Genomic DNA, 57,671 nt, shown 5'->3' with positions numbered 1-57,671 from the left:
AAAACTCACCAATATTATTGGTTCCTTTAGTAAAAGGGCCTTTTATAAAAATTTCTTGTTTATTATGTGTTAAAACACCTCTGTATTCCATTTTTCCAGGATTCCCAGAACAAGCTGCATCTACAGAAATACTTTCTAAATTAGGTCTTCCAAATTTTTCTTTTTCTTCGGATGATAACGTAGGTTTTTTAGTGTTTTTACCAACGTATTCTGCATAGTTTTTGGTTGTCGCAATTTCAGCTTCGTCTAAGTTTGCAAAAGATTTGTATTGTGCGCCTTCAAAACCATCAATTTGTTTCTTACAGACTTTCCAAGACGTAAAAATGCCTTTTTTTCGCCCGTTCCAAACAACATAAAACTTTTTTTTACTCATTGATTTGTATAATTACACTTTCAATAATTCTAGGAAAATATTGTTGCTCTAAAATATGAATCTTTTCTGCAATTTTATCGGGCGTATCTTCTGAAATTAATGCCGTTTTTGCCTGAAAAATGATTGCACCTTCATCATAATTAGCATTTACATAGTGAATAGTAATGCCAGTTTCTGTTTCTTTATTTTTTTTTACCGCTTTATGAACGTTCATTCCATACATTCCTTTTCCACCATATTTAGGTAATAATGCAGGGTGAATATTTATGATTTTATTCGGAAAAGCCTCCACAATTTTTTCAGGAATTTTCCATAAGAAACCTGCTAAAACAATATAATCTGCCTGCTCTTTTAGTAGATTTAGAACATCATCCGAAGCAAAAAAAGAATCTTTATTAAAATGTAAACACTTAATATTTAGGATTTTACATCTTTTAAATACTTTGGCATGCTCATTGTTACATAACACATTAGTAACCCTAGCGGTTTTAGTATGATTAAAAAACTTAATAATATTCTCTGCGTTCGTTCCAGAACCAGATGCAAAAATAACAATACGCTTCATAACTACATTTCTAGGCTACAAAAAAAGGAATAATTATTAACAAATAGATTATTTTAAGTGAAGATTAAATATTTTTATTTACTTTTAGTAATCATTTATCGGACAAAAATTAGTTTTAATTGTTAAGATTCGTATTTTTGCCCCGATTTAAATTTTAAAAAAACACAAAATTATGTCAGACATTGCATCAAGAGTAAAAGCTATTATCGTAGATAAATTAGGAGTAGACGATAATGAAGTAACAACAGAAGCTAGCTTCACAAACGATTTAGGAGCAGATTCTTTGGATACTGTTGAATTAATTATGGAATTCGAAAAAGAATTCGATATTCAAATTCCAGATGATCAAGCAGAAAACATCGGTACAGTTGGTCAAGCAGTTAGCTATATAGAAGAAGCAAAAAAGTAAAATTTATATGCAATTAAAACGAGTTGTAATCACTGGACTTGGCGCATTAACGCCAATTGGGAATAATATTGAAGAATATTGGAACGCTTTAGTTAACGGAGTTAGCGGAGCAGCGCCTGTAACGTATTATGATGCTGCCAAGTTCAAAACTCGTTTTGCATGTGAATTAAAAGATTTTAACGTAACCGATTTTATCAATAGAAAAGAGGCACGTAAAATGGATCGATTTACGCAATATGCAATGGTAGCTTCAGATGAAGCAATTGCAGATTCTAAATTAGATCTAGACAAAGTAAACAAATTACGCGTTGGTGTAATTTGGGGAGCAGGAATTGGAGGACTGGAAACATTTCAGAACGAAGTTTTAAACTTTGCCGCTGGCGATGGTACACCAAGATTTAATCCTTTCTTTATCCCAAAAATGATTGCAGATATTGCGCCAGGTCATATTTCTATTAAAAATGGATTTATGGGGCCAAATTATACTACGGTTTCTGCATGTGCTTCATCAGCAAATGCAATGATAGACGCTCTAAACTATATTCGTTTAGGATATTGCGACGTTATTGTAACTGGTGGTTCAGAGGCTGCTATTACCATTGCTGGTATGGGCGGTTTTAGTTCAATGCACGCATTATCATCAAGAAATGAAAGTCCAGAAACTGCCTCAAGACCTTTTGACGCAGAAAGAGATGGTTTTGTTTTAGGTGAAGGAGCAGGTGCTATTGTACTAGAAAGTTACGAACACGCAAAAGCAAGAGGCGCTAAAATTTATGCAGAAGTTATTGGAGGAGGAATGTCTTCTGATGCACATCATATTACAGCACCTCATCCAGAAGGAATTGGAGTAATTGCTGTTATGAAGAACTGTTTAGAAAATTCAGGAATTAAACCAGAAGATGTAGACCATATTAATACACATGGTACTTCTACACCTTTAGGAGATGTTGCAGAATTAAAAGCAATTTCAGCTGTTTTTGGTGATCATGCTAAAAACATTAACATTAACTCTACAAAATCTATGACAGGACATTTGTTAGGTGCTGCTGGTGCTATTGAATCTATTGCTTGTATTTTAGCAATGGAACATGGTATTGTACCACCAACAATTAATCATCAAAATATTGATGAGAACATAAACCCTGAATTAAATTTAACTTTAAATAAACCTCAAAAGAGAGATATTAAAGTGGCAATGAGTAATACTTTTGGTTTTGGCGGACACAATGCTTGTGTTGCTTTCAAGAAATTAGATGAATAATCTATGAATTTTATTCGTAAAATAGTAAAACAGCATTCAGAAGAGGATGCTGAATTATATAACGAATTAAAAAAACTACTCAATTTTTCTCCAAGAAAAATAAACAAATACAAAAAAGCATTTACACATAGATCTGTGCAAATGTTAGATAAAAATGGAATTCCTATAAACTACGAACGTTTAGAGTTTTTAGGAGACTCTATTTTGGGTTCTGTAATTGCCTCTTATTTATACAAGAAAGTACCAAGAGGATCTGAAGGTTATTTAACACAAATGCGCTCTAAAATTGTTAGTAGAGAACATTTAAATGAGTTAGGTAAAGACCTAAATCTAATTAAATTTGTAAAAAGTAATATAGACCAAGCTAATGTTGGCGATAATATTCATGGTAATATTTTTGAATCTTTGGTTGGTGCTATTTATTTAGATAAAGGATACAATTTCTGTCAGAAATTTATTCACGAAAATGTAATTGTACCTTACGTAGATATAGAAAAATTAGAAGGAAAAATTACTAGCTACAAAGGTTTAATTATAGAATGGTGCCAGAAAAAAAAGAAAAAATATTCTTTTGATACCTACGAAGATTCTGGTAACGAGAATATTAAGCACTTTAGTGTGAAAATTAGTATAGATGGCGAGCAAATTGCCAAAGGTAGAGCAACTTCAAAGAAAAAAGCAGAAGAACAAGCTGCTAAAAGAGTGTACTTTGCTTTTCAAAAAGAGATTTCAATTAACTGATATACGATAACGTTTTCGTTAAATTTAGCGTAAATACTCATAAACAAATTGTAATTTAGCCTACTTAAATTAGGTTACAATTTATGCAAGTTCACGCTTTAGGTTTAGACGATTTTTGTGAAGAAGAATATTCTTTAATAGGAATTCATACTACATTAGAAGATTATAGGCTTGCTTATTTATTAAATAAAAACTTACAAACACGTTTTTTAAAATCAGAAAAGGATTTAGAATTCGAAAAAGAAAAAAATAAAATTTCTTTTTCTATTTATAACTTTTCTAGTACCACTTATGATTATGAATGGTTTTTAATCGCTAATAGTTTTAGAAAAGAAAATAAAACAAGTTCAAACGAATTATTACTAACAACAGAAACAAAAACATATTTAATACCCGAGAAGAAAAAAGTAGATTTTTTCATTAAAATTTCTGGCGAAGTTGATTACAGTTTTGTTTCAAAGACTATAGAACAAATAAAAAATATTGAACAAGTAATTACGTCTTATTCAATAGATTACAATACATTAAAGTCGAAAGACTTTTTAATATTTTAATATGATAGATTACAAAAAAACCAAAATAGTTGCCACTCTAGGTCCAGCAACGGACACTAAAGAGATGTTAAAAAATTTAGCCAAAGAAGGTGTAAATGTTTTTAGAATTAATTTTTCGCATGCAGATTACGAAAACGTAAAAGAAAACGTAAAAAAAATTAGAGAAATTAATGAAGAAAACGGCTACAATGTTGCCATTTTAGCAGATTTACAAGGTCCTAAGTTACGTGTTGGAGTAATGGAAGATGACGTAGTTTTAGAAGATGGAGATCTATTTACTTTTACAACTGAAAAATGTATTGGTACTAAAGAAAAAGCATTTATGACGTATCAACGTTTTCCAAAAGATGTAAAAGTTGGAGAACACATTTTAGTTGATGACGGTAAATTAATGTTTGAAGTAGTTTCTACAGATAAAGACAAAGCAGTAGTTGTAAAAACAATTGTTGGTGGTGCTTTAAAATCTAAAAAAGGAGTAAACTTACCAAATACAGCAATTTCATTACCAGCTTTAACCACAAAAGATAAAGAAGATGCCGTTTTTGCTTTAAGTTTAAATGTAGATTGGATGGCACTTTCTTTTGTAAGAACACCAGAAGATTTAAGAATGTTACGCGATTTAATAGACGAGCATTCAGATTATAGAGTTCCTGTAATTGCAAAAATTGAAAAGCCAGAAGCTGTAGAAAATATAGATTCTTTAATTCCTTATTGCGATGGATTAATGGTTGCGCGTGGAGATTTAGGAGTAGAAATACCAATGCAAGAAGTACCATTAATTCAGAAAATGTTAGTAGATAGAGCTAAAAGAGCAAGAATTCCTGTAATTATTGCTACACAAATGATGGAAACAATGATTGATAATTCTGTACCAACAAGAGCAGAAGTAAATGATGTTGCCAATTCTATTATGGATGGTGCAGATGCAGTAATGCTTTCTGGAGAAACTTCTGTAGGAAAACATCCTTTAAGAGTTATCCAAAAAATGACAGAAATTATTGGGAGTGTAGAAAATTCTGATTTAATTAAAGTGCCACATGAAGCGCCTCATATTAGAACGAATAGATTTATAACAAAAGCAGTTTGTCACCACGCCGCATTAATGGCAAATGATATAGATGCAGCAGCAATTTCTACTTTAACAAATAGTGGTTACACAGCGTTTCAAATTTCTGCTTGGAGACCACAATCTAAAATATTAGCATTTTCATCAGAAAAAAGAATTTTAGGAAAACTAAATTTACTTTGGGGAGTTAAAGCTTTTTATTACGATAAAAACTTAAGTACAGATGATACCGTTGTAGACATTAACAAATTATCTAAAGAAAAAGGATATGTAGAAGACGGAGATTTAATGATTAACTTAACTTCTATGCCAGTTGAGGCAAAAGGTATGGTAAATACTTTAAGGATTTCAGAAATAGATTAAAACGTATTGTTTTAAATATAAAAAAGCATCTTGATTTTTTTCAAGATGCTTTTTTTTGAAGCTATTTCCTGCTTTCACTACTCGATTTTTTTGTGAAAAACAAAAAAGAGCTTAAACAAACCGTTCAATCAGGGCTATACTATTTTACAATTTTAACTGTTTAGAAATAATAATTGCATCATTAGTTACAAATGGCATTGGCATCATTTCTTCAGTTCTTGGATTTATAGTAAAATTAGAATTACTCAATAAATCATAAGAGATTTCATTAAGAATAACATCTAAAGCTTCTGCTTTGTCAACAGAAAAAGAAAGTGTTAGTTCTGTATCTGCATTCCCAAAATGATACACTAAAAAAGTACCATTTTTAACTTTATAGGTTTTTCCATCATTTACCAAAACGTCATTCACTTTAAATTGATTTAATTTTATAGGATTTTTACTAATAAACTCAAACTTATTTATTTTTCTGTTAGGTGTAATGGTCAATTCTAAAAAACGTTTATTACCAATAATTGTATCTATTTCAGTAATAATTTCTGATGAAGAAATTGCTCTATTTTCAGTTTTCTTATGATATTTAAAATGCGTGTTGTATTTACTTTTCGTTTCTGCATTTGTAATTCCGCCTTTTATAGCTGTTTCATCAAAAACTTGTTCTGTATAAGAATCTAAAGTATTATTATAAGTACCAAAATAAGCCGTTTTATTGTCTGAATTCTGAATATAAACAATACTGTTAGGTTTTTTATTCTCTACAGAGAAACCACTGTTAAATGTTGCTATACCAAAAAAGATAATCATTAAAAGACCAGATGCTTTTTGCATCCAAAAAGATTTGTTTTGGTTAAAGGTAAAAATCATCAATCCAAAAATGAGAGCGATAATAACTCCACTAACAAATAATATACCCAAACCTAAACCTACAGGAAACATTTTAATTAAAGGCGCAAAAATATAAATGGTAGGTATAGATATAATAGTGAATAATATTCGTTTCGATTTTTCTTCTAAATTCATAAAAATAGCTATTGCTAAAATGAACAAAGAAACAAACACAGGAATAATAAAAAAGCCTGCACCTTTTAAATAAATACTAATAATAACATTTATAAGCAACCAAATAAAAATTGGTGCAATAATTAAATCTGTTGGCTTGTCTTGTTTTAAAAAGAATTTATACGTTTTAAATAAAATATAAAGGTTTAAGAATACAAACGCCGCTATATAAATGTAACCGTTATAAGTAAAACCGTGTAAAATATCTTGGTATTGCGGATGAATAAAAAGAATCAATTTCCATAAACCAAAAGAAATTCCGCCGCATAAAAGAATTGAAACTATAAAAGGAATAAAGCTTTTAAAAGCACCCTTTATGGTTAGTTTATTCAAAGAAAACCCAAAGAAAAGTAAAACGATAAAAAGCAGCATTGCAATAATTAACATCGGTAAAACCCAAGAAAAAGAATAGGTTAATAGTTTTACAAAAGGAAAATTAACGTAGACAAAATCTTCATCAGAATTTAAATTAGTTAAATCTGAATTTGAAAAGTAATTTATAGAAGTTGTAAAATAATCTGCTTGATGTAAAAGTGTTTCTCGATCTAAACGCTCGTAAGAGTCTAGTGCAGTATGATAATCAAAATGATCACCAATAAAAGCAAAATTAAATCCATTTATGTCTGCTTCTTTTCTAAAAACCGTAAGATCAGTATCATTAGGCAATTTTTTATAGATAGAATACATTAAAGAATTTGCTACCGGAAAGTTTGGTTTTGCTGCAATAAACTCCGATAAAAGCTTGCTGTTTTTTCCGTTAGTTTCCATTAACATATAACTTGGTCCACCACTTCCACGAGCTTCAAAATTTAAAACCAAACCAACATCTTTTGCCCATTTATGTGCATCTACAAAAGCTTGCGCGCCTAATAAACCTAACTCTTCAGCATCAGAAATTAGAATAATAATGTCGTTTTTGGGAGTTGTATTTTTTGCTAAAAAAGCTCTTAAACCTTCTAAAATTGTAACAACGCCAGAACCAGCGTCACTGGCACCAACAGAAGAATGTGGGTTAGAATCGTAATGAGTTAGTAGCATTAATGCTTTTCCGTTTTCAGAACCTTTAATGCGTGCAATAATATTTTCTGTTGTTGTTGCTGCAAACCATTTTTTGTTAATGGCAGTTTGAGTTTGAATTTCCGTTTCTAAACCCAATTTTTGAATTTCAGAAACAATATAATTCTGCACTTTTTTATGATCTGCTGAACCTACATAATGCGCTTCTTTAGTAATATTTTTAAGGTGAAATAGTGCATTATCAATAGAAAATTCAGTTTTAGCTATTGTTTTTTTTTTGTTTATCGATGGTTTTGCATCAGAAAAACTCCAACAAATAACACCAATAATTATTAGTACTGAAACAAGGGACGAAAAGGCTTTCATAAAATAAATAAGTTTTTATAAAAGTAAGAAAAAAAAAAACTTTAAATCAAATGTAAAACAAAAGATAAAAATCTGTATTTTAGGTCGACTAAAACCAAACTATTATGGGAATTAAAAGCTTTCAAGGAAAAAGAGATACTTCACAACAAAAAGGAGAATCAGAGATATTAGTAGCAGATTATATGACTACTAATTTAATAACTTTTAAAGCGGAAGATTCTTTAGACCATGTAATTAATCAATTAATTACCTATAAAATTTCTGGAGGACCTGTTATAAATTCTAAAAATGAATTGATAGGTATTATTTCTGAAACGGATTGTATTAAACATATTTCTGAAAGTAAATACTATAATATGCCTTCGGATACAAATAATACGGTTGGTAAATACATGGTGAAAGATGTAGATACAATTGACAAAAATATGAACATTTTTGATGCTGCGTTTAAATTTATTTCTTCTCACAGAAGAAGATTTCCTGTTGTTGAAAACGGAAAATTGATAGGGCAATTAAGTCAGAAAGATGTTTTAAAAGCTGCCATTAAAGTGCAAGGAAATACTTGGAAAAGTTAAAACCTTTTCTTCGATTTAATATTTGGTAAATCTGTAATGATTAATTTTTGTTTATCAGAACTCTCTAGTTCGGCTATTTTAGAATACGAATATCCTTCTATTGGTTCTTTTAAACTTTTCCACTTTGCAATTCCAGCAACAGTAATTTGTTCGCCAACTTCTATAATTCCTTCTGAATAACGTAAAGACTTATTAAAACCAAAGAAGCCTTCACTATCAATATTATATTGTTTTAATAATGTTTTAAATTCTGGAGTTGCGTCATTAAAAGTACCTGAGTTTACTTTTTTATCAACGACTAAATGACTAATGTAGTTTTTAGGGTTTTGACAAGGCCTTACAATTGCAAAATCTCCATTTTTTTCTAAAAAGAATTCTTGAATTTTTTCTTCTTTGACTAAAGTATCCCAATAAGAACTTTTACCATTACTTTTTTTCTTTTCAATTTTCATTACATAAAATATACATTTCCTCTTACTAAAAGGAGCAATTAATGGTTCTTTTACGTGCAATGCTTTTCCTGAAAATCGAGTAAATTCATTGTTTTTTAAACTACCAATTTGCTTAATTGGTAATTTAGAAAGTGTTCTAATAATTTTCTGTTTCGTGTTAAAAAAATAAATTAAACCACCTATAAGTGCCGCTAAAGAAATGGTGACTAGTATTATAAAATAATTTGAAGATAGAAACATGGCATTTTAGTTATTAGTAATATTTTTCACAAAATTGTTACAATTTTAATCTCTTTTAATCAACAAAAAAGTTTCATTTTCAAGCAGTAAATAACCTTCATCATAAATATAAAAATAAGTGTTCCCTGTTTTAGTTTTATAGATAGAAGTAAAGAACTGAAAGTCGAAACCTTTATCATACAATTTGGTTCTTGTTACTTTTGTTTTACCAGAAACGTTTAATTCGGATAAAATTTTATAATTTTTTCGAAGTCGGTTATTAATATTTCTGATGAGGTTTTTACTGTTTTTATTTACACGATTGTTATATGCATTTCTGCAATAATCTGAACAAAACTTTTTATCTACTCTTCCTTTTAGAACCTCTTCACATTCTAAACACTTTTTGTTATCCATATGTCTAATATAAGTAAAATTATCCGTTTACAAACGACTACAAATAATTACAACCGAAAGTAATTGTTTTGCAACCGAATAAAACTTGAATGATGTCGCAACTTTGCAGTGTCAAAACGTATTGACAAATAATAATAATAATTTAAAAACTTATCTTATGAGTACGTTAAGAAACAAAGTACAGTTAATAGGAAATTTAGGAAACAACCCAGAAATTATCACTTTAGGTAGTGGTAAAAAATTAGCAAAATTTTCTATTGCTACCAATGAAAGTTATAAAAATGCACAAGGTGAAAAAGTAACAGATACGCAATGGCACAATGTTGTTGCCTGGAACAAAACTGCAGAAATTATAGAACGCTATTTAGAAAAAGGAAACGAAGTTGCTATTGAAGGGAAATTAACTTCTAGAAGTTATGAAACCAAAGAAGGAGAAAAAAAATACATTACAGAAATAGTTTGTAATGAATTGTTAATGTTAGGAGGAAAGTAGTACTTTTTATAAACGTTAATTATGATTGCCAAAAACCAAGAGTTAGTTAGCTCTTGGTTTTTTATTTAGAATTAGTGTGTAATTGATATAAATTTTAAAATATTTACCATTATTTTTTATATAGATATTTTTTTAGAAAAACTTTCAATCAATTTAAATTGATTTTTTGATCTAACTAAATTGTGTTCTGGGTAGTTTGTTTTATAATAAACATCGTTATTTAAATAGTCTGTTAAAAAGCGTATTGCCATTATAAAAATCATTGTTTTTGCTGCTAATGGTAAATACTTTAACTCTGTTTTTGATAAAGAATCGTTCGTTTTTTCTAAAAAACCTTTTTCGTATGCTTTATAATACTCTAAATTAAATTCAACTTTAGACAAATCTTTTTCATCTTCTGCACCAGAATTACAAATTGTTCTAATAGCATCACCAAAATCATAATGAATTATACCAGGCATAACGGTATCTGTATCTATCATGCAGATGCCTTTATTGTTTTTTGTAAATAGCGAATTAGATATTTTAGTATCATTATGTGTAACTCTAACAGGAATTTCGCCTGCTTTTTTCAAATTTTGAAGAATGTGCATTTCTTCTTTTAAATCTGCTACTATTTGTATGTATTTTGCTGCTTTGTTTAATCGTTCTTTTAAAGCATTTTGAACAGATAATGTGTACTGTTTGTAACGCGAAGACATATCATGAAAATTAGGAATTACATCAATTAACAAACTACTATCAAAATCGGATGTTAAATTTAAAAAATCTCCTAAAAGTTTTCCACCTTCGTATGCTATTTCTGGGTTTTTTACAATTTCGTGTGTAATGCTGTGGTCAATAAAAATCATTACATTCCAAAAATCATCATTTTCTTTATGGTAATAAAAAGCGGTGTCTTTAGCTTTTACAAAACTTAAAACAGTTTTATTTAATTCTTGCTCTGTAGCATTTGGGTATTTACTTATTAAGTGTTTGCTTGTTAATATTTTATTATTTACCAAACCAGGAACATCTTTAAAAACCCGGTGATTTATTCTTTGTACTATGTAATTATGGGTTCCATCGGTTTTTACTAAAAAAGTATCATTAATATGACCAGAACTTAATTCTGAATGACCTACATATTTAGATTGATGATTGAACTCGTTAAAAATAGATTCTATATTTGCTTTCATATTAATTCCATAAATTAGTTGGGTACACTCCGTTCTTTTTCAGTTTATTGATCTCTATTTGGGCTTTTTCTTTATCATCACTATACGTAACACCAAACCATTTAGAATCTGATTCTAATACTTTTACTGTTGCTTTTTTAGAGACTAACATTTGATTTACAATCAATGGTAAATAGAATTCTGCTTTTAAGTTTTCTTTATTATTTTTTAAAAAATCTAAAAACAACTCATCTCCAAACTCAAAACATTTAGGCGTAAAACCCCAAAAATTCATAGAAACTGTGGTGTTTTCATCAACCGGAATCATTTCTCCGTTTTCATTTTCAGTTTTTAAGATTCCGTCAATTTTTTCAATTCTAACTCTTTCCGTAATATCCGTTAAAAAACCATTATCATCAATAGTACAATCTCCTCTAGAAACATAACCATTGTCTGAAACCGTGTTTTTTAAAGAATAAGCAACCATACTAAAGTTATAACTATTTTTTTCTGTATTTCTTAATTGGGCTGCAATTGCATTAAAAGCTTGTCTGCTATAAAAATCGTCTGCATTTATAACAGCAAAATTTTCTGTTACAACATCTTTTGTCATTAACAAAGCATGGCCAGTTCCCCAAGGTTTTATTCTTTTTGAATTTATATATTCTTCGGGGATGTTCTCTAATTCTTGAAACACATATTTAACTTCAACTTTACCAACTAATTTTTTATTAAAAATAGCTTTAAAATCGTTTTCAAAAGTTTTTCTTATAATAAAAACCACTTTTCCAAAACCAGCTTGAATTGCATCATAAATAGAAAAATCTATAATGGCATCCCCTTCAGGAGTAAATGTGTCCATCTGTTTTAATCCTCCATACCTACTACCCATTCCTGCTGCTAAAATGACTAATGTAGGTTTGTTATTTGTGCGCATGATTATTTGATATTTAGATAATTTTAATTAAGTGACTATTGTTTATGTTCACAACAAAAATATATTTTTTTTTTTGTGTGACCAAAGTGTTTTTAATAAATGTGCTCGAACACATTTTTTGAAACAAAAATATTTATATTTGCATTAATGAAGAAATACACCATTAAAAATATTGCAGAACTAGCAGGCGTATCTAAAGGAACTGTAGATCGAGTAATTCATAAAAGGGGTAAGGTTTCAAAAAAAGCTTTAGAAAAAGTGAATGTTGTTCTAAACGAAATAGATTACAAACCAAACTTGTTAGCAAGAAGCTTAAAAAAGACAAAAGAATATCATATTTGTGTAGTTTTACCAGATTATAAAGAAGACCTTTTTTGGCAACCTTGTTTTGAAGGAATTGAAGTAGCTATTAGTGAATACACTTCTTTTGGTATTTTTATAGAACCATTCTTTTTTTCTCCGAATGCTGTAAATTCGTTTATTGAAGTTAATAAAAAAGTGTTAGACTTAAAACCAGATGCAGTTTTATTGGCTCCTATGTTTTATAAAGAAACAATAAGTATTGTTAACAATTATACAGAGGCAAATATTATTGTTAGTAAATTTAATAATCAACTCGAAATTGAAAATACTAAAAACTTTGTTGGTCAAAATTTATTTAAAAGTGGAAGAATTGCAGCAAATCTAATTAACATTATAATCCCTAAAAAAGCGAGCATTTTAATTTTGCATATTGATGAAGATCCTAATAATGCAATTCACATGCAAGAAAAAGAAAAAGGGTTTAAACATTATTTTAAAGAGTTAGAGAATTCGAACTATAAAATTCGAACTTGGAACTCTAAACAAGTAGATCTTACAAAAAAATTAGACTCCATTTTTTTAAATACTATTGCAACGGATGTTATTTTTGTTACAACTTCTAAAGCTTATTTGGTTGCGGAATTTATTAAAAGTAAAAAACTTAAGAACGTAAAACTTATTGGATACGATTTATTGGATGAAAATATTCAATATTTAAAAGACAATGTTATTAATTTTTTAATTCATCAAAATCCTAAAAAACAAGTTTATTTAGGAATATCATATTTAGTAGAATATTTTCTTTTTGGTAAGGAAATACCTACTAAAAGTTTATTACCAATAGATATTATTACAGCAGAAAATTTAGAAACATATATTGAAAGTTAAGAATTAATTCATTGAATTTAGAACAGCAGAAATTTGATTAATTATAATATAAAAAGAGATGATTTTTATAAATAAATAATTGGTAATAATGAATAATTACAAAGTAAAATTGATAAAAGAAAAAGACATAATTATTTCAGGTAAAGGAAATAACTCAATCTGGAAAGAAGCAAATTCTTTAACCAATTTTTCTTCTCCTTGGGATAATAAACCTATAAAAAAAATAGAATTTAAAGCAGTTCATAATTCGGAAAAAATATTTTTTCAATTTAAAGTTGATGACAATCAGACTTATATTCATGCATCAGAAGATCAAAACGATAGTATAAATAATTCAGACAGAGTAGAATTGTTTTTTAGAAGTGATGCTTGTTTAAACCCTTATTATTGTTTAGAAATTGATTCAACAGGCAGAATTATGGATTTTAAAGCAAAGCTAAATAAAAATTTCGATTTTAATTGGAACTGGCCAGACCAAGAAATAGAAGTAAAATCATCAGTAAAATTAACTTATTTTATTGTAGAAATTGCAATTTCTATCCATTCTTTAGAAGACTTAAACTTGCTAAAAAAAGGTATTATTGAAACAGGAATTTATAGAGCAAAATACAACCGACAAAAGGACAATACTTTTCAACCAACTTGGATTTCTTGGATAAACCCGAATACAGAATCTCCTAATTTTCATACACCAACTTCCTTTGGAATTTTAAGTATAGACGTTTAATTAATTCTATTTATAAAAAGAAATTACTACTCAATTTAATAAAATATTTATGAAGTAAAATCACCGAAATTAATATCATTTATTAATTATAGAACTGCAATTTTTTATAAGTTTATCTCTTTTTTATTATTAAAAAAAGAAGCTTTTTCAATTTGTTTATCTAAATACTTCCAACAGTTTTTATTTATTACTTCAAAAGCATTAATCAATTCTTTTCCATGAGAAGTAATTGTAGTTCCTCCACCGTTTTTACCTCCAGTGTTTTTAATTACAATTGGGGTGTCTGCTTTCTTATTTACAGCATCTATAAGGTTCCAAGCTTTGTTGTAAGACATATTTAAACTTTTAGCAGCTTTAGATAAAGAACCAGTTTCATGTATTGCTTTTAAAAGCTTAATTCTTCCTTCTCCTAAAAAAATTGAATCGTTTTTTTCAATCCAAACCCTACTTTTTATTTTGTAACTCATTTTTTTTGATACTTATTTAAAATAACAGATTTATCTAACTCATTGAAAACAAGTTACTTTACCTATAACTCGTTATCTCTCAACAAAGATAACGGATTGATAATCTTTGTTTTATGATAATTATCATGTAAATAGTATTCATTTTTTTGGTATTTTGTTACTCGATAAATCAAAGAATAAATGCCTATAAAAAGTTATTTGGCCCATCCAATAAAAGGACAAAAAGAAGTACTCTTAAAAGAGTTATTAACTTTAAATAACTGCGAAGTTATTCCTGCAGATAATAAAGATGTTATTGTTGTTGTAACAGAAACAATAAACGATAATGAAGACGATAATTTAAAAGAGAAAATAGAAACTTTTAGCAGCTTAAAATTACTAGCATTAGTTTCTGGATTTAATACACCAAAAAAAGATTAACAAATGAGTGGAACATTAACAGATAGAAGAAGTTTTATAAAGAAAATGGCAGCTACTGCAGCAATGACAGCTGCTGCAACTATGTTTCCAGGAATTGTTTTTGCTAGTGAACAATTACCAGGAGTACCAGAGGGAAATTTAGATTGGAAAAAAGGACCTTGTCGCTTTTGTGGTGTTGGTTGTGGTATTTTAGTTGGTGTAGAAAATGGAAAAGCGGTTGCTGTAAAAGGCGATCCTAACTCTTCCGTGAATAAAGGATTGCTCTGTGTAAAAGGATACCATCAAACAATGTGTATTCAATCTAGTGATCGATTAACACATGCGTTGGTTAAGAAAAACGGTAAATATGTTAAAACACCAATTAGTGAAGCTTTAGATCTTGTTGCTAGTAAAATGAAATCTACCATAGAAAAACATGGTAAAGATTCCGTTGCAATGTACACTTCTGGCCAATCTACAATACCAGAAGGTTATATCGCTTCAAAATTAATGAAAGGTGCAATTGGTACAAATAATTTAGATTGTAATGCGCGTTTATGTATGGCAAGTGCCGTTACAGGGTTTTTAACAACTTTTGGCGCAGATGAACCAATGGGTTGTTATGAAGATATAGAGCATGCAGATTATTTTATCACTTGGGGAAATAATATGGCAGAAATGCATCCTGTATTATTCTCTAGAATGTTAGAACAAAAAAATAATAGAGGCGCAAAAATTATCGATTTTGCCACAAGAACAACACGTTCTAGTATGGCTGCAAATAAATCAATATTATTTGAACCTCAAACAGATTTAGCGGTTGCAAATGCAATTTGTTATGAAATTATAAATAATGGTTTTGTAAATAAATCTTTTGTAGATAATCATTGTAATTTTAGTAAAGGACTTACAAATATTGGCTATGGTACAGAAGATAAATTCAAATTTAAAGACAAACCAGAAAAAATAAATTTTGAAGAATATAAAGTTTTTCTTGAAGATTATACACCAGAAAAAGTAGCTAAATACTCTAAAGTATCTGTAAAAGACATTAAGTATTTGGCTAACATTTATGGAAACCCAAATAATAAGGTAGTTTCTTATTGGTGTATGGGAATGAATCAACACACTAGAGGAACTTGGATGAATAATCTTGTTTATAATATTCATTTATTAACAGGTAAAATTTCTCAACCAGGAAATGGGCCTTTTTCATTAACAGGGCAGCCTTCAGCATGTGGTACTGCAAGAGAAGTTGGGACTTTTACACACAAATTACCAAAAGGTGTTGTAATGAATCCTAAGCATAGAGCTTTAGCTGCAAAAATTTGGAAAGTTCCAGTAGAAAGAATTCCTTCAAAACCTACCTATCATGCAACAGAAATGTTTAGAGCTGTAGATCGAGGAGATATTAAGTTTATTTGGACACAAGCAGTAAACCCAATGGTTTCATTACCAAAAACCAAGCGTTATACTGCTGGAATGGAAAAAGATTCTTGTTTTGTGGTAGTTTCTGATGTGTTTCCTACTCCAACATCAGACGTAGCAGATGTTATTTTACCAGCGGCTTGGCATATAGAGAAAAGTGGATTGTATGGTAATTCTGAAAGAAGAACGCAACATTGGGATAAGATGGTAGAAGGTCCAGGAGATACTACTGCTGATGCTTGGATGTTTATTGAAGTTGCAAAACGAATGGGTTTTGGAGATTTATTTCCATACAGTAAAGAAAATCATGTAGAAGAAATTTATAATGAATATCGCCAATTTCATGAAGGTGCAAAACACGGTATGGCACCTTTAGAAGTATTAAAGAAAGAGTCTGGTGCAATTTGGCCCTATGTTAATGGAAAATCTACACAATGGAGATTTAACGCAGAATATGATCCTGCTTGTACAAATGGTAAAGACTTTCATTTTTATGGAAAACCAGACGGAAAAGCTGTTATTTGGCAACGACCTTATGAACCTGCCGCAGAATTCCCTGATAAAGAATATCCTTTTTGGCTAAATACAGGTAGAGTAATAGAACATTGGCATACAGGTTCTATGACAAGAAGAATACCTGTTTTACACAAAGCAATGCCACACGCTTATGTAGAATTACATCCAGAAGATGCTAAAAAATTTCAGATAAGAAATGGCGAAAACATAAAAGTAACTTCAAGAAGAGGTTCTTGTGTTTTACCAGCATCTATTAATGAAAGAGGTTTGCCAACTAAAGGCCAAGTTTTTGTACCATTTTTTGATGAAAATATGTTGATTAACGATGTTACTTTAGATGCTTTTTGTCCAATTTCTAAAGAACCAGATTATAAAAAATGTGCTGTTAAAATTGAAAAAGCATAAGTTATGAGAAAACGATTAGGTATCATATCGCTATTTGTAATTCTATTTATTGCTTTTATTATAGTATGGAATTATAGTTATCAAACAGGTTTAGAAGAAGCTTATGTTCCAATAGATAAGAAAGAGTCAACTTATATTATTCCATCTGAAAAAGGTGTTTTTAAAAGGTTTGATAATACTATAGATTATGCAAACATGCCTGTTGATGAAAATCATCAAAGAACTCTAAAAACTTATTATAATAACAGAGCATATCATGGTGCGCCGCCAAGTATTCCCCATCCAGTAAAAAACGATTTAACTGTTGGAGAAAATACGTGTTTACAATGTCATCAGAACGGTGGATTTACAGAAAAATATAGTGCGTATGCACCAGTAACGCCACATCCAGAATTGGTAAACTGTAGACAATGCCATGTTGAACAAAAAACGAACAGCCTGTTTAAAGGTTTTAAGTTCAGTAAAGTAAATGCACCAAAAGTAGGTGTTAATAATGCGTTAGTTTCTAGTCCGCCAATAATACCGCATCAAATACAATTACACGAAAGTTGTTTGTCTTGTCATGCAGGACCAAGTGCGCCAAAAGAAATAAGAGTTACACATCCAGAGCGTATAAATTGCAGACAATGTCATGTATTAAATAATAAAGAAATTAAGGATATAGGTGTTTTCATAAAAGAAATTAAAAATGAATAAAAACAACAGAATCATACAAATTTTAGGCTGTTTACTATTGATACTCTTAATTTCTTCCTGTAAACATAAAGAAGAAGAATATCATAGTATTACAGATAAAATTGAAGCAAAAAGTAAAAATTACCACGGAGTTTCTCTTTCTTCGGAAGCACATTTTGGAGATATAAAAATGATGGAAATTACTGAAGGAGAACACACTTTTTTAATCCCTGAAAGAAAGAGTCAAATTAAATCTTTTAAATGTACAGAATGCCACACAACACCTTTAAAAAAACTAAAAGGCAAAGACATAAAAAAAGCACATTGGGATATTACAATAGAACATGCAAATGTGAATACTATGAACTGTGTTACTTGTCATAATTCAGAAAATATGGACGAGTTAAAAAGTTTAACAGGTTCTAAAATTGATTTTAATAAAAGTTATAATTTATGCAGTCAGTGTCATACAACGCAATTCGAGGATTGGAAAGGTGGAGCACACGGTAAAAAAATTGGAGGTTGGGCACCACCAAGAGCATCTATGACTTGTGTAAATTGTCATAATCCTCACAAACCACATTTTGAGTCTAAATGGCCTGCAAGGTTTAATACTCAAAAAGTAAAAGAACGCAAATAAACGAATACTTCATTCATATTAATTTATTTTGATATTGATGATTTTCTAGAAAATATAATATATGAGTGGAATTGGTAAGTATTTTAAGTTGGATTTAAATAGTCCAACCAAACAAAAACAGTCAGGTGGTTGTGGTTGTGGTAAAACTGAAGGTGGTTGTAATTCTGATAAACCTAAAGAAGAAGAATTAAGTGAAGAAGAATTTTTACAAGCTGCAGTAAATGCTTCCATTGGAGAAGAAGTGAAAAAAGATGGTTTTGATCAAGTTTTTGATGTAAAAATGAATCGAAGAACTGCCTTTAAACAGCTAACAGCAAGTTTGTTAGTTGGTGCCGGTGCAGTTTCTTCTTGTACAAGTGCAGTTTCTAGTGACGAATCCAAAGAAAAATCTCAAATAGATTGGGAAGAGCAATTTAAAGGAAACTATAAATTGATGGATGATAAAGAGAAAAACGCTACTGTTGATCGATTAGTACGTTCTTATCAATTAAGAACAGGTAAAAACGTTAGTATGTCTTCTAAAAATGCAGAAAAAGATGTGTTGTTTGGTTATGCTTTTAACATCTCTAAATGTCAGGGATATATGGATTGTGTTAGTGCTTGCGTAGAAGAAAATAATCAAGATAGAAAATCTGAAATGCAATATATCCGTATTCATGAAATGAAAGACGGAAAAGGATTTAACTTTAATGAAGCAGATGATAATTATTATCATGAAGTTCCAGCAGAAGGGCATTTTTATATGGGAACTCAATGTTTTCATTGCGATAACCCACCTTGTGTAGAAGTTTGCCCTGTACAAGCAACTTGGCGAGAAGAAGATGGTTTGGTGGTTGTAGATTACGATTGGTGTGTAGGTTGTAGATATTGTATGGCAGCTTGTCCTTACGATGGTCGAAGATTTAATTGGAGCAAACCAGAAGTACCAGAAGCAGAAGTTAATAAAGACCAACATTACCTTGGTAATAGAATGCGTAAAAAAGGAGTTGTAGAAAAATGTACTTTTTGCGTACAACGTTCTAGAGCTGGTAAAAACCCTGCATGTGTAGAGGCTTGCCCTACAGGAGCACGTGTTTTCGGAAATTTATTAGATCCTAAAAGTACCATACGTTGGGTTTTAGAAAATAAAAAAGTTTTTAGATTAAAAGAAGATTTAGGCACAGAGCCAAAGTTTTGGTATTATATGGATTAGTACGCATTATGCGTTAGGGATTGAAGTGGAAATCCTTTTTGTGAAGCATGAACAAAAATATTGTAGCGAAAAGCCCGACCCTTGTGGTAACGCCCAAAACATATAACCAAGAATTAATAAAAGTTTACATGAGACGATTAAAAGTTTTTGCAAGTTTAATAAAAGACAGTTTAGATATTATTACACATGGTTCTAAAAAATATCATCTTTGGATGGCTTTTTTAACTTTTGTAATGTTAATAGGTATGTATTGCTATTCCATTCAATTAGAACACGGTTTAAGTGTTACAGGAATGACAGATAGAGTAAGTTGGGGTTTATATATTTCTAATTTTACATTTTTAGTAGGTGTAGCCGCTGCCGCCGTTATGCTAGTAATGCCAACCTATATTTTAAAAGATATAGATTTTAAGCAAGCCGTTTTAATTGGTGAGGGTTTAGCTGTATCTGCATTAATTATGTGTTTAGCATTTGTAGTTGCAGACATGGGAGGACCATCCGTTTTATGGCACATGATGCCAGGAATTGGTGTTTTTAACTTCCCGAACTCTATGCTTACTTGGGATGTTTTGGTATTAAACGGATACTTGTTTTTAAATATTACCATTCCTTTTTATATTCTTTTTAGACATTATCAAGGAAAAGAATCTAAAAAAAGTGTGTATGTTCCTGGAGCAATTTTATCTGTTTTTTGGGCAGTAGGTATTCATTTAGTAACCGCATTTTTATATCAAGGTTTACAAGCAAGACCCTTTTGGAATAATGCTTTATTAGGACCTCGTTTTTTAGCATCAGCATTTGCTGCAGGACCTGCATTAATTATTTTAATTTTAGCAATAATTAGAACTTATACTGAATTTAAAGTACCAAATAAGACCATTAAAAAGATAGCAATGGTGGTTACTGTTGCTGCTCAAATTAATATTATTATGTTGGTTTCAGAGTTGTTTAAAGAATTTTATGCACCAACACACCATAGTGAAAGTGCGTACTATTTATTCTTTGGTTTAGATGGTAAAACAGCTTTATTACCTTGGATTTGGACAGCTATTTCTTTAAATGTTTTAGCTACTGTAATCCTTACTTTTCACAAACTCCGTAACAATTTAAAAGTACTTTACTTTGCTTGTTTTATTTTGTTTGTTGCAATTTGGATTGAAAAAGGTTTCGGTTTAATCGTGCCAGGATTTATACCAGGACCTTATGGTAAAATTGCTGAATATACGCCTACAGGAATTGAAGTTGGAGTAACAATTGGTATTTGGGCAATGGGTGCTTTAGTATTTACCATTTTAGCAAAAACAGCAATAGGTATAGAAACAGGAAAATTAAGGTATAAAAAATAACACCTTTTTTAAATTAGGTTTATAGCATTTAGTTATAGTATATAAAGATTGTCTTTTTTAAAAGACAATCTTTTTTTGTTAAAAAATTCCTAAAAAAGGTGGCTAATTAATTGAGATATAAAAGAAGTAACATTTTTTTGTAACTTACAACTTCAATTTAAAAGCAGATTATCTATGCCAAATTACACTTTAAATGTTAACGGACAAAAAAAGAATGTAGTCGCAGATGCAGACACACCTTTGTTATGGGTTTTAAGGGATGAACTCAATTTAGTGGGTACAAAATTTGGCTGCGGAATTGCTCAATGTGGAGCTTGTACAGTGCATATAGATGGTGTTGCAACAAGAAGCTGCCAAATGCAAGTTTCTATTTTAGATGATGTAAAAATTACCACAATAGAAGGTCTTTCTAAAGATGGAAAACATCCAGTACAAGAAGCTTGGAAAGAGATAGATGTTCCGCAATGTGGGTATTGTCAAGCCGGACAAATAATGACAGCTTCCGCATTTTTAGAAGAAAATAAGAATCCTTCAGAAGATGAAATTAGAGAAGCTATGAATGGGAATATTTGCAGATGTGCTTCTTATAATAGAATTGAAAAAGCTGTAAAAGTTGCATCAAAAAAAATGTCATAATCACTAAAATTAAGAAAAATGAAATTACACAAAAAGGATAATTTTAGTCGAAGAAATTTTTTAAAGACATCTGTTTTAGCAAGTGGAGGAATGTTAATTGGATTCAATCTACTTTCTGCCTGCAAACCAGAAGCAAAAATGCCGGTAGATATTGAAAGCTTAAACTTCAACGATTTTAATGCCTTTATTAAAATCTCTAACGATGGTTATGTAACATTGTTTTCTCCAAATCCAGAAATTGGACAAGGTGTAAAAACATCTATGCCAATGATTATTGCTGAAGAATTAGAAGCAGATTGGAGCAAAGTAACCGTCGCACAAGGAATTTTAGATACAAAAAATTACAGAAGACAATTGGCAGGTGGTAGTCAATCTATTAGAAGTAGTTTCACTGCTTTAAGAGAAACAGGTGCAACTGCCAAACAAATGTTAGTAAATGCAGCTGCAGCAAAATGGAAAGTTGATGCGTCAACTTTAAAGGTTTCTAAAGGAATAATTACAAACCAAAACGGAGAAATTCTAGATTATGGAGCTGTTGTTAAAGAAGCTGCTTTATTAGAAGTTCCAGAAAATGTAAAACTAAAAGAAATTAAAGATTTTACTATTATTGGTAAAGATGCTACAAATGTAGATGTCGATAAAATTATCACAGGAAAACCTTTATTTGGTATTGATTATAAAGCCGAAGGAATGGTAATTGCTTCCGTTTTAAGGCCACCAGCTTTTGGGCAAAAATTAGAAAGTTTTAATGCAGATGAAGCCAAAAAAGTAAAAGGTGTTATTGATGTGGTTACAATAGGAGATAAGGTTAGAAAATATAATAAATCGGGTAAAAGAAATTGGACTTTTGTAATGTCTGATACTGATAAAGTAGTGGTAATTGCAGAAAATACTTGGGCAGCAATAAAAGGTAAAAAAGCACTTTCTGTTGTTTGGAAAGACGCTTCTAAATTAGAATCTACAGAAAATCATCATAAAATTTTAACAGCCATTTTAGATGGAAAAAACCTAAATACAAGACGAGAAGATGGAAATATTGAAAAAGCTTTTATAACCGCAGATAAAGTAGTTGAAAGAGATTATAACTCACCATTTTTGCCACATAACTGTATGGAACCAATGAATTTTTATGCAAATGTAACTGCAGAAAAAATTCATTTAGTAGGTCCTGTACAAACTCCAGAATATGCAGCAGCTGTTGTTGCAGATTTATTAGATTTCGATTTAGAAAAAGTCCATTTAGAAATGACAAGAATGGGTGGTGGTTTTGGTAGAAGATTGTATGGTGATTTTGTGTACGAAGCCGCAGAAATATCAAATGCAATTAAAAAACCTGTAAAACTAGTTTCTACAAGAGAAGATGACATGACAACAGGAGTTTATAAACCTTCTGTAAAATATAGAATAAAAGCAGCCTTAAAAGACGGAAAAGTTACTGGTTATAATTTAAAAGAAGCAGCAATTGGTAGCAATATGTATGGCTCAATTCCTAACTTTTTTCCTGCAGGTTGTATTCCAAATTACAAAGTAGAAACAGGTAATTATAAAAGTAATATTACCACTGGTGCTTGGAGAGCACCTTACACAAATTTCTTGGCGTTTGCAGAACAAAGTTTCTTTGATGAATTAGCATCAGAATTAAATATTGATACCATTCAATTACGTTTAGATTTATTGCAGAATGTTAAGAATACTAAAGATAAAAGCATTCAATATTCTGGTCAAAGAATGGAAGACACTATTAAGTTAGTGAGAGAAAAAGCAAATTGGGGTAAAACTCCTGAAGGAACTTACCAAGGTTTTGCCGCTTATTATAGTCATAATACACACGTTGCAGAGGTAGCAGATATTATTTTAAAAAACGGAATTCCTGTTATTAAAAAAGTAACCGTTGCTGTAGATTGTGGAATTGTTGTAAATCCAACAGGAGCAAGAAACCAAGTTGAAGGTGGTGTTATTGATGGAATAGGACATGCAATGTATTCAGATTTTTCATTTAAAGATGGGAAACCAGAATTTAAAAATTTCGATAAATACAGGTTAATCAGAATGCAAGAAACTCCAAAAGTAGAAGTTCATTTTGTAGAGAATAACTTATCACCAACTGGTTTAGGAGAACCTGGTTTGCCACCAGCAGGAGGCGCAGTTGCAAACGCAATTAATGCCGCTTTAGGTAAAAGAATGTATTCTCAACCTTTTATTAAACAATTGAAGAAAAGTAGTATTTTAGGGTAGGTAATTATTTATCTAATTCAATAACTTTTTCTTCAAAAATAAAAGTTCCATCGTTTGCAAAACCTTCAATAAAAAGTTTTATGCTATTATTTTGAAGATTTGCTACTTTAAAAGAAATAGTTCCATCGTCATTAATTTTATTTTTTGGTAGCCAATCGATTACACCATATTCATTAAAAAAGGCATTATTATTACTTTGATATAAAGGAGTATAATATTTTTTAGTTTCATTAAAAGTTATTGGAAAGGGATAACTTCTATATGGAATAGTCTTTTTTTCTGTGTATTGTAAGTTTGAATTTGTTCTAATTTTTATAACGCCACCAGCGCCACCTCTTATTCCTTCACCAATACCATTTTTATTTACGTTTATGTATTCTACTTCACTCATATCTAAAACAGCAAGATCACTAAAATCAAAAAGTTGTCTGCCATTTAAATAGATTGTAGGTGTAGAGCCACCATGAATTGTGCTAGCTTCAGAAAATTTATCGATAGTCATTATACCTTTATCTATAACAACAGAATAACCTTTATTTCTAATGTAATCTTGAAAAGAGATATTTCTTTTTCGATCTACGTCAGAAAAGACGTGCACTTTTCCGAAGGATCTATTTTTAATACTTTCTATTTTTGTTTCTTTAATTTTACTTTTTATTACAACTTCTTTTAATTGTTGGGTTACATTTAAATAAGAATTATAAAAACTATTTTTAGTATTTGATGTAATGTTAAATTTTTTATTTGGAGATAAAGAAGTGTACTTTTTATTTAAATCTGGAATTCTATTTGGATAAAAAGCCAAGTAAGAAGACAACGGTTTTAATACTCCTTTTTCGTTTAAAGAAGATAACTTTATATTATCATAAGTTTTAGGAAAAAGGCTTAATGCTAAAAATTGATTCTCATTTTTTCCTAAAACATAGTAATTAGGTTTGGTCTTTCCAACAGGATGAATAACATATTTTCCTTTTCTTTTTTTGTTCTTTTTAATTTTAACTTTTACAGAAATACCATCTTCAATAAAGTTTCTGGTTTTTACATCATCATTAAAAATAGAATACCAGTTATAGCCGCTCCAACCTTGTGTTAGCAATAGGTTATCAATATCTTTTTTTGCCTGTTCATTTACATTATTAAAATAATATGTTGCATTTTCTATGTTGCCTTTTAGATAAGGTTTTAAGTAATAATAAGATAAAATATTATGATGATGTTGATAAGATTTTGTTCTTACAGGAAGTACAGAAATACTAATATTATTTAATTTACTAGGAACAATATTTTTAAATGTTAGGTTTATTGTTGTTGAATCTTTTCTTTTTTCTAACGTTATTTTACTTGATTGTGCTGTTTTTATATTTTCATAATTAAAATATAGACGTTCTGCAATGGGGTTTTTATTATCATCAAAAAGTGTTAGAATATTAATACCAGAATTTAAATAATAATGACTTATAAAATTTTCTATTGTAGTTTTTTTATTAAATTTTATAGGAAATGTTTTAATTTTTTTTCCGTTATGTACAGTTAAAATGTAAATTTTTCCTTTCAATTCAGGAAGCGTTATTTTATTTGTTTTTATAAAAATATTTAAACCTTTTTTTTCCTTTTTTATTGAAATTGTTATTCCTTTTACTTCTGTTTTTGTAAGATTATAAAACGTTTCTTTATTATTATAAATAATTTTAACCCGATATTCTTTATTGAGTTCTGGGGTAAAAACAAAATTTCCTATTCCTAATTTATTTACTATAAATTTAGTTATAATTTTGTTTTCTTGCACTAACTCTCCATTAATGTTTGCGATGCCAAAGCCTAATTCATTTTTAAGAATAACACCTATTTTATTTTCTGTATTTGCTAAAAGATGTCCGCTTTCTGGTAAAAACTGCGCATCAATTTTATCAGAGATTGCTTCGTTTTTAATAACAGTTTCTTTCTTGGGATCTATAATTTTTATCGTTTCTACAAAAAAATTCTGCTCATTAAAATTTTTCATCCAATTTGTAAAAGCAAAAAATTTGTATTCTCCAGAAGTAAATAAAGAATCTATTGTAATTGAATTATTTGCAATACCATTTTTAACTTTAATTAATTGCTTTTTTATTATTTTATCATTTTTATCTTTAATAACGCAATAGAGATTTGCAGCAAAATCGGAAAATGAATTTGTAGTATTATTAATAATATAAGTAGTAAAACCAATGTCTTCGCCAACAACATAGGTAGACTTATTTAGATGAGAATACCCAATTTCTCTAGGTTTTTTAGTGTAATTTATAAAAGAAGAATCAATGCTTTTGTCTTTAAATAAATTTTGACTTTTTAATGGTATAACCATTAAAAACAAAATAAAGACAAAAGTAAGTTTCTTTAGAAAAATCATAGGACTAAAAATAGTTTAAATAATTAATTCTACCAATTATTCTAAAACTATTTCTTTGGTTTCAGATATAAAAGCACCGTCGTTTGCAAAGCCTTCAATAAAAAGTTTTATACTATTGTTTTGAATATTTGCTACTTTAAAAGAAACATTCCATCTTCATTAATTTTATTTTTTGGTAGCCAATCTACAACACCGTAAGCTCTATAAAAACCACTATTGTAATTTTGATATTTAGGAGCATAATATTTTTTAGATTTACTAAAAGTTACAGGAAATTTGAATTCTTGTATTTTTTTTACATAAGAAAGATAAGGGTCTGTAAAAATTCTAATAACGCCTGCACCACCTCTTATACCTTCATCAATATCATTTATATCTATTTAATCTAACAACAGAAACATCAATATCAGATAATATCTGAAAATCAAAAAGTTGAGCACCATCAAGAAATATAGTAGGTTTGGTTCCGCCGTTAATGGTTCTAAAAGGGTTTCTAAGTCAAATATATATTGAATTTCCAGTTGTTGTTACTCCTGCTATATAACCACTTTTTCCATTTATAAATTCGGTAACATTTCGATTAGTTTTTCTATACCAATCAGGAACTGCATAAATTCTACCAAAAGATTTATTTTTTATTTTTCAACCTTTCTTTCTTCTAGGCCAGCTTTTATTACAACTTCATCTATTTATTGTACTTCATTTAAAGAAGTTGTAATCATATTGTTTTTAGTTTCTATTTGTCCTTTTTTAGTACCTTTAAACAAAACATATTCTTGCTTTAATTTTGGAACTTCATTCGGAAAAAATTGTGGATATAATTGTGCAGGAACTAGCTTACCATTGTCTTCTATTTTAGAAATTTTAATTTTTTCTTTTGATGAAGGAAAAAGATCTATTGTTAAAAATTCTTTTTCATTCTCTTCTAAAACATAATAGTTGGGCTTTCTACTATTTACACTATACACCGCATATTTACTTTTCTCTGTATTATTTACATTCGCTTTTAGAGTAATTCCTTTTTCAAAAAAAATAATTAATTTTTGATGATTGATTAAAAATATTATACCAAGAATAGCTGCTCCAACCTTGTGTAATTAACAAATTGTCTAAGTGAAATTTGGTGGTATTATTTATAATATTAAAATAATATTGTGCGTTTTCTATTTCGCCTTTTAAATATGGTTGCAAATAATTGTAAGAAACAATATTATGATGATGTTTATATGCTATTGTATCTGTAGGTAAAACAGACACACTAATATTATTTAGTTTTGCAATGTTTATTGTTTTATATGAAAGAGAAATAGCTAGAGAATCTGTACTTTTTTTTACATTAAAAGCATCTGAAGTTGCAGTTTTTACACCTCTAAAATTGAATGCCAACCTTTCTGCTATAGGGTTGTTTAATTCATCAAATAAAGTAAAAACATTTACTCCTGGAGATAATAAGTCTGTTTCAAAAATATGATAAATAGTATTTTTTCTATTGAATTTTACAGGATAATTTGTTAGCTTTTTTCCATTATGAAGTGTAACTTTATACATCTTATTTTTTATACTTGGTAATGTTAATTTGTTTGTTTTTATTGAAAGAATAACTTCATTTTCCTTTTGAATTGTAGAAAGAACAACTCCTTTTTGTTCTATATTATTGATGCTAAAAAAAGATTCTTTATTATTATAAACAATTCTTACGGTGTATTTTTCATCGTTTTCTGGAACAAAAGAAAATCGTCCAATTCCTAAATTATTTACCGTAAAAGAAGCTAATACTTCGTTTTTACTATCTAACAAATCACCAAAAACATCAGGAATTCCAAAACTGTTTTCATCCTTTATAATTAGGCCAATTACGTTTCTAGTGTTCGCAAGTAGATGTCCACTTTCGGGTAGAAATTGTGCATCAATCTTATCTGAAATAGATTTATTTTTAATTTCTTTTGTTTCATCTGGGTTTATAACCGTAAATGGCTGAACAGAAAAGTTTTGTTCTTTAAAATTCTTCATCCAATTGGTATAAGCAAAGAATTTGTATTGGCCAAAAGTAAAAAGTGAATCTATTTTAAAAGTACTGTTTACAAATCCATTTTCTACTTTTAGTAGTTTTTCTTTTATGGTTTTGTTGTTTTTATCTTTAACGACACAGTATAAGTTTTTAGTAATTAAAGATAGATTTTATATTTTTTTATTGAATACATAAGCCGTTTCTCTTGTTTTTCTGCATATTTAAAAATAACTTTAAAGTTTATACAATTAAAAAACACCGCTATAAACGGTGCTTTTTTACAAGTTTTTAAAGAAGTACTAGTTTTAGTAACTCCTACTTATAGATAGTGTGATATGTTATTTATAGCATTAACTAACTGCTTGCCCGTTTTTAACTGCTTTTTCTGGTTCTACAAAAGCCAATTTTCCATCAGGTGTATCTGTCATTAAAATCATTCCTTGGCTTTCTACACCTCTAATTTTTCTTGGCGCTAAATTCACCAACACAGAAACTTGTTGCCCAATAATATCTTCTGGAGAAAAGCTTTCTGCAATACCAGAAACTATTGTTCTAACGTCAATACCTACATCAACTTTTAGTTTTAAAAGCTTTTTAGTTTTTGCAACTTTTTCAGCTTCTAAAATAGTACCAATTCTAATATCTAATTTGGTAAAATCATCAAATTCTATAGTTTCTTTTTGAGGCTCTACCACTTTATTTTCTTGCTCGTTGGCAAGTTTAGTCGCTTGTAGTTTTTCAATTTGAGCATCTATTGTTTTGTCTTCAATTTTAGAAAATAATAACGTTGCTTTGTTTATTTGATTCGCTTCAGCTATTAAAACATTTTTTTCAGTAACATCTTCCCAAGAAAGTGTATCATCAATATTTAAAATTCCTTTTAATTTATCTGATGTAAAAGGTAAAAAAGGTTCAGAAAGAACAGCTAATGCTGCTGAAATTTGCAAGGCAACATACATAATTGTTTTAACACGTTCTTCATCTAATTTTATCACCTTCCAAGGCTCTTCATCTGCTAAATACTTGTTACCAAGTCTTGCTAAATTCATTAATTCTTGGCTTGCTTCTCTGAAACGATATCTTTCAATAGATTTTCCAATTGTGTTTGGAAACTCTTTTACAGCCGCTAAAACATCTTCATCAACTTCTTTAAAGTCATTTGGTTCAGGTACAATTCCGTTGTAATATTTGTTTGTTAAAACTACAACTCTATTTATAAAATTACCAAAAATAGCAACCAATTCGTTATTGTTTTTTGCCTGAAAATCTTTCCAAGTAAAATCGTTGTCTTTACTTTCTGGTGCGTTTGCAGTTAATGTATAACGCAAAACATCTTGCTGATTAGGAAATTCTTCTAAATACTCATGCAACCAAACTGCCCAATTTTTAGAAGTTGATAATTTATTTCCTTCTAAATTTAAAAATTCATTTGCAGGTACATTGTCTGGTAAAATATAATCTCCATGTGCTTTTAACATACTTGGAAAAATAATACAATGAAAAACAATATTGTCTTTCCCTATAAAATGCACCAATTTGGTGTCGTTTTTTTTCCAATAATCTTCCCAGTTTTTCCCTTCTCTTGCAGCCCATTCTTTGGTAGAAGAAATATACCCAATAGGTGCATCAAACCAAACGTATAATACTTTTCCTTCAGCATCTTTTAAAGGAACCGGAATTCCCCAATCTAAATCTCTAGTAACTGCTCTTGGTCTTAATCCATCGTCTACCCAGCTTTTTACTTGTCCGTAAACATTTGGTTTCCAGTCTTTTTTATGACCTTCTAAAATCCATTCGCGTAAAAAAGCTTCATGCTTATCTAAAGGTAAAAACCAGTGTTTTGTTTCTTTTACAGTAGGTACGTTTCCTGTAATTGAAGATTTCGGATTTATTAAATCTGTAGCATTGTGTGAAGTTCCACAGTTTTCACATTGATCTCCATAACTTTCTTCAAACCCACATTTTGGGCAAGTTCCAACAACAAATCTATCTGCTAAAAATTGATCTGCTTCTGCATCATACAATTGTGCTGAAACTTCTTCAATAAACTCACCATCATTATACATCTTTGTAAAAAACTCCGATGCAGTTTCATGCTGAATTTTAGATGAAGTTCTTGAGTAATTATCAAATGAAATTCCAAAATCTTCAAAAGATTTTTTAATAATTCCGTGATATTTATCGATAATAACTTGCGGAGAAACACCTTCTTTTTTTGCTCTCATTGGTATTGCAGCACCATGTTCATCAGAACCAGAAATGTAGGCAACATCATTACCCGTTAAACGTAAATAACGCGCATAAATATCTGCTGGAACGTAAACACCTGCTAAATGACCAATATGAATTGGACCATTTGTATAGGGTAAAGCTGCTGTAATTGTATATCTTTTTGGAGCACTCATGTGTTCTATGTATTAATTTTGGACTGATTTTTGAAGTGCAAAAGTACAAAAAAGGAATTTTCTATAATCATTCTAAATGACTACTTTTATTGAAAACTTATTATGAAAAATAAATTATTTTTGATTTTATTTTTACTAACTTTCTCATTAGTAATTTCTCAAGGAAAAAAAGATTCTATAAAATCGAACCCGATACTTTATATAGGAATGAACTTGGGCTTCGTTAATGGTAATTTTAAAGGAGGAATTGCAAGTTTCGATTTAAATTATCAACAAAAAAACAACCTATTTACGTTTAAATATTCCTCTATTTTAGATTTTAAAAAATTGAAATTTTTTATAGTATTTCCAATAGCAAATACAATCTCTGAAACGGAGCAATTTTCCTTATTGTATGGTAAAAGATATGTTGAAGATGGTTTTTCTTATCATTTTTCTGGTGGAATATCTTATAATACAACAGATGATAGAATAATTAATAAAAGGTTTAGTTATTTTGGTTTTCCTGTTGAAATAGGTGTTAATTGGTTTAAATCTAAAAAGAAAAAGTTTAGAATTTTATATGGTTTAATACCTATTGGTAAGCCTACAGGTTTTGGACGTTCAATTGGTTTAAAATTACATGCAAATATTGCAAAAAAAGCATATGTTGGTTTGGGTTTAAATTTTGGTATTGGTTGGCATAAAAAATATAATAATGAAATTTAAAATAGTTACAATTTTACTTTTGATGAGTTTCTCATCAATAACTGCACAAGAGGAATCGAACAAGTTAGTAACACCGTCGCATTTACAAAAAGGAGATACCATTGCAATTGTTGCGCCTGCAGGAATTTTAAAACAATATAGAAAAACAACAATTCAAAAAGCAAAAGAATTAGCAGAAAGTTGGGGTTTAAAAGTAGTTTTGGGTAAAAACTTATTCAATCAGAACAATCATTTTTCAGGTACAGACAATGAACGTTGTCAAGACTTTCAAGATGCTTTAGACAATCCAAACATTAAAGCAATTTGGGCCGCTAGAGGCGGTTATGGTTCTGTAAGAATTTTAGATTTATTGAATTTCGATAAATTTAAAGAAAGCCCAAAATGGATAATTGGTTATTCAGATATTACTGCATTTCACAATCATATTCATAATTTAGGTTTTGAAACCATTCATGCAATGATGGCAACAAGTTTGGGTGAAAAACCAGAAGATATTATTGAAACGATTGCTAGTTTTAAGAAATCTCTTTTTGGGGAAGAATTAATTTATAAAATTCCATCTTCAAAGTACAATAGAACTCATTCTTCAAAAAAAATAGAAGGACAAATAATAGGAGGGAACTTGGCTATTCTAACTTCTATGTTAGGCTCTAAAAGTCAATTAAATACTGAAGGAAAAATCCTATTTATTGAAGAAATTGGTGAATATAAATATTCTATTGATAGAATGTTACAAAGTTTAAAAAGAGCGGGTTATTTTACTAAAGTAAAAGCAGTAATTATTGGTAACATGTCTTCTGTTAAAAAAAATTCTACAAAATGGGGAAGCTCTATTGAGCAATTAATTTTAGACGTTATTCCAGAAGATATTCCTGTTTTGTTTGATTTTCCTGCTGGTCATGAAGATGATAATAGAGCTTTGATTTTTGGAAAAATTACTCAGTTATCTTTTGAAAAAACGAAATCAATGTTGGTTTTTAGAAAATAGAATTAATTCTTATATTGTTGCAAATGGAGGTAAGCTGAAAATCCGTAAATAGAGTAAGCATCAATTAAATTATATATTATGAAAAAACTATTATTGCTAAGTTTAACAATTATTTGTTTTTCTGTTTCTAGCACACAGGCTCAACAAGAAGGGTTTATTGGAGAAGTAAAAATGTTTGCAGGAAGCTTTACGCCAAGAGGATGGGCTTTGTGTCAAGGACAAATACTTCCAATAAATACTAATACAGCATTATTTTCTATTATAGGAACAACGTATGGTGGAGATGGTAGAACTACTTTTGCTTTGCCAGATTTAAGAGGTAGAGTACCTGTAGGACCTGGAAGGAGTCCAGGATTATCTTCTATAAAATTGGGGCAAAAATTCGGAACCGAAATTACAACTTTAAACAATATAAATTTACCTTCTCATAACCATAGGGTTAGTAGCTATTCTGCGAATCCAAATGACGCTACGAAAGGCAAATTCATACCAGGAAGTAAATCTTTTATTAGCGTTGGCAATGAATCTAATAGTTCAACTAATACTAGTAATACTAGTAATACTAGTAATACTAGTAATACTAGTAATACTAGTAATACTGGTGGAAAACAACCACTTTCTAACACTCAACCTTCATTGGGTATCAATTTTATTATTTGCACTCAAGGTATATTCCCTTCAAGAAGTTAATAATGGGAGAGGCTAGAAATTTTATGATGCTATTATTAATATGCATCACAGCAGTTACTTCTGCCCAAGAAAGTTTTGATCTTAACGATTTAAACAATTGGGTTTCTGGAGTAGATAAGGAAGCTAAAGAAGTAATTCTTAAAGACGGTGAATCCATTTACAGTGAGAACAAGATTTATAAACTTACTATGCAAGCAGATAGTAATTTGTGTTTCTATAAAAACGATACTGAATTTATTTGGTGTAGTATGTCTAATGGATATGGGAAAAATGCTTATATGAAATTAAAAGGTGGAAACTTTGCAGTTTATGACGCTAATAATAAACTAATTTGGAAACCATCTAGTATTACAGGAAATCCTACTAATATTATTTTAGGTAATGATGGTGTTTTAAAGTTAGAAGATTCTAACAAAAAGGTATTATGGACACATAACGAGTCTCATACGAACGATATAAAGGATTTGTCTGGTTATAAAGGTGATTATGTTTTAGATAGTAAAGAAGGCGCCAATTGTAATAATTTTAATGATAAATCATATAAAGTTATTTTAGACCCAAATAACAAGCAAGTATTTTATTTAGAAACTAAAAACACCCAAGGTTTTAATTCTCAAATTGCATTTCAACTAGTATCACCTACTCAACTTCAAGCTGTTGGAGGTAATGGAAGTGCTTTGTTTACAGGTGGTTTTTGTGAAATTAGGAATGATAAAGAATTGGTTTTTGTTGTAGACATCAGTGGAAATTCTGAAATTGATTGTACTTTCAGTTTGAAAAGGAAAAAGAACTTTATTGATTAATTAAAGAGTTTATCTCTTAAGTATTTTACCCAAAATATAGTATTCTATAGTTATATATTTTGGGTAATCTTTTTTGATTAGAACCTAATTGTTGTTATTACAGAATAGATTTTATTTTAAATATAGAAGTATCTAAATCATTATAAAGTTTTAAAAACCTTTGTTTGCGATTTTCTTGTTGTTGAATTTCTTTACCTTGAAAACTGCCTATAAAACTAAACCATTTGTACTTTGATCTATTATGATTTTCTTCTTCTAAATTAAAATCCATTTTAGATATTTCTTGTTTTATTTCAGAATTGAAAAAAGCAGTTTTTATCTTATTTTCGAACCTTTTTATTTCAATTTTAAGTTGATTTATTTCATCATCAGAAATAATATTATCATTTTGATGTCTTAAACATTCATTTTTTAAAAATTCTAAATATTTAATTAGGGTTTCTTCTGTCATATTTTATAAAAGTAATCAATAATGTGTAAATTAACACATTGGTAATTTTATACTATTTTTATTAAAATCTTATTGATGACTGAAAACTGCCAACTGAAGGCTGTAAACTAAAAAAAATGGCAGAACACAACGAACTTGGTAAAAAAGGAGAGAAATTAGCCGTAGATTTTCTAATAAAAAACGATTATAAAATCCTTGAAACAAACTACCGCTATTTAAAAGCGGAAATAGATATTATTGCTCAAAAAGAAAATATTTTAATTGCAGTAGAAGTAAAAACAAGAAGTTCAGATTATTTTGAAGAACCACAAGATGCTGTAAAACCAAAAAAGATAAAATTAATGGTTTCAGCAATTGATTACTATGTAGTTGATAAAAATTTAGATATAGAAGTAAGGTTCGATATTATTGCTATTATTCATCAAAATAATAAAACAAAAATTGAGCATTTAGAAGATGCTTTTTTACATTTTTAAAGCCTTAATAACTGCTTTTCTTAAATCTTTAAATTCAGATTGTTTTGTACCACTATCTATATATGAAATTTTTCCTTTTTTGTTGATAACAAAGTAAGAAGGATATACTTGTTTCTTGTTAAATTTCTGACTAACATCCATAGCAGAATATGCTATTCTAAAATTAAACGGACGTATTTTTAATAATTTTTCTATTGCTGGTTTCCTGTCTAAAGCGGGTGCTATAAATAAAATATCGTCTCTTTTATCAAATTCTTTTACCAACCTATTTAATTTAGGAATGTCAGTTAAACAAGGCATACAAGACGTAAACCAAAACTTAAAAACCACTACTTTTTCTTTGGTGTCGTTATTGGTTAATTTACTACCATCTGTAAGCCAGAATTTAAAATTTGGTGCAGTATCATTTATTCTTAAACTTTTCTGACTAGCAGTTGAAAAAGAGATGAATAAAGTAATACATAAAAATGTTTTATACATTATTCTTTCGTTAAATACTCTTTTACACCTTTTAACTCTTCAGGTTTTGCAATAATTTTTTTGTTTGCATCTAATACCAAATAAGTTGGTGTTGCGTTAATATTATAAGTTCTAGAAACTTTGTTTTCCCATTTATTTAAACCTAAAACATGGTGCCAATTAGGTAAGGTAGTTTTCATACTTTGCCAACCAAATTCGTCTCTTTCTAAAGAGAACGCTATAACTTTAATGCCTTCTTTATCTAGCAAAAATTTATGCAATTCTGGAATCTCTTTTAAACAATGAGAACAGCCAGTACTCCAAAAAACCAAAACATATTTTTCTGCATCCTCTAATTTAGAAAGCGTTAAGTTTTTACCATTTTCTTTCCAAGAAAAATCTGGAGCAATTCTACCAACTTCTGCAGCTAAAAGTGCAATTTTTTCAGTTATAAAACCTTTGTTTTGAAGTCCATTTGGAAGTTTTTTATAATGATTTTCAAATAAATAATCTATCAATTCTAAATTTTTTGAGCTTTCAAATTGAGCAATTAAAAACTCAATTACATCTTTCTTAAATGGTAAGTCTTTACTTTTATCTAATACTGTTTGTATTGATGTTTTATATAAATTTTGTTGAGTTTCTTTATTTTCTGAATAGTTAATATAAAAGATATAATCTGTAATTCTATCTACTAGAAAAGAGGAATTTAAAAGTGTTTTATCAGAAAAATCCATATTATTAAAAAATGTACTAATCATATTAGACATGTACATTTTTGGTGTTGTTAATATTTCTTTAGGATTTGCTCTTAAAGTTGCATTAATAAAAGGTTTTACATATTTATTCTCCGAAGCTTTTAAATACTTTTGCTGAATTATACTTACTTTTTGCAATGCAGTCTTATAGTATGTGTTTAGGTCTAAATCAGGGTTTTTTAAAACGGTTATCTGCAGCGAATCTAATTTTTGTTGTGCAATAGAAATATCACTTAAATATTCTCTGTATAAAATGTTTTCTTTAGATTTTGAAAAAACCACTGTTTGTTCTGGGTAATCTGGATGAAAAGCAAAACTTACATCTTCTTTATTATAAATAAAATCTACAAAACCTGCACCTTCTGTACGGTAAGTTGCTCTATATGCACCAGGTTTTGCATCTATGGGAAGTGTAAAATTAAAGTTTCCGATTGCACTTTTTGTTCCATCAACTAAAATAGAGTCTATTTTAATTGTTGAATTTTTTACAAATTTCTGTCTTGCACCTTCAATTTTATAAAGAATAACCCAATCGCTTTCTATAGCAGGTGTCATTGTTGCTTTAATTGTATGTTGAGCTTGTATAAGTGAAGTTGTAAGAAATATAAAAGCGAGTATTTTTTTCATCTTTTTAAAGTTGATTTTTGTTCTTGGTAATTTATTTTCAAGAAGTGTACCAAAAATACTATTTCTACAACAAAATAGGTATATTGTAATTCAAAAAAATAAAATATGTCGTTTTCTAACAAAACAATTTGGATTACTGGTGCTTCTTCGGGGATAGGAAAAGCCTTGGCAATTGAGTTGTCTCAACAAAATGTAAAATTAATTTTATCTTCAAGAAAATTAGTCGCTTTAGAATTGGTAAAAAAGGAATGTAAAAATGCTGCCGAAGTAAAAATTGTTACTTTAGATTTAGAAGATTACAATAATTTACAATCTAAGGTTGATGAAGCAATTTCTTGTTTTGGAACGGTAGATATCTTAGTTAATAATGGTGGAATTAGTCAACGCTCTTTGGTAAAAGATACCCAAATTTCTGTTGATAAGCGTTTAATGGATATTAATTATTTAGGAACTGTAGCTTTAACAAAAGCATTATTACCTCATTTTATCAAAAATAAAAAAGGACAATTTGTAGTAACTACTAGTATTGTTGGTAAAATAGGAACTCCTTTACGTTCTAGTTATGCAGCAAGTAAACATGCTTTACATGGTTTTTTTGACAGTTTACGAGCTGAACATCATCGAGATAATATAGCAGTCACTTTGGTTTGCCCGGGTTTTGTAAATACAAATGTTTCTAAAAATGCATTAACAGGAAATGGAACTCCGCAGCAAAAAATGGATAGTGCTACTGAAAACGGTATTGACCCAGAACGTTTTGCAAAACAGATGATAAAAGTCATAAAAAAGAAAAAGGAAGAGGCTTATATTGCTGGCACAAAAGAAAAATTAGCTGTGTTTGCTAAACGCTTTTATCCGAAGTTATTATCTATAATGATTCGTAAATTAAGTGTTACCTAAATTATTTAAATAGAATTAATTCTTATAGTTTGAAAACAATTGAATCAAGAAAAGATGTAAGCATCCTTGTAAATACTTTTTATCTTAAAATTAGAAAAAATGAGTTATTAGGGCCAATTTTTAATAGTCATATAGCAGAAGATAAATGGCCAGAACATTTAGAAAAACTTACTGATTTTTGGGAAACAAATTTGTTTGGAATCCCAAAATTTAAAGGAAATCCTTCTCAAAAACATCTTAATGTAGATGAAAATTTAAACTATACAGTAGATCAAAACCATTTTGGTAAATGGTTAGAGATTTGGTTTGAAACAATAAATGAGCTTTATGAAGGTGAGCGTGCAGATAGAGCAAAAGAAGCATCAAGAAGAATTGCGCATGCACAATTTATGATGATGTGGAATCGTAGACCTTAATCTTTATGATTCAAAATATTTTAAAGCATCAAAATAATTAATAATTGCTTCTTTCATAAGTACCGTTTGTTCACCAGGCTTTAAGCTTGGTAACTCTGTAAGAATTTTATAATGTGGCCAAGCATCATCATCAAAATAATCGAATTCATAATAACCATAAGGTTCTAGCAACTTGCAAATAGCAATATGCATTAGGTTTACTTTTTCGTCTTTTTTAAATGTTCTTTGACCTTGCCCTAATTCTTGAACACCAATTAAATAGATAATTCCATCCATATTTAATTCATCACCATCTGCAAACTGATCTGTTAACTTATTGGTAAGTAAATTCCATTTTTCTTTAAGGCTACTAATTTTTGGCATACCATTTGTATTTAATTGTGTAAAGATACAATGAGCATTTTTAATTTTTAAAAAAAAGATGTAGGTTTGAAGAAATTATTTTTATGAATATTTTTGACATAATTATTGCAGCTTTATTACTTTTTGGATTTGTAAGAGGTTTAATGAAAGGATTATTTGTAGAGGTTGCTTCTTTGGTTGCGTTAATTGGTGGAGTGTACGGTGCAATTCATTTTTCTTATTTTATAGGAGATTTTTTAAAAGAATCAGTATCTTGGAGCCAAGAATATATTTCTTTAGCTGCTTTTGCAGGGACATTTGTTGTAATTATTGTAATTATTGCCCTTTTAGGAAAGATGCTTACAAAATTAGCAGATTTTGCTTCTTTAGGAATCATAAATAAAATATTAGGTGGCGTTTTTGGCGCCTTAAAAATAGGATTGATATTAAGTGTTATTTTTACCTTTTTTGGTAAAATGAATGATACTATTCCTTTTGTAGATAAGGAAACCTTAAAGAAATCAATTTTGTATGAACCGGTTAAAAAAATAGCTCCTACAATATTCCCCTCAATAATAAAAGAACACAAAGGGGAAAAACCCCTATTAGAAAATATATAAACTTAATTTGTAATTTTGTAAATTGCGAATGTTAAACAGGAAAAGAATGGGGAAAACTTACAAAATTTTAGCTTTATTGAGCATTACATTATTAATGTCATTCAGCACTAAAAAGAATTGCGAAATTTTAAAAAACAACACTTTTAAATATAGAAATGCTAAAAAGGATGTTGTTGTTGTTTTTAAAGAAGACAAACATGTAGAATATCATAATGATAAAGAGCATTTTATTAAGTCTGATATAGAATGGGTAAATGATTGCGAGTATTATTTAATAATAAGAGAATCAACATTACCAAATTTTCCTTTTAAAATGGGCACAAAAATGCACATTATTGTTAATAGGGTTAGAGGTAAAAAAGTGTATTATACTTCTTCTTTAGGAGGAAAATCCTGGGAAGGAAGACTTACTAAAATAAAACCAAGTAAAATATAAATAAAAAACCCAAGGAAATTCCTTGGGTTTTTTTATAAGATTATTTTTTGATTATAGAAGTACTACTTCTCCTGTTTGTAAAGAGTAAACACCACCAATAATTTCAATATCTCCATCAACTTCCATTTCTGATAAAATTTTACTTTTTTCACGAATTCTTTCTATTGTTAAGCGAACGTTACATTCAACAGTTTTAGCAACAAATTCTTTATTAGAAGAATCTACATCATCTTCAAAATCTAACGCAGCTTCTTTAACGGCAGGAATAATATTATCTAACATTGCAGTTATGTTTCCTAATTCTACACCATCACAGGCAGCTTTTACAGCTCCACAACTTTCATGACCTAGAACAAATATTAGTTTACTTCCTGCTACTGCACAAGAATATTCTAAACTTCCTAAAATATCTGTATTCTCGAAATTACCAGCAACTCTGGCAACAAAAATATCTCCAATAGTTTGATCAAAAACCTGCTCTACAGGAACTCTAGAATCTATACAAGATAAAACTACTGCTTTTGGAAATTGTCCAGAAATTGTATCTTTTACTAAAGCGTTATAATCTGCTTTTTGTAAACTATTGTTTCTAAACCTTTTATTACCTTCTAATAAATCACTCAAAACACTTTTTGGTGATAATGAACTTTGTATTTCTTTATTTATTGCTATATTTTTCATAATAATATATTTTTATCTTTTATTTTACCCAACTTACACATTCATCAAATGATTTAAAAATGTGTTCTGTTGGTATAAAATCTGGTATAATATCAATTCTTTCCATCATATACCTTGGTTGTTTTAATAAATTTACGAATAAAACTTCTATGTTTCTAGTTTTTAAGTCTTGAAGCATGTCTTCCATTGCATACAAACCAGATTGATCCATATATTGCATTCTACCTAAACGCATAATTACTGTAGATGCAGTGTCTGGTATCTGTTGAGCTAATGCTTGAAAATCGCTTGTTGACCCAAAAAATAAAGGTCCTTTTATATGTTTGATAAAAACTTCTTCTTTTAAATTTTCAGGGAAGTCTTTTTCATCTGCCCAAGATTCTTCCTTAAGGCTTTTTACATCTGATCTTTCTGCTGTTAAATCTCCAATTTTTTTCATAAACATTAAAGAAGCAATTACAAGTCCTATTCCTACTGCGTAAACTAGATTCCAAAAAGTAGATAGAAGTAAAACAACAATCATAATTAATACTTCTGAACTCAATTTAAAAGGACCAAATTTAATATCTCTTGGTAAACTTGGTATTGCTTTTAATCCTTTATAATCCATAACACCAATACCAACAGTAATTAAAATTCCGGCTAAAACTGCTGCAGGAATTTTAGAGGCAACAGGTCCTAAACCTAACATAACAATTAGCAGCATTAATCCTGCAATCATTCCAGAAAGCTTTGTTTTACCACCAGCATTTATGTTTACTACAGTTCTAATAGTTGCTCCAGCTCCTGGTATTCCACCAAACAAAGCAGCTACACTATTTCCAATTCCTTGCCCAACTAATTCTTTATTAGGTTTGTGTTTTGTTTTGGTCATATTATCTGCAACCACACTTGTTAATAATGAATCTATTGCACCTAAAAGTGAAAGTGTTAAGGCTGTAAAAATATAAGGTGTAATGTTACTTAAAGAAAAACCTGAAAATATCTCCCACTTTATGGTTGGTATTCCACTAGGTATTTCTTGAATTGTTCTATAATCTAATCCAAAACCAACTGCAATACCAGACATTACAATTAATGCAACAAGTGTACTTGGTATTTTAGTGGTAATCCGTTTAAAACCATAGATAATAAATATGGTACCAAGCGCTAGTAAAAGTTCTAACCAATTAATATTTTGTATTGCTCTAGGAAAAGCTTTTAAGGCTCCTAAAGCACCAGAAGCTTCTTTAGCAGCTAGTGTTTGAGATTCTTTAGTAATTTGATCTGGAGTAATTTTACCAGCTCTTTCTATGGTTTTACTAAAATCTTCTAAAACTAAAATGCCTTCTCCTGCTTCTTCTTTTAGAATGTTTTCTAAAATTAATTCTTCTGCTTCAGGTTTAAACTGTTGAACAAATTCTACATCTTCTTTTGGGTAATAACCTAAAGAAGGAAGTACTTGAGTTAACAAAATGATAACTCCAATTGCTGTCATAAAACCAGAAACAACAGGGTAAGGAATATAACGAATGTATTTTCCTAAACCGATTAAACCTAAACCAATTTGGAATAGTCCTGCTAATAAGAATACGGTTAAAATAGCTGGTAATGCTTTAGAAAGATCACCATCATTTGCGGCAACAATTCCTGCAATAACCACCATACTTACTGCGGTCATTGGTGCAGTTGGACCAGAAATTTGTGTATTTGTTCCACCAAATAAAGCAGCAAAGAAACTAATAAAAATTGCACCGTATAAACCTGCACTTGGCCCTAAACCAGAAGAAACACCAAAAGCTAAAGCTAAAGGTAAGGCTACAATACCGGCTGTAATTCCACCAAAAGCATCACCTTTGATATTTGAAAATAATTTTTTCATAAATAGAAATATTAATCCATCTTTATTGACGGATTTTAAGTTGATAATAGTTGTTGTAATTTAAGAAGTAACTTATAAGAACTCTGGAGGCGGAGAACTATTTTCTAGTGAAATACTAGCATATTTTTTAGAGTAAAAATTAAATAAAGTAGATTTATTTAAAGTGCTAAAAAGCGGTAAAGAAGCTTTTGTTTCAGAGAATTCAATATCAAGATTTTTAGAAGTTTCTTTTTGGTTGTTCTCTTCTTCATTCATGCTAAAAAGAATAGAAACATCAAAACTTTTTTCTACAACAGAAATTATTGTGGGACTCACAATAAATAATGTAAAAATAAAAGTTAAAACAATTGCTGTTCTGTTTCTCATTAATTTATAACTCTTTAATTTCTTCGGCAATTATCCAGCCTAATTTTCCGTCTGCTAATTTAATCTTTTTCCAATTATCTACGGCATCTAAAACAAATACTTTTGCACCTTCATGTAAAGTAAATACTTCATCAGAATTTAATGTTGGTGCATTTCTAACTTTAGTTTTTTCAGCAAAAACAACAGCTTCAATTTTATTTACAGACTTGTTGTATTGATGATAAGTGATAGAAAGTGTGGTGATTAATAAAATAAAACTTACAATACTTGTTACAAAATAGAATCGTTTTTTTGATGGAACTTCAGCAAAATAAAACAGTAAAAACAATAAAGATGCTAGAACAGAGAAAAGTACTACGACAATTGCCCATTGATTGTAAGACAATTTCTGTAAATAATTTATATTAAACCTTTGTAAAACGGTTTTAGGTAATTCTTCAATATTGTCTAGGGTTAAGCGTTTTGCAAATATTAAATTATTCTTTACATCTATGTTTAAAGGATTCAGTTTTAAAGCTTTTTCGTAATAGTAAATTGTTTGGCCAACTTTGTTTAGTTTATAATAGGAGTTTCCTAAATTATGGTATAATTCTGATGAAATTAAATCTTGAGATTCAATTTTTTTGTACTTTTTTATGGCTTCTTCAAATTGTCCATTTTTGTACAAATTATTAGCAGTAACAAATAAACTATCTGCAGTTTGTGCTGATGTAAAATTACATATTATCAAAAATAAAAAAACGATTTTTTTCATATCTAAAACTGTTTATCTAATTTAATAATTACTTGTTTAGCTTTTTCAAGCTCGGCTTCCATTTCTGTATTTGTTATTGGTGTATAACGTGCAAAGTCTGAACTTTTTAGAACTTCAATAAACTGACTGATTGTGGCATCATCAACGTTTTTACTTTTAAGAATATCAGTAATATTATCTTTACTAATATCAGAAGTTTCAATACCTAGCTTCGCTTTTAAATAGTTGTGTAATGCACGCTCTAAAGCTTCATAGAAAGCTTCTTTTTTACCTAACTGTCTTTGTGCTTCATATAAAAACTTCTTTGCTAACCTTTCTGCTTTTCTTAATTTATTACCAACAATATCATTACTTCTTTCTTGGTTCTTTTTAGCGATGAAAACACCAATAGGAATTGCAATTAACGGTAATAATAAAAGAATATAAAACAAACTAGATTTAAAGAAATCGGAATTTTTAGAAGATTTAAAATTACTTTTTGTAGCAATGTATCTAAAGTTTTTACCTGTAATAACTACATCTTGTTTTTTTATTGAACTTGTATTTACAGTAACTAATTCTTTTCCTTCTAAAACATCAACAAAAAAGTCTTTACTTGTAATTGTTTTATACTTCTCTTCTTTTGGATTAAAGTAAGAAAAAGATACATTTGGTATTTTATATTTTCCTTTATATTGAGGAACAACGGTATATAAATCTGAAACAGAACCAGAAATTCCGCTAGCACGTACTCTAACTTTTTCTGTTCTTTCTGGTTGATACTTTTCTAATTCAACCGGAGTTGTAATTTCTGGTAATTCAAATAGTTTTAAGTTTCCTTTTCCAGAAACGGCCACTTTTATTTGTGAAGATTCATTTGCTTTTAAAACTTCTTTACTTAAAGAAACATCAAAATTAAAATCACCAACAGCACCAATAAAGTTTGCTGGTTTTCCTTTTAAAGGAAGATCTTTAGAGCGAATTATTTTTTTTGCTGAAGAAAACCCCTTAGTAACATTTCTAGTAATAACATTTCCAAAAAAATCTGCTCTTCCGGTAGGAACACCAATAACAATATCCATTTTCATTGGATCTATTTCTAGTTTTCCTGATTTTGTAGGTATTAATAAAGCTTTTTGAAGTGTTATATACCTGTAATCTTCTCCGTTGTATTTTCCTTTTTTTACAGGTAATTGTCCGTTTACTTTAATTTCTTGGTTCCAAAAGCCATTGTATTTTGGCGCTTCTGTAACACCATAATTGTAAACACTAACATTTTCACTAACGTACAATCTATATTCTATATAAACTCCTTCACCAACATAAGGTCTAGATTTAGAGATTTCTGCAACTAAATGAATGTTTTGTTGTGCAATATAATTGGGGTCATTTGGGTCTTTAGGTATTTCTACAGCATTTAAAACTATAATTTTTATAGGTTTAGATTTTACTACTTTCCCTGCAATTTTTATGCTTCCAGTTCCAATTGTTAATTCTCCTTTTCTGGTTGGTTGAATTATATAAGTGTAAGATTGAGAAAAGCTTACTTTTCCGTTAATCCAAGATTGGCTAACAGATTGGCTAGGACCACCAACTACTTTAAAATTTATAAAACTTGGTGGTGTAAAGTTATCTCCACCTTGTTTATTAACAGAAAATTCTATTCTTAAACGCTGATTTAAGCCAAGTTTATTTTTGCTAACCTTTGCTGTTAATGTTGCATCTTGGGCAAGCACAGTTAGAGAAAATAAACAAAAAACAAACATAAAAGCCCTTCTTAATCTCCCAAAACGGGAAAAAAACTCTTGGTTGTCACTCTTTTTTTTATATTTATTTGCAATCAATTTATATACTTTTTTTTACAATCTTGTTAAAGCATGAGTTTTTCTTCCCTTCGGGAAGAAGTATAGATGGGCTTTTTCTACCAATCTTTTTCTTGTTTTACCTTTTTCCCTTTTGCTTTTTTAGCATTCATTTTCTTTTGGGTCTTCTTCTCCTCATTATTTAAACTTTCTAATAACTGTTTAACTTGTTGAGGTGTCATTTTTCCTTGTTGAGGTTTTGGCTTTTTTTGATCTTTTTTGCCCTCTTTTTTAGGGTCTTTCTTATCCTTTTTATCTTTATCTTTATCTTTATCTCCTTTTCCTTCTTTATCTTTGTCGTCTTTCTTATCCTTGTCGTCGCCGTCTTTCTTGTCTTTATTTTTATCCTTGTTCTTGTCGTCTTTGTCTTTTTTATCCTTTTTGTCTTTGTCGTCCTTCTTTTTATCGTCTTTATTCTCTTTGTCTACCATTTTTTTGGCGACTGCTAGATTATAACGAGTTTCATCATCATTAGGGTTGTTTCTTAATGCATTTTTAAAAGCATCTACAGCAGGCTGATATTGTTTTTGTTCCATCATTGCATTACCAATATTATGGTATGCTTCTGCTTTTGTAAATTTATTTTTAGCCGTTTCTGCTGTTAATTGATATTGAGGAACAGCTTCTTTATAGTTTTTATTTTGATATAAAGCATTTCCTAAATTGTAAGTAGCTTTGTCATATTTTGTATTATTTCCTAGTGCTTTTTGATATGCTACAGAAGCATCTGTAAATTGTTGTTTTTTGTACAATTCATTTCCGTCTCGTAGTAACTTTCTCGCTTTACGTTGTAAAGAAATAGAATCTTTTTGAGCTAAAATTTCTTTTGATGATAAGAACATCAAGAAAATTATAAGTATGTATTTAAAATTTTTCATCTTATTTTTTTGCTTTTTCTTCGTTAAACAAATCAATCTTTCTAACCCATTTGGTTTTCTTATCAAATAAGAAAATATCAATAATTAAAAATAGTAATCCAATTGCTAAAAACCATTGAAATTGGTCTTTATAATCTGAAAATTGTTTGGTTTCAAATTCATTCTTTTCAGCATTAGCAATTATATCTGCCATAAACGTTACAGGTTTTTCAGTAACATTTCCATCTATATAATCTCCGTTAGCTGCATCTGCAATTCCTTGCAAAACAGCTGGCTTTAATTTGGTGATAACAGTTTCTCCTTTATTGTCTTTTTTATAGCCAATCATTGCATTATTTAAGCGCATAGGAATTGGACCACCGTTTTCTGTACCAACACCAACAGTATAAATTTTTACACCATCGTTTGCTAAATTTTGAGCTACTTGTTTTGTTTCTTCTTGATGATCTTCACCATCAGAAATAATAACTAAAAAACGGTTGGTTTGCTCGTCATTATTATAATACGTTTTTGCCAATTCTAACGCTCCATTTATATCTGTTCCTTGACTAGAAACCATATCCGGATTCGCGTTTTGTAAAAACATATTTGCTGCGGCATGATCTGTTGTTATTGGTAAAAGAGGGTAAGAATTACCTGCATAAATAATAATACCAACTCTATCACTTCCTAATTTATCTATAATTTTAGAAATGATTTGTTTTGCTTTTTCTAACCTATTAGGCGCAATGTCTTCTGCTAACATACTTTTGGAAACATCCAAAGCGAAAACAACATCTACACCTTCTCTTTTTACCGTTTTTAACTTGGTTCCCATTTTGGGATTAGTTAAAGAAATTACTAAAAAAGAAATTACTAAAAGAAGCATTATCAATTTTAAAACTGTTTTAAATGTAGACGAATTTGGCGCTAATTTTTCTAACAAAAACGTGTCAGAAAATTTACGTTGTGTTCTTTTTTTCCACCAGAAAACCAACAAGAAAATAACAATCATTATTGGAATGATTATTAGTAAATAAAAATAAATTGGTTCTTCTATTTTATACATTGTGTAATTGTGTAATCGTTTATTTGTTTAACTGTGCTTTTCGCAATGCGTTTAACATGTTAGATATTTTATAAATTCGTTCTCTTAATTTTAAATATTCTTCTTGAGAAATAAATTTTAATTCTTTCGATAGTATTAAATGATTTAAAACTTCCATTGTTGTACTAAAAGCAATTGTTGTAAAATGTGCTTTATCTTTATTTGTAATTCTTGATGTCCCTTCTGCAAGGTTAGCTGCAATTGAATTTGTAGCTCTTCTAATTTGACTAATTAACCCGAATTTTTCTTCACTAGGAAAAGTAGAAGTTATTTTATAAACTTCTTTGGAAAGTTGGATTGATTCTTTCCAAACTTCTAGTTTTTCAAATGAAAATAAGTACACCCTTTTTACATTTATACGATTAAACAATTCAATATTTACACTTTTATTTATATAAAACTCTTAAATACCGTGTTTCTCAACAAAAACTCTAACACCAAAAAACCAAGTCCTAAAAAGACAAAAAATCTAAATTTTTCTTGATAATTATAATATTTGAATTCTTCTATTTTTGTTTTTTCAAGCTTGTCAATTTCATCATAAATTTCTTTTAATGACTCATTGTCTGTTGCTCTAAAATACTGTCCTTCTGTTTCTTTTGCAATTTCCTTTAGAAGATCTTCATCTATTTCTACTTGTTGTTTTCTAAAGTTTAATTTTCCTGTTCTTGGATCTCTACTCCAAGGAAAATCTGCCATTCCGTTGGTTCCAATTCCTATTGTGTAGACTTTAATTTCTAATTCTTTGGCTAATTCTGTAGCAGTTCTCGGATCAATATTACCAGAATTATTTACACCATCTGTAAGTAAAATAACCACTTTACTTTTAGCTTTGCTTTCTTTTAGCCTATTAACAGCAGAACCTAAACCCATACCTATTGCAGTTCCACCTTCTAATTGACCCCATTTTAAACCAGCAATTGTTCTTTTTACAATAGCTTTATCACTTGTAATTGGTGTTTGTGTAAAACTTTCACCTGCATAAACTACAATACCAATTCTATCATTTGGTCTTCTATCTATAAAGTTTTCTGCTACTTTTTTTAGCGCTTCTAAACGATTTGGTTTTAAATCTCTAGCCAACATACTTGCAGAAACATCTATTGCCATAACAATATCAATTCCTTTATTTGTTTTGGTTTTTTTACTTACAGAAACATTTCTAGGTCTAGCTAATGCAACAATAATTGCAGCTAAAGTTAATAACCTTAAAAGATATAATAACGGTTTTAATTTAGATACAAAAGAAGTTGTTTTAAATCCTTTTACACTTGGCATTGTTAAAACTGCAGTATCTTTTTTGCGTATAAAGAAATACCAAATTGCCAATAATGGAATTAGTATTAATAACCAAAGAAACTCCGGATTTAGAAATTCAAAATTATTCCAATTCATCATTTTCTTCTATAATTGGTTTAGGTTTTAAATTACTCACAATATCTTGTGCGTCTTTTCTATCTTCTTCAATCTCCATACTTAAAGGTTTCGATTTTGCAAACTTTACTAAATCTGCTTCACGTAATAAGCTTTTAAGTTTGTCTAAAGTTACTTGAGAGGTTTGTATGGTTTCTGCATCTTTAAAGTTTTTTAACATCTCTAAAACCTCGTCTGTTGTATTTTCTAATGCAGGTACTTTTAGTTCTCTTTCTATATAGCCACGCACAATTTCTGTTAATTCAGAATAATACTCTTTTACTTTATTATTTTGCCACAGTAGTTTTTCGTCTAGCTCATTTAACCTAAAAATAGCTTCTTCATAAGGCGGCAAAGTTCTATATGTTTGTATTTCTTCTTCTTCTTTTCTTTTTCGAATAACAAACCAATAAATCCAAAAACCAATAATTGCCAATGCAGCTAAAGCAATATAAACGTAGATTTTAAAATCATCGAAAGTATACGGTTCTTTTTTAATAGATTTTATAGGAAACTTCTTCACTTTAGTAGTGTCAATAGCAACGGTTGCAACATTTACTAGTAATGAATCTGTTAAAAAAGCTTGATTTTTAACGAAGATTTGTTGCTGCGGGATGTAAAAAGAACCACTGTCGAAACCTGTTAAAATGTATTTTCTAATTAAAGAGTTTTTAATAGTATCTACTTTAGTAGAATCTATAATTTCTAAACCCTGTAATTTTATCTTTGGAAGGATGACATTTTGAGTTTCATCAACAGAAATTTTTAATTGAAATTGTTCACCAATTCTAATATTGGTGGTATCAATTTCTGCTTTTACCATTGGTTTTTGCGCAAAACTTATGGTAGAGATAAATAGTAGTATGTAGAATATTTGCTTTTTCATTTTTACTATCTTCCTTTATGTTTAAAATAGCCTAATAATTTTTTTACGTAGTTTTCATCAACTCTTGTGTTAACAGTACCAGCGCCACTTCTTTTAAACATGTTTGTATAGTAATCTGTTAATCTTAAAGAATTTGCTTTATAACCTGTTCTTACAGATTTTGAAGCTGTGTTTATTAGCTTAACTTCATTAGTCTCTGAATCTAACATTGGTACCATTCCTAAATTAGGAATTTCCTGATCATGTTTATCAAAAATTCTAATTCCGGTTAAATCGTGTTTTTTTGCGGCAATTTTTAGTGTTTTTTCATAATCATCATCCATAAAATCAGACAGCATAAAAACAATTGCTCTTTTCTTCATTACACTAGATAAAAACTTTAAAGCTGCTGCAATATTTGTTTTTCTACTTTTTGGTTTAAACTCAATTAACTCTCTAATAATTCTTAAAACGTGACTTTTTCCTTTCTTAGGAGGAATAAATAGTTCTATGTCATCAGAAAATAAAATTAAACCAACTTTATCGTTATTTTGAGTTGCTGAAAATGCTAATGTTGCAGCAATTTCTGTAACGGTATCTTTTTTAAATTGAGTTGATGTACCAAATAATTCTGAACCAGAAACATCTACTAACAACATCATTGTTAGTTCTCGTTCTTCTTCAAAAACTTTAATATAAGGTTCATTATAGCGTGCAGTAACATTCCAGTCAATTGCTCTTACATCATCACCAAATTGGTATTGTCTTACTTCAGAAAAAGTCATACCTCGTCCTTTGAATGATGAATGGTATTCACCTCCAAAAATATCATTAGACAAACGTTTTGTCTTAATTTCTATTTTACGAACTTTTTTAAGTATTTCTTTTGTTTGCAACGTGTAATTGTTTAATCGTGTAATTGTGTAATGTTAAAAAGGTAATTTTGTTTTCAGTTAAACAATTACCCATTTACACAATTTTAAGGCACTTCAATTTCATTAATAATTGAGTTGATAATGTCTACAGAAGTTACATTTTCTGCTTCCGCTTCGTACGTAATTCCTATTCTGTGACGTAAAACATCAAAAACAACAGCTCTAACATCTTCTGGTATAACATAACCTCTTCGCTTTATAAAAGCATAACATTTTGCAGCTCTTGCAAGGTTAATACTTCCCCTTGGTGAAGCTCCAAAACTAATTAGATCTTTTAATTTTGATAAATTATATTTTTCTGGATAACGAGTTGCAAAAATAATGTCAAGAATATATTTCTCAATTTTCTCATCCATATAAACCTCACTAGCAACTTGTCTTGCTTTAATGATTTGCTCTACAGAAACTACTGGATTTACTTTTGCAAATCCGCCAGTTAAATTTTGGCGCATAATAATTTGCTCATCTTGTAATTTCGGATAATCAATAACAACCTTTAACATGAATCGATCTACTTGCGCTTCTGGTAAAGGATACGTTCCTTCTTGTTCTACTGGATTTTGAGTTGCCATAACTAAGAAAGGTTCGTCTAACTTAAAAGTAGTATCACCGATGGTTATTTGACGTTCTTGCATTGCTTCTAACAAAGCAGATTGCACTTTTGCTGGCGCTCTGTTAATCTCATCTGCTAATACAAAATTTGCAAAAATTGGACCTTTTTTAATTTCGAAATTGTTTTCCTTCATGTTATAAATCATGGTTCCAACAACATCTGCAGGTAATAAATCTGGTGTAAATTGCACTCTACTAAAACTAGCTTGTACTGCTTTAGACAATGTATTAATTGCCAAAGTCTTTGCCAAACCAGGAACACCTTCTAATAAGATATGTCCGTCTCCTATCAATCCAATTAACAAACTTTCTATCATTTGTTTTTGACCAACAATTACTTTGTTCATTTCTAAAGTAAGAATATCTATAAAGGCACTTTCTCTTTCGATCTTCTCATTAATAGCTCTTACATCTACATCCATTATATTTTGTATTAGGTATTATTTTGTTATGAAACAAAACTACAATTTTAACATATTTCTATTTGTTAAAAGTTGGTTAAAGATTTGGGTTGGTTTTGTTTATTTTAAAGAGAATTACCCTTGAATTTTAGCAGTTTGAATTCCGACTCTTTAAATTCTCCATAGGTAAAGTACTGAATCCAATCGCCAAGATTTATATAGGTACTATTTTCTTTTAATTTTATTTCTAAAGGAAGATGTCTGTGGCCAAAAACAAAATGGTCGTAGTGTTGTTCTGTTAGTTTTTGCTTGCAATACTGCACCAACCATTCGTTTTCATCACCTAAATATTTGGCATCTTCATCACCAGATATTAGTTTGTTTTTTACGGACATATATTGTCCTAATTTTACACCTAAATCTGGGTGTAACCATTTAAACATCCATTTAAACAAAGGAAAAGTAAACACTTTTTTCATGCGTTTATAACCTTTATCTCCAGGTCCTAAACCGTCTCCGTGACCAATTAGAAATTTTTTATTGTTGATAATAAACTCTTGAGGAGAATGAAAAACAGGAATATTCAGTTCTTTTTCAAAATAATCATTCATCCATAAATCATGATTACCAACAAAGAAATAAATAGGAATTCCGCTATCTTTAATTTCGGCTAATTTACCCAAGACTCTAACAAATCCTTTAGGAACAACGGTTTTATATTCGAACCAAAAATCGAATAAATCACCTAATAAGAAAATAGCTTCAGCATCTTTTTTGACTTCATTTAACCAATTTAAAAACTTTTTTTCTCTAGGAAAACTAGCTTCTGGTGTTGGTGCACCTAAATGTTGGTCTGATGCGAAATAGACTTTTTTATTTTCTGAAGTTATAATTGTCGTCATTATTGCAAAGAAAAGCTATTCATTTGTACTTTCCAACTCCAATACTTTTTGTAGCATTTTATCTTCTAGGTGTGTAATTCTATAAAAACCAACATCACCAAAAAGGGCATTTGCAATTGATGCTTTTAAGTATTTTTTAATGCTTTGTTTTGCTTTAAATGAAGGCTTAATAATGTCTTTTATATCCGAAAGATAATTATCGAAAACAGTTTCATCTTTATCAAAATCGGTTATAAAAGTATCAACAGTCCATTTTTGAAGATCTTTTCTATTGCTATCTACATAATCGAAAGCAAAATTATTAATGGTATTAAAATAATAATTAGACATGTAAGAGGTTGTATCTATTGCTACAAAAACATCCGGAATTATTCCACCTCCACCATAAACAGTTTTTCCTTTTGGAGTTTTAAATTTTAAAGAATCTACTACTTTTATACTGTCTTTACTTAACAATTCTCCACTAGAAATTCTTTTTTGATAATCTTTGTAATAATTCTTATTTCCGTTACGATCGTAAGGTTTCTGAATAGAACGACCAGTTGGTGTGTAATAACGGGCTGTTGTTAAACGAACTGCAGAACCATCTCCTAAATCCATTTCTATTTGTACCAAACCTTTACCAAAAGAACGACGACCAATAATGGTTCCTTTGTCATTATCCTGTAAAGCTCCTGCAACAATTTCTGATGCTGATGCAGAATTTTCATCAATTAGAACATACAAACCACCTTTTTCGAAACTTCCTTTTGAAGTTGCAAAAGATTCATCAATTTTATTTTTATTGTTTTTTGTGAAAACGATTAACTTATCGTCTTCTAAAAATTCATCAATAATACTATTAGCAATATCTACAAAACCACCGCCATTCCCGCGCAAGTCTAAAACCAAATCCGTCATACCATCATCCATTAAATTATTTAATGAAGATTTGAATTCTGTATACGTATTTCTTGCAAAACGGTCTAGTTTTATATAACCGATACTGTCGTTTATCATATAGGCTAAATCGACACTTTTAATGTTTACTTTTCCGCGAATTAGATTTACTGTAAAAAGTGAGTCATTAGTTTTTCTATAAATTTGAAGTGCAATTTTAGTGTCTGGTTTTCCTTTTAAGTATTTTGGAACAGCGCCACTCAACATATCTTTACCAAACAAAGTGTCTTTATTTGCCTTTAAAATTCGGTCTCCAGCTTTAATACCAGCTTTAATACTTGGCCCGCCTTTTATAGGCTGAATTACTGTAATTGAATCGTTTATCATTCTAAATTGAACGCCAATTCCCACAAAATTACCCTGCATACTTTCTGTAACTGCTTGCAAGTTTTCTTTAGGAATATATACAGAATGCGGATCTAATTTACCCAACATTTGTTTAATTGCGCCGTCTAAAAGATCTTCTGTATTTACGGTGTCTACATAATCTTTTTCAATAAAATTGATAAGTCTTTTTATCTTTAATTCTTGTGATGAATTCTTGTTAAAAGAAAGCATGTTTGAAGAATTTCCTCCAAAAGAAACACCAATTAAAATTCCGATAATTACCGCTAAAGAGAAATATATTGGTAAGTTGTTTTTATTTTTCATAGGGTAAATACTTAATTTCTACTCCAGCTTTTTCTAGGAAATCGATTCCTGAAGTATCTCTGTAAGCTCTGGCATAAACCACGCGTTTTATACCTGCTTGGTGAATTAGTTTGCTACATTGTGTACAAGGCGATAATGTAATGTATAAAGTTGCATTTTTGGCTGATTGTGTTGAAGAAGCAACTTTTAAGATTGCGTTGGCTTCTGCGTGTAAAACTTCCCACTTTGTAAGTCCGTCATCATCTTCACAACAATTATCGAAACCTGTTGGCGTTCCATTGAATCCATCGGAAATTATCATTCTATCTTTTACAATTAAAGCGCCAACTTGCTTGCGTTTACAATGAGATAATTTACCCCATTCCAATGCCATTTTTAAGTAAGCGTTATCGTATTTTAATTGCTTTTTTTCTGTCATAACAACGAAAGTATAAAGATTTGTAGAAACACCAAGTTAATTTCTTACCAAAATACGCGGTCTAACATCATTTGAATTGAAAAACCAATAACAATTGATGAGCAAACAAGCACCCAATCTCTTTTGGTTACTCTAAAAAAGTTCTGAAGAATTGCACCAATAATTAAGATTCCTAAAACAATAATTATTTGAGCTGCTTCTATACCCAAAGCGAATTTTACTAAAGGAAATAATTTATCTTCTTCTTTACCAACCATCATTTTAAAATAATTAGAAAAACCAAGGCCATGAATTAAACCGAAGAAAACTGCAAATATTAAATTAATATTTTCTTTTCCTGATGAAGATTTTTTGGCAGTTAAAATATTAATTACACCCGTTATAAAAATGGTTAATGGAATTAAGAATTCAATTAAATCCATTCTAATTTTTAAGACTCCATATGCAGATAATGCTAAAGTTATTGAATGTCCAATTGTAAATAAAGTTACTAACCAGAGCACCTTTTTCCATTGATTAATGCTGAAGACAACAGCCAAAACAATTAGAAATAAAACATGATCATAGGCAGAAAAATCTAATACGTGATTTAAGCCCATTTTAAAGTATAAAATAAAGTCGTCCATTTTTTAAGTTTTAGAGGAACTTCAAATATATTAAAAAACCTTAACAAAATTTGTTAAGGTTTTTAGTACTCAAGGCGGGAGTACCTAATTTTTTAAATCTACTTAAACCCTATCTTCTTTACTTATATAGCATAAATAGGACTATATTTTATGTCTTAAAATCAATTTGTATTAAATTATATTAATTTTTAGCCACCTTTTTCGACACCCTTTAAATGTATTTTTATATATTTGAAGTCATATGCAAGTTTCATTTAGTTTAAGAAAAGAAAAGGTTGATAAAAATGGTTTAATGCCAGTTTTGATGACTATTAGCTTCAATAGTGTTAGAATAAGAAAAACCATAAAAGGTGTAAAGTCTTTGCCCAAACATTGGAGGATTAGAGAACAGAGAATTAAACCATTCTTAAAAAGTGAGGATTATAATTATCACATTGAATATAATAAGGTAATTGATGAAAAAGAAGATGAAATAAAGAAGTTGTTTAGATACATTTTACTAAATAACATCAATCCTACTAAAGATTTTATTATAGAGAAACTTGAAAACGGATTAGATAAGGTAAATCTTACTCATGAGTTTTTTCCAACTTTTGAAGAATTTAAAGATTCAAGTAAGTCCACAAAGACACCAAGGACAATTAAGTCTTATGTTACAACTATAAATTTTTTAAAAGATTTTGAATCCTATTCTGGAACAAGATTATTATTTGATTCTATTGATAGCACCTTTTTTGAGAAATTACAGGATTATACTTTCACGGAAAGAAAAAACAAAAATAGCTACTTCGCATTCATTATAAAGGTTTTAAAAACTTTTATGAATTGGTCTTTAGATAAAGAATATCACAATAACTTAAAGTATAAAAAATTCAAAGCTAGAGAAGATGAAACCGAAATTATCTATTTGACAATGGAGGAATTAATGAAGTTATACAATCACGATTTTGAATCTGATAGATTAAATCAAGTAAAAGATATGTATGTGTTTAATTCTGTAACGGGTTTGAGAATATCTGATTACAAGGCTCTAAAGCCATCAAATGTAAAAAACGACTATTTGTTAATTACTGTTCAAAAAACAAAAGCAATCAACACTAAAATACCTTTAAATAAGTTTTCTAGAGAAATTTTAGAAAGATATAAAGACACAATTCACGAACCTTTACCTGTTATTTCTGACCAGAAATTCAATAAGTACATTAAAGAGTGTTGTAAAATAGTTGAGATTGACACTATGATTACGAAAACCAGATATGTAGGTCAAAAAAGAATTGATAAAACAGTCCCTAAATACAAATTAATTACCTCTCATACAGCACGTAAAACTTTTGTAACAAATTCTTTAATTCTTGGAATGAAAGAAATGGTTGTTAGAAATATTACAGGACATAAAAAAGAGGAAAGTTTTAGGCGTTACGTGAAAATTGCAGAAGATTTTAAAAGACAAGAAATGGATAACACTTGGGATAAAGTTTAAGACAATTGATATTAAATTATTAAAAAAATGGAAGGGAATGATAGTTTTAAATATACATTAGAACGAGTTAGAGTGAGAGAAGAAAGACTTTCAAGAAAATTTACAAATAAGCTTCAATTAAAAAAACGAATATCTCCAAATAAGATTTTTAAGTTATTTAAAAGATTCATTCATTTATCAGATAAGGGAAAATCTAAATTTTCCTTAAAAAGTAAGGATGAAATAAAATTATTAAATTCAATTCAATATTCTTTTAAATTTTGTAAAGAAAGACATTATAAGTTTTCTTACAATTCAAATATTGAAAATATTAATAAAAAACTAACAGGACTTACATTTTTAAAGTATCCTGCTTTAGAAGATTTATCAATTCAAGATATAAACAATATTAGAGCTATTATAATAATAATGCAAAATGAAAATTGTTTTGTTAATTTTAATCCACTCTTAGCGTCTAAAATAATATCAAATAATTTCTATTGTCAAGATAAAAATTCTGATAACTCGATTGCAAATAATAGACGGATTTTTAAAGAACATTCAATAAAAAGGGATAAGAATAATTCAAAATATACTACTTTAGTTTCTGATGTTAAATCTCATATTATTAAACAATATTTTAGTTAAATAGAATATGATTATCATTTTTTAGCTTATTTTATTTATTTTTTTCATTCAAACCCTTTACCGCTAAAGGAATTTATAATATCACTTTTTTTTAGACCATTGTATCAAGTGGAAGCTTGTGTCAAATTTGCTTTATCGAAACTCATAGTGAGTTTTAATCTAATAAGGTAAATTTAAAAAGATGGCAAATGTATTATTCTATACACACAGTAAAGAAGATTTAGTAAGAGCAGTAAGACTTGTAATAAATGAAATAAGACAGACAGAATTAGTTGATTCTTCAATTCCAACTGATGATGAAAAATTATCTCAAAAAGCAGCTTCGTTACTTTTAGGGATTAGTGTAACCACAATCATTGATTGGCGCAAATCTGGTAAAATTCCAAGAGACGCATATATGCGTATTGGAAGACCAATTTTTTATTCAAAAAAGAAACTACTTGAATATGCAAGAAATAATAGAGATTTAGTTAAAAGTGTTTAATAATGGAATCGAAAGAGCCCTCTTATTATTCTATTTTACCTGCACCTGTTAGGTATGATAAAAGACTAACACCAAATGCAAAAATTTTATTTGCAGAGATAACTTCATTAACCAATCAACTTGGTTTCTGTTATGCTACAAATAGATACTTTGAAAACTTATACAAAGTATCTACACAGTCAATTAATTTTTGGCTTAAACAACTAGAAGAATTCGGGTATATAGAAAGGCATTTATACAGAGATAAGGGTACTAAAGAAATCTTGAATAGGTATATAACAATATTTGATAAGCCTATACAAGTAAACTTTAATAGGCCTATACAAGATATCTTTAAGGATAATAATAAACTATTAAATAATAAACCTAACCCGTTGTGCATTTAAATAATACTAATTTTTAAGTTGTTAATATTTCTATCAAAAGTAAACTTATTAATGAATTGAATAATTGTTAATGAGGTTAATTTTGAGAGTATTCTAGTCTTAAAACC

At 29.2% G+C, this 57,671-nt stretch carries 62 protein-coding genes and 1 pseudogene (1 of these 63 running past the window's edge); 30 read left to right on the top strand and 33 right to left on the bottom strand.

Annotation, left to right across the window (positions count from 1 at the left end):
* Positions 1-373 carry the 5' portion of a ribonuclease H family protein gene (locus V3V28_RS00315; RefSeq protein ID WP_331363023.1) on the bottom strand. Its footprint begins 263 nt before the window's first position, so only the first 373 of its 636 coding nucleotides appear in the window; it begins with the start codon at positions 371-373; its stop codon lies beyond the left edge, outside the window.
* Positions 366-938, bottom strand: coding sequence for a phosphoribosylglycinamide formyltransferase (gene purN, locus V3V28_RS00310; protein WP_331363022.1), 573 nt, complete (start codon positions 936-938; stop codon positions 366-368). The genes V3V28_RS00315 and purN overlap by 8 nt, the downstream gene beginning before the upstream one ends.
* 172 nt (positions 939-1,110) lie before the next feature.
* On the opposite strand from purN, the gene V3V28_RS00305 reads away from it, so the two are divergent.
* The 5 genes from V3V28_RS00305 to pyk all read left to right on the top strand — a co-directional run bounded on the left by V3V28_RS00305 (position 1,111) and on the right by pyk (position 5,332).
* On the top strand, positions 1,111-1,347 hold the full coding sequence (locus tag V3V28_RS00305) for an acyl carrier protein (protein ID WP_004569249.1): 237 nt from the start codon (positions 1,111-1,113) through the stop codon (positions 1,345-1,347).
* Positions 1,348-1,354: 7 nt separating this feature from the next.
* A complete protein-coding gene (fabF, locus tag V3V28_RS00300; protein WP_331363021.1) occupies positions 1,355-2,608 on the top strand; it encodes a beta-ketoacyl-ACP synthase II in 1,254 nt (417 codons plus the stop codon).
* Between the two features lie 3 nt (positions 2,609-2,611).
* Positions 2,612-3,349, top strand: a complete 738-nt coding sequence (gene rnc, locus V3V28_RS00295; RefSeq protein ID WP_331363020.1) for a ribonuclease III — start codon at positions 2,612-2,614, stop codon at positions 3,347-3,349.
* Positions 3,350-3,432: 83 nt separating this feature from the next.
* Positions 3,433-3,903: an IPExxxVDY family protein gene (locus V3V28_RS00290; protein ID WP_331363019.1), complete on the top strand. Its 471-nt coding sequence runs from the start codon at positions 3,433-3,435 to the stop codon at positions 3,901-3,903.
* A gap of 1 nt (position 3,904) precedes the next feature.
* On the top strand, positions 3,905-5,332 hold the full coding sequence (gene pyk, locus V3V28_RS00285) for a pyruvate kinase (protein ID WP_331363018.1): 1,428 nt from the start codon (positions 3,905-3,907) through the stop codon (positions 5,330-5,332).
* 144 nt (positions 5,333-5,476) lie between these two features.
* On the opposite strand, the gene V3V28_RS00280 is transcribed toward pyk, so the two are convergent.
* Complete coding sequence (locus V3V28_RS00280; RefSeq protein ID WP_331363017.1) at positions 5,477-7,774, bottom strand: M20/M25/M40 family metallo-hydrolase; 2,298 nt, start codon at positions 7,772-7,774, stop codon at positions 5,477-5,479.
* A gap of 104 nt (positions 7,775-7,878) precedes the next feature.
* Between V3V28_RS00280 and V3V28_RS00275 the strand changes: the two genes are divergently transcribed.
* Positions 7,879-8,349, top strand: coding sequence for a CBS domain-containing protein (locus V3V28_RS00275; RefSeq protein WP_331363016.1), 471 nt, complete (start codon positions 7,879-7,881; stop codon positions 8,347-8,349).
* Here the strand turns inward: V3V28_RS00275 and V3V28_RS00270 are convergent.
* Complete coding sequence (locus V3V28_RS00270) at positions 8,346-9,041, bottom strand: hypothetical protein (protein ID WP_331363015.1); 696 nt, start codon at positions 9,039-9,041, stop codon at positions 8,346-8,348. The genes V3V28_RS00275 and V3V28_RS00270 overlap by 4 nt on opposite strands.
* A gap of 45 nt (positions 9,042-9,086) precedes the next feature.
* On the bottom strand, positions 9,087-9,437 hold the full coding sequence (locus V3V28_RS00265) for a hypothetical protein (RefSeq protein WP_331363014.1): 351 nt from the start codon (positions 9,435-9,437) through the stop codon (positions 9,087-9,089).
* Positions 9,438-9,594: 157 nt separating this feature from the next.
* Between V3V28_RS00265 and V3V28_RS00260 the strand changes: the two genes are divergently transcribed.
* On the top strand, positions 9,595-9,930 hold the full coding sequence (locus V3V28_RS00260; protein ID WP_331363013.1) for a single-stranded DNA-binding protein: 336 nt from the start codon (positions 9,595-9,597) through the stop codon (positions 9,928-9,930).
* A gap of 116 nt (positions 9,931-10,046) precedes the next feature.
* Here the strand turns inward: V3V28_RS00260 and V3V28_RS00255 are convergent, their stop codons facing one another.
* A complete protein-coding gene (locus tag V3V28_RS00255) occupies positions 10,047-11,108 on the bottom strand; it encodes a phosphotransferase enzyme family protein (protein ID WP_331363012.1) in 1,062 nt (353 codons plus the stop codon).
* A gap of 1 nt (position 11,109) precedes the next feature.
* Positions 11,110-12,024: a nucleotidyltransferase family protein gene (locus tag V3V28_RS00250; protein WP_331363011.1), complete on the bottom strand. Its 915-nt coding sequence runs from the start codon at positions 12,022-12,024 to the stop codon at positions 11,110-11,112.
* 147 nt (positions 12,025-12,171) lie between these two features.
* Between V3V28_RS00250 and V3V28_RS00245 the strand changes: the two genes are divergently transcribed.
* Both V3V28_RS00245 and V3V28_RS00240 read left to right on the top strand, forming a co-directional pair.
* The gene (locus V3V28_RS00245) at positions 12,172-13,215 is read left to right on the top strand and encodes a substrate-binding domain-containing protein (RefSeq protein WP_331363010.1); all 1,044 of its coding nucleotides are present in this window, start codon (positions 12,172-12,174) and stop codon (positions 13,213-13,215) included.
* 88 nt (positions 13,216-13,303) lie between these two features.
* Entirely contained in the window at positions 13,304-13,942 is a 639-nt protein-coding gene (locus V3V28_RS00240) for a carbohydrate-binding family 9-like protein (RefSeq protein WP_331363009.1), read from the top strand.
* A gap of 104 nt (positions 13,943-14,046) precedes the next feature.
* On the opposite strand, the gene V3V28_RS00235 is transcribed toward V3V28_RS00240, so the two are convergent.
* Positions 14,047-14,409, bottom strand: a complete 363-nt coding sequence (locus V3V28_RS00235) for a winged helix-turn-helix domain-containing protein (protein WP_331363008.1) — start codon at positions 14,407-14,409, stop codon at positions 14,047-14,049.
* A 198-nt stretch (positions 14,410-14,607) separates the two neighbouring features.
* Between V3V28_RS00235 and V3V28_RS00230 the strand changes: the two genes are divergently transcribed.
* The 8 genes from V3V28_RS00230 (at position 14,608) to V3V28_RS00195 (ending at position 23,881) form a co-directional block, all read left to right on the top strand.
* Complete coding sequence (locus V3V28_RS00230; RefSeq protein ID WP_331363007.1) at positions 14,608-14,829, top strand: hypothetical protein; 222 nt, start codon at positions 14,608-14,610, stop codon at positions 14,827-14,829.
* Between the two features lie 3 nt (positions 14,830-14,832).
* On the top strand, positions 14,833-17,157 hold the full coding sequence (locus tag V3V28_RS00225) for a molybdopterin-dependent oxidoreductase (protein ID WP_331363006.1): 2,325 nt from the start codon (positions 14,833-14,835) through the stop codon (positions 17,155-17,157).
* Positions 17,158-17,160: 3 nt separating this feature from the next.
* Positions 17,161-17,853, top strand: a complete 693-nt coding sequence (locus V3V28_RS00220) for a nitrate reductase cytochrome c-type subunit (protein ID WP_331363005.1) — start codon at positions 17,161-17,163, stop codon at positions 17,851-17,853.
* Positions 17,846-18,472, top strand: a complete 627-nt coding sequence (locus V3V28_RS00215; RefSeq protein ID WP_331363004.1) for a cytochrome c3 family protein — start codon at positions 17,846-17,848, stop codon at positions 18,470-18,472. The genes V3V28_RS00220 and V3V28_RS00215 overlap by 8 nt, the downstream gene beginning before the upstream one ends.
* Before the next feature lie 61 nt (positions 18,473-18,533).
* On the top strand, positions 18,534-19,664 hold the full coding sequence (locus tag V3V28_RS00210) for a 4Fe-4S dicluster domain-containing protein (protein ID WP_331363003.1): 1,131 nt from the start codon (positions 18,534-18,536) through the stop codon (positions 19,662-19,664).
* Positions 19,665-19,792: 128 nt separating this feature from the next.
* Complete coding sequence (gene dsrP / locus V3V28_RS00205; protein ID WP_331363002.1) at positions 19,793-21,010, top strand: sulfate reduction electron transfer complex DsrMKJOP subunit DsrP; 1,218 nt, start codon at positions 19,793-19,795, stop codon at positions 21,008-21,010.
* A 174-nt stretch (positions 21,011-21,184) separates the two neighbouring features.
* Positions 21,185-21,646, top strand: coding sequence for a (2Fe-2S)-binding protein (locus tag V3V28_RS00200; RefSeq protein ID WP_331363001.1), 462 nt, complete (start codon positions 21,185-21,187; stop codon positions 21,644-21,646).
* Between the two features lie 18 nt (positions 21,647-21,664).
* Positions 21,665-23,881 carry a xanthine dehydrogenase family protein molybdopterin-binding subunit gene (locus V3V28_RS00195; protein ID WP_331363000.1) on the top strand — a complete coding sequence of 739 codons (2,217 nt, stop codon included), beginning with the start codon at positions 21,665-21,667 and terminating at the stop codon, positions 23,879-23,881.
* Between the two features lie 4 nt (positions 23,882-23,885).
* On the opposite strand, the gene V3V28_RS00190 is transcribed toward V3V28_RS00195, so the two are convergent.
* The 4 genes from V3V28_RS00190 to metG all read right to left on the bottom strand — a co-directional run bounded on the left by V3V28_RS00190 (position 23,886) and on the right by metG (position 30,683).
* Positions 23,886-26,270, bottom strand: coding sequence for a hypothetical protein (locus tag V3V28_RS00190; RefSeq protein ID WP_331362999.1), 2,385 nt, complete (start codon positions 26,268-26,270; stop codon positions 23,886-23,888).
* A gap of 689 nt (positions 26,271-26,959) precedes the next feature.
* Complete coding sequence (locus V3V28_RS00185; protein WP_331362998.1) at positions 26,960-27,238, bottom strand: hypothetical protein; 279 nt, start codon at positions 27,236-27,238, stop codon at positions 26,960-26,962.
* Positions 27,239-27,293: 55 nt separating this feature from the next.
* Complete coding sequence (locus V3V28_RS00180) at positions 27,294-28,280, bottom strand: hypothetical protein (RefSeq protein WP_331362997.1); 987 nt, start codon at positions 28,278-28,280, stop codon at positions 27,294-27,296.
* 348 nt (positions 28,281-28,628) lie between these two features.
* Positions 28,629-30,683, bottom strand: coding sequence for a methionine--tRNA ligase (metG, locus tag V3V28_RS00175; RefSeq protein ID WP_331362996.1), 2,055 nt, complete (start codon positions 30,681-30,683; stop codon positions 28,629-28,631).
* 102 nt (positions 30,684-30,785) lie between these two features.
* On the opposite strand from metG, the gene V3V28_RS00170 reads away from it, so the two are divergent.
* The 4 genes from V3V28_RS00170 to V3V28_RS00155 all read left to right on the top strand — a co-directional run bounded on the left by V3V28_RS00170 (position 30,786) and on the right by V3V28_RS00155 (position 33,872).
* Positions 30,786-31,391 (top strand): hypothetical protein, encoded by a 606-nt coding sequence (locus V3V28_RS00170; RefSeq protein ID WP_331362995.1) that lies wholly within the window; start codon positions 30,786-30,788, stop codon positions 31,389-31,391.
* Positions 31,381-32,379 carry a S66 peptidase family protein gene (locus V3V28_RS00165; protein ID WP_331362994.1) on the top strand — a complete coding sequence of 333 codons (999 nt, stop codon included), beginning with the start codon at positions 31,381-31,383 and terminating at the stop codon, positions 32,377-32,379. Before V3V28_RS00170 ends, V3V28_RS00165 begins: the two co-directional genes overlap by 11 nt.
* Before the next feature lie 78 nt (positions 32,380-32,457).
* A complete protein-coding gene (locus V3V28_RS00160) occupies positions 32,458-33,069 on the top strand; it encodes a phage tail protein (RefSeq protein WP_331362993.1) in 612 nt (203 codons plus the stop codon).
* Between the two features lie 2 nt (positions 33,070-33,071).
* Positions 33,072-33,872: a hypothetical protein gene (locus V3V28_RS00155; protein ID WP_331362992.1), complete on the top strand. Its 801-nt coding sequence runs from the start codon at positions 33,072-33,074 to the stop codon at positions 33,870-33,872.
* Positions 33,873-33,969: 97 nt separating this feature from the next.
* Here the strand turns inward: V3V28_RS00155 and V3V28_RS00150 are convergent, their stop codons facing one another.
* Positions 33,970-34,323, bottom strand: a complete 354-nt coding sequence (locus tag V3V28_RS00150; protein WP_331362991.1) for a hypothetical protein — start codon at positions 34,321-34,323, stop codon at positions 33,970-33,972.
* A gap of 116 nt (positions 34,324-34,439) precedes the next feature.
* Here V3V28_RS00150 and V3V28_RS00145 point away from each other — a divergent pair, with 116 nt between their 5' ends.
* Positions 34,440-34,799, top strand: coding sequence for a YraN family protein (locus V3V28_RS00145; protein WP_331362990.1), 360 nt, complete (start codon positions 34,440-34,442; stop codon positions 34,797-34,799).
* Here the strand turns inward: V3V28_RS00145 and V3V28_RS00140 are convergent.
* Positions 34,788-35,279 carry a TlpA family protein disulfide reductase gene (locus tag V3V28_RS00140; RefSeq protein WP_331362989.1) on the bottom strand — a complete coding sequence of 164 codons (492 nt, stop codon included), beginning with the start codon at positions 35,277-35,279 and terminating at the stop codon, positions 34,788-34,790. The genes V3V28_RS00145 and V3V28_RS00140 overlap by 12 nt on opposite strands.
* A complete protein-coding gene (locus V3V28_RS00135) occupies positions 35,279-36,643 on the bottom strand; it encodes a TlpA family protein disulfide reductase (protein WP_331362988.1) in 1,365 nt (454 codons plus the stop codon). Before V3V28_RS00135 ends, V3V28_RS00140 begins: the two co-directional genes overlap by 1 nt.
* A gap of 105 nt (positions 36,644-36,748) precedes the next feature.
* On the opposite strand from V3V28_RS00135, the gene V3V28_RS00130 reads away from it, so the two are divergent.
* On the top strand, positions 36,749-37,543 hold the full coding sequence (locus tag V3V28_RS00130) for an SDR family oxidoreductase (RefSeq protein ID WP_331362987.1): 795 nt from the start codon (positions 36,749-36,751) through the stop codon (positions 37,541-37,543).
* 29 nt (positions 37,544-37,572) lie between these two features.
* Positions 37,573-37,959 (top strand): group III truncated hemoglobin, encoded by a 387-nt coding sequence (locus V3V28_RS00125; protein ID WP_331362986.1) that lies wholly within the window; start codon positions 37,573-37,575, stop codon positions 37,957-37,959.
* A gap of 3 nt (positions 37,960-37,962) precedes the next feature.
* Here the strand turns inward: V3V28_RS00125 and V3V28_RS00120 are convergent, their stop codons facing one another.
* Positions 37,963-38,322 carry a hypothetical protein gene (locus V3V28_RS00120; protein ID WP_331362985.1) on the bottom strand — a complete coding sequence of 120 codons (360 nt, stop codon included), beginning with the start codon at positions 38,320-38,322 and terminating at the stop codon, positions 37,963-37,965.
* An 83-nt stretch (positions 38,323-38,405) separates the two neighbouring features.
* Between V3V28_RS00120 and V3V28_RS00115 the strand changes: the two genes are divergently transcribed.
* Positions 38,406-38,921 carry a CvpA family protein gene (locus tag V3V28_RS00115; RefSeq protein ID WP_331362984.1) on the top strand — a complete coding sequence of 172 codons (516 nt, stop codon included), beginning with the start codon at positions 38,406-38,408 and terminating at the stop codon, positions 38,919-38,921.
* A 46-nt stretch (positions 38,922-38,967) separates the two neighbouring features.
* Positions 38,968-39,357: a hypothetical protein gene (locus tag V3V28_RS00110; RefSeq protein WP_331362983.1), complete on the top strand. Its 390-nt coding sequence runs from the start codon at positions 38,968-38,970 to the stop codon at positions 39,355-39,357.
* Between the two features lie 51 nt (positions 39,358-39,408).
* Here V3V28_RS00110 and V3V28_RS00105 read toward each other — a convergent pair whose 3' ends face one another.
* The 16 genes from V3V28_RS00105 to V3V28_RS00030 form a co-directional block, all read right to left on the bottom strand.
* A complete protein-coding gene (locus V3V28_RS00105) occupies positions 39,409-40,038 on the bottom strand; it encodes a carbonic anhydrase family protein (protein ID WP_331362982.1) in 630 nt (209 codons plus the stop codon).
* 19 nt (positions 40,039-40,057) lie between these two features.
* Positions 40,058-41,899 carry a SulP family inorganic anion transporter gene (locus V3V28_RS00100; protein WP_331362981.1) on the bottom strand — a complete coding sequence of 614 codons (1,842 nt, stop codon included), beginning with the start codon at positions 41,897-41,899 and terminating at the stop codon, positions 40,058-40,060.
* 72 nt (positions 41,900-41,971) lie between these two features.
* Complete coding sequence (locus V3V28_RS00095) at positions 41,972-42,265, bottom strand: hypothetical protein (RefSeq protein ID WP_331362980.1); 294 nt, start codon at positions 42,263-42,265, stop codon at positions 41,972-41,974.
* Positions 42,266-42,269: 4 nt separating this feature from the next.
* Entirely contained in the window at positions 42,270-43,019 is a 750-nt protein-coding gene (locus V3V28_RS00090; RefSeq protein WP_331362979.1) for an SH3 domain-containing protein, read from the bottom strand.
* A gap of 2 nt (positions 43,020-43,021) precedes the next feature.
* Positions 43,022-44,764: a BatD family protein gene (locus tag V3V28_RS00085; protein ID WP_331362978.1), complete on the bottom strand. Its 1,743-nt coding sequence runs from the start codon at positions 44,762-44,764 to the stop codon at positions 43,022-43,024.
* A gap of 155 nt (positions 44,765-44,919) precedes the next feature.
* Positions 44,920-45,738 carry a tetratricopeptide repeat protein gene (locus V3V28_RS00080; RefSeq protein WP_331362977.1) on the bottom strand — a complete coding sequence of 273 codons (819 nt, stop codon included), beginning with the start codon at positions 45,736-45,738 and terminating at the stop codon, positions 44,920-44,922.
* Between the two features lies 1 nt (position 45,739).
* The gene (locus tag V3V28_RS00075) at positions 45,740-46,786 is read right to left on the bottom strand and encodes a VWA domain-containing protein (RefSeq protein WP_331362976.1); all 1,047 of its coding nucleotides are present in this window, start codon (positions 46,784-46,786) and stop codon (positions 45,740-45,742) included.
* Positions 46,787-46,805: 19 nt separating this feature from the next.
* Complete coding sequence (locus tag V3V28_RS00070) at positions 46,806-47,168, bottom strand: four helix bundle protein (protein WP_331362975.1); 363 nt, start codon at positions 47,166-47,168, stop codon at positions 46,806-46,808.
* A gap of 47 nt (positions 47,169-47,215) precedes the next feature.
* On the bottom strand, positions 47,216-48,220 hold the full coding sequence (locus V3V28_RS00065; RefSeq protein WP_331362974.1) for a vWA domain-containing protein: 1,005 nt from the start codon (positions 48,218-48,220) through the stop codon (positions 47,216-47,218).
* Positions 48,207-49,124 (bottom strand): BatD family protein, encoded by a 918-nt coding sequence (locus V3V28_RS00060; protein ID WP_331362973.1) that lies wholly within the window; start codon positions 49,122-49,124, stop codon positions 48,207-48,209. The genes V3V28_RS00065 and V3V28_RS00060 overlap by 14 nt, the downstream gene beginning before the upstream one ends.
* Before the next feature lie 5 nt (positions 49,125-49,129).
* Positions 49,130-49,999, bottom strand: a complete 870-nt coding sequence (locus V3V28_RS00055) for a DUF58 domain-containing protein (RefSeq protein WP_331362972.1) — start codon at positions 49,997-49,999, stop codon at positions 49,130-49,132.
* 83 nt (positions 50,000-50,082) lie between these two features.
* Positions 50,083-51,072, bottom strand: a complete 990-nt coding sequence (locus V3V28_RS00050; RefSeq protein WP_331362971.1) for an AAA family ATPase — start codon at positions 51,070-51,072, stop codon at positions 50,083-50,085.
* Between the two features lie 104 nt (positions 51,073-51,176).
* A complete protein-coding gene (locus V3V28_RS00045; RefSeq protein WP_331362970.1) occupies positions 51,177-51,953 on the bottom strand; it encodes a UDP-2,3-diacylglucosamine diphosphatase in 777 nt (258 codons plus the stop codon).
* 15 nt (positions 51,954-51,968) lie between these two features.
* Positions 51,969-53,543: a S41 family peptidase gene (locus tag V3V28_RS00040; RefSeq protein ID WP_331362969.1), complete on the bottom strand. Its 1,575-nt coding sequence runs from the start codon at positions 53,541-53,543 to the stop codon at positions 51,969-51,971.
* Positions 53,533-53,961, bottom strand: coding sequence for a deoxycytidylate deaminase (locus V3V28_RS00035; protein ID WP_331362968.1), 429 nt, complete (start codon positions 53,959-53,961; stop codon positions 53,533-53,535). Before V3V28_RS00035 ends, V3V28_RS00040 begins: the two co-directional genes overlap by 11 nt.
* Before the next feature lie 44 nt (positions 53,962-54,005).
* Positions 54,006-54,587, bottom strand: a complete 582-nt coding sequence (locus V3V28_RS00030) for a HupE/UreJ family protein (RefSeq protein WP_331362967.1) — start codon at positions 54,585-54,587, stop codon at positions 54,006-54,008.
* A 241-nt stretch (positions 54,588-54,828) separates the two neighbouring features.
* Between V3V28_RS00030 and V3V28_RS00025 the strand changes: the two genes are divergently transcribed.
* The 4 genes from V3V28_RS00025 (at position 54,829) to V3V28_RS00010 (ending at position 57,564) form a co-directional block, all read left to right on the top strand.
* Positions 54,829-56,067 carry a site-specific integrase gene (locus V3V28_RS00025; protein WP_331362966.1) on the top strand — a complete coding sequence of 413 codons (1,239 nt, stop codon included), beginning with the start codon at positions 54,829-54,831 and terminating at the stop codon, positions 56,065-56,067.
* 27 nt (positions 56,068-56,094) lie between these two features.
* A complete protein-coding gene (locus V3V28_RS00020) occupies positions 56,095-56,694 on the top strand; it encodes a hypothetical protein (RefSeq protein ID WP_331362965.1) in 600 nt (199 codons plus the stop codon).
* A gap of 181 nt (positions 56,695-56,875) precedes the next feature.
* Positions 56,876-57,178, top strand: coding sequence for a helix-turn-helix domain-containing protein (locus V3V28_RS00015; protein ID WP_331362964.1), 303 nt, complete (start codon positions 56,876-56,878; stop codon positions 57,176-57,178).
* A 2-nt stretch (positions 57,179-57,180) separates the two neighbouring features.
* A complete protein-coding gene (locus V3V28_RS00010) occupies positions 57,181-57,564 on the top strand; it encodes a helix-turn-helix domain-containing protein (protein WP_331362963.1) in 384 nt (127 codons plus the stop codon).
* Here the strand turns inward: V3V28_RS00010 and V3V28_RS00005 are convergent.
* Positions 57,561-57,671, bottom strand: a pseudogene (locus V3V28_RS00005) (IS982 family transposase); the annotation flags it as partial. The gene V3V28_RS00010 and the pseudogene V3V28_RS00005 overlap by 4 nt on opposite strands.

Source organism: Polaribacter sp., from assembly GCF_036480315.1.
Taxonomy (GTDB): domain Bacteria; phylum Bacteroidota; class Bacteroidia; order Flavobacteriales; family Flavobacteriaceae; genus Polaribacter.
Note: the sequence above shows the minus strand (reverse complement) of the source record. Positions and strands in the feature narration are given on the sequence as shown.

Coding starts and splice junctions, on each gene's coding strand:
- V3V28_RS00100 (WP_331362981.1), bottom strand. CDS start 41,899: ATGAAAAAATTATTTTCAAATATCAAAGGTGATGCTTTTGGTGGAATT.
- V3V28_RS00015 (WP_331362964.1), top strand. CDS start 56,876: ATGGCAAATGTATTATTCTATACACACAGTAAAGAAGATTTAGTAAGA.
- V3V28_RS00250 (WP_331363011.1), bottom strand. CDS start 12,024: ATGCGCACAAATAACAAACCTACATTAGTCATTTTAGCAGCAGGAATG.
- V3V28_RS00120 (WP_331362985.1), bottom strand. CDS start 38,322: ATGCCAAAAATTAGTAGCCTTAAAGAAAAATGGAATTTACTTACCAAT.
- V3V28_RS00215 (WP_331363004.1), top strand. CDS start 17,846: ATGAATAAAAACAACAGAATCATACAAATTTTAGGCTGTTTACTATTG.
- V3V28_RS00150 (WP_331362991.1), bottom strand. CDS start 34,323: ATGACAGAAGAAACCCTAATTAAATATTTAGAATTTTTAAAAAATGAA.
- V3V28_RS00145 (WP_331362990.1), top strand. CDS start 34,440: ATGGCAGAACACAACGAACTTGGTAAAAAAGGAGAGAAATTAGCCGTA.
- V3V28_RS00180 (WP_331362997.1), bottom strand. CDS start 28,280: ATGAAGAATTTTAAAGAACAAAACTTTTCTGTTCAGCCATTTACGGTT.
- V3V28_RS00085 (WP_331362978.1), bottom strand. CDS start 44,764: ATGTTTGTTTTTTGTTTATTTTCTCTAACTGTGCTTGCCCAAGATGCA.
- rnc (WP_331363020.1), top strand. CDS start 2,612: ATGAATTTTATTCGTAAAATAGTAAAACAGCATTCAGAAGAGGATGCT.
- V3V28_RS00270 (WP_331363015.1), bottom strand. CDS start 9,041: ATGTTTCTATCTTCAAATTATTTTATAATACTAGTCACCATTTCTTTA.
- V3V28_RS00040 (WP_331362969.1), bottom strand. CDS start 53,543: ATGAAAAATAAAAACAACTTACCAATATATTTCTCTTTAGCGGTAATT.
- V3V28_RS00160 (WP_331362993.1), top strand. CDS start 32,458: ATGAAAAAACTATTATTGCTAAGTTTAACAATTATTTGTTTTTCTGTT.
- V3V28_RS00275 (WP_331363016.1), top strand. CDS start 7,879: ATGGGAATTAAAAGCTTTCAAGGAAAAAGAGATACTTCACAACAAAAA.
- V3V28_RS00025 (WP_331362966.1), top strand. CDS start 54,829: ATGCAAGTTTCATTTAGTTTAAGAAAAGAAAAGGTTGATAAAAATGGT.
- V3V28_RS00030 (WP_331362967.1), bottom strand. CDS start 54,587: ATGGACGACTTTATTTTATACTTTAAAATGGGCTTAAATCACGTATTA.
- V3V28_RS00165 (WP_331362994.1), top strand. CDS start 31,381: ATGAAATTTAAAATAGTTACAATTTTACTTTTGATGAGTTTCTCATCA.
- V3V28_RS00045 (WP_331362970.1), bottom strand. CDS start 51,953: ATGACGACAATTATAACTTCAGAAAATAAAAAAGTCTATTTCGCATCA.
- V3V28_RS00095 (WP_331362980.1), bottom strand. CDS start 42,265: ATGAGAAACAGAACAGCAATTGTTTTAACTTTTATTTTTACATTATTT.
- V3V28_RS00020 (WP_331362965.1), top strand. CDS start 56,095: ATGGAAGGGAATGATAGTTTTAAATATACATTAGAACGAGTTAGAGTG.
- pyk (WP_331363018.1), top strand. CDS start 3,905: ATGATAGATTACAAAAAAACCAAAATAGTTGCCACTCTAGGTCCAGCA.
- V3V28_RS00110 (WP_331362983.1), top strand. CDS start 38,968: ATGGGGAAAACTTACAAAATTTTAGCTTTATTGAGCATTACATTATTA.
- V3V28_RS00155 (WP_331362992.1), top strand. CDS start 33,072: ATGGGAGAGGCTAGAAATTTTATGATGCTATTATTAATATGCATCACA.
- V3V28_RS00255 (WP_331363012.1), bottom strand. CDS start 11,108: ATGAAAGCAAATATAGAATCTATTTTTAACGAGTTCAATCATCAATCT.
- V3V28_RS00075 (WP_331362976.1), bottom strand. CDS start 46,786: ATGTATAAAATAGAAGAACCAATTTATTTTTATTTACTAATAATCATT.
- V3V28_RS00305 (WP_004569249.1), top strand. CDS start 1,111: ATGTCAGACATTGCATCAAGAGTAAAAGCTATTATCGTAGATAAATTA.
- V3V28_RS00195 (WP_331363000.1), top strand. CDS start 21,665: ATGAAATTACACAAAAAGGATAATTTTAGTCGAAGAAATTTTTTAAAG.
- V3V28_RS00235 (WP_331363008.1), bottom strand. CDS start 14,409: ATGAGTTACAAAATAAAAAGTAGGGTTTGGATTGAAAAAAACGATTCA.
- V3V28_RS00010 (WP_331362963.1), top strand. CDS start 57,181: ATGGAATCGAAAGAGCCCTCTTATTATTCTATTTTACCTGCACCTGTT.
- V3V28_RS00090 (WP_331362979.1), bottom strand. CDS start 43,019: ATGAAAAAAATCGTTTTTTTATTTTTGATAATATGTAATTTTACATCA.
- V3V28_RS00105 (WP_331362982.1), bottom strand. CDS start 40,038: ATGAAAAATATAGCAATAAATAAAGAAATACAAAGTTCATTATCACCA.
- V3V28_RS00265 (WP_331363014.1), bottom strand. CDS start 9,437: ATGGATAACAAAAAGTGTTTAGAATGTGAAGAGGTTCTAAAAGGAAGA.
- V3V28_RS00220 (WP_331363005.1), top strand. CDS start 17,161: ATGAGAAAACGATTAGGTATCATATCGCTATTTGTAATTCTATTTATT.
- fabF (WP_331363021.1), top strand. CDS start 1,355: ATGCAATTAAAACGAGTTGTAATCACTGGACTTGGCGCATTAACGCCA.
- V3V28_RS00115 (WP_331362984.1), top strand. CDS start 38,406: ATGAATATTTTTGACATAATTATTGCAGCTTTATTACTTTTTGGATTT.
- V3V28_RS00260 (WP_331363013.1), top strand. CDS start 9,595: ATGAGTACGTTAAGAAACAAAGTACAGTTAATAGGAAATTTAGGAAAC.
- V3V28_RS00130 (WP_331362987.1), top strand. CDS start 36,749: ATGTCGTTTTCTAACAAAACAATTTGGATTACTGGTGCTTCTTCGGGG.
- metG (WP_331362996.1), bottom strand. CDS start 30,683: ATGAGTGCTCCAAAAAGATATACAATTACAGCAGCTTTACCCTATACA.
- V3V28_RS00170 (WP_331362995.1), top strand. CDS start 30,786: ATGAAAAATAAATTATTTTTGATTTTATTTTTACTAACTTTCTCATTA.
- V3V28_RS00280 (WP_331363017.1), bottom strand. CDS start 7,774: ATGAAAGCCTTTTCGTCCCTTGTTTCAGTACTAATAATTATTGGTGTT.
- V3V28_RS00190 (WP_331362999.1), bottom strand. CDS start 26,270: ATGATTTTTCTAAAGAAACTTACTTTTGTCTTTATTTTGTTTTTAATG.
- V3V28_RS00060 (WP_331362973.1), bottom strand. CDS start 49,124: ATGAAAAAGCAAATATTCTACATACTACTATTTATCTCTACCATAAGT.
- V3V28_RS00065 (WP_331362974.1), bottom strand. CDS start 48,220: ATGAATTGGAATAATTTTGAATTTCTAAATCCGGAGTTTCTTTGGTTA.
- V3V28_RS00225 (WP_331363006.1), top strand. CDS start 14,833: ATGAGTGGAACATTAACAGATAGAAGAAGTTTTATAAAGAAAATGGCA.
- dsrP (WP_331363002.1), top strand. CDS start 19,793: ATGAGACGATTAAAAGTTTTTGCAAGTTTAATAAAAGACAGTTTAGAT.
- V3V28_RS00200 (WP_331363001.1), top strand. CDS start 21,185: ATGCCAAATTACACTTTAAATGTTAACGGACAAAAAAAGAATGTAGTC.
- V3V28_RS00080 (WP_331362977.1), bottom strand. CDS start 45,738: ATGAAAAATTTTAAATACATACTTATAATTTTCTTGATGTTCTTATCA.
- V3V28_RS00240 (WP_331363009.1), top strand. CDS start 13,304: ATGAATAATTACAAAGTAAAATTGATAAAAGAAAAAGACATAATTATT.
- V3V28_RS00035 (WP_331362968.1), bottom strand. CDS start 53,961: ATGACAGAAAAAAAGCAATTAAAATACGATAACGCTTACTTAAAAATG.
- V3V28_RS00210 (WP_331363003.1), top strand. CDS start 18,534: ATGAGTGGAATTGGTAAGTATTTTAAGTTGGATTTAAATAGTCCAACC.
- purN (WP_331363022.1), bottom strand. CDS start 938: ATGAAGCGTATTGTTATTTTTGCATCTGGTTCTGGAACGAACGCAGAG.
- V3V28_RS00140 (WP_331362989.1), bottom strand. CDS start 35,279: ATGTATAAAACATTTTTATGTATTACTTTATTCATCTCTTTTTCAACT.
- V3V28_RS00245 (WP_331363010.1), top strand. CDS start 12,172: ATGAAGAAATACACCATTAAAAATATTGCAGAACTAGCAGGCGTATCT.
- V3V28_RS00050 (WP_331362971.1), bottom strand. CDS start 51,072: ATGGATGTAGATGTAAGAGCTATTAATGAGAAGATCGAAAGAGAAAGT.
- V3V28_RS00135 (WP_331362988.1), bottom strand. CDS start 36,643: ATGAAAAAAATACTCGCTTTTATATTTCTTACAACTTCACTTATACAA.
- V3V28_RS00290 (WP_331363019.1), top strand. CDS start 3,433: ATGCAAGTTCACGCTTTAGGTTTAGACGATTTTTGTGAAGAAGAATAT.